51 protein-coding genes are annotated in these 56,073 nt (G+C 64.2%); 22 read left to right on the top strand and 29 right to left on the bottom strand.

Translation table 11 applies throughout. The features are described 5' to 3' along the window. Positions 1-36 precede the first annotated feature (36 nt). Entirely contained in the window at positions 37-1,500 is a 1,464-nt protein-coding gene (gene dacB / locus B4M43_RS03465; RefSeq protein WP_296264226.1) for a D-alanyl-D-alanine carboxypeptidase/D-alanyl-D-alanine endopeptidase, read from the bottom strand. A gap of 186 nt (positions 1,501-1,686) precedes the next feature. Between dacB and B4M43_RS03460 the strand changes: the two genes are divergently transcribed. Beyond that, the gene (locus B4M43_RS03460) at positions 1,687-2,031 is read left to right on the top strand and encodes a YggL family protein (protein WP_296264224.1); all 345 of its coding nucleotides are present in this window, start codon (positions 1,687-1,689) and stop codon (positions 2,029-2,031) included. Positions 2,032-2,070: 39 nt separating this feature from the next. Here B4M43_RS03460 and B4M43_RS03455 read toward each other — a convergent pair whose 3' ends face one another. The 6 genes from B4M43_RS03455 to B4M43_RS03430 all read right to left on the bottom strand — a co-directional run bounded on the left by B4M43_RS03455 (position 2,071) and on the right by B4M43_RS03430 (position 9,163). Then, positions 2,071-5,685: a transporter substrate-binding domain-containing protein gene (locus B4M43_RS03455; RefSeq protein ID WP_296264222.1), complete on the bottom strand. Its 3,615-nt coding sequence runs from the start codon at positions 5,683-5,685 to the stop codon at positions 2,071-2,073. Between the two features lie 8 nt (positions 5,686-5,693). Next, positions 5,694-6,314, bottom strand: a complete 621-nt coding sequence (locus tag B4M43_RS03450; RefSeq protein ID WP_296264220.1) for a response regulator transcription factor — start codon at positions 6,312-6,314, stop codon at positions 5,694-5,696. Between the two features lie 284 nt (positions 6,315-6,598). Next, positions 6,599-7,930, bottom strand: coding sequence for a deoxyguanosinetriphosphate triphosphohydrolase (locus B4M43_RS03445; RefSeq protein WP_296264219.1), 1,332 nt, complete (start codon positions 7,928-7,930; stop codon positions 6,599-6,601). Positions 7,931-8,140: 210 nt separating this feature from the next. Then, the gene (locus B4M43_RS03440) at positions 8,141-8,467 is read right to left on the bottom strand and encodes a hypothetical protein (protein ID WP_296264217.1); all 327 of its coding nucleotides are present in this window, start codon (positions 8,465-8,467) and stop codon (positions 8,141-8,143) included. Continuing rightward, complete coding sequence (locus tag B4M43_RS03435) at positions 8,464-8,838, bottom strand: phage holin family protein (RefSeq protein WP_296264213.1); 375 nt, start codon at positions 8,836-8,838, stop codon at positions 8,464-8,466. Before B4M43_RS03435 ends, B4M43_RS03440 begins: the two co-directional genes overlap by 4 nt. A gap of 10 nt (positions 8,839-8,848) precedes the next feature. Then, positions 8,849-9,163, bottom strand: coding sequence for a DUF883 family protein (locus tag B4M43_RS03430; protein ID WP_296264211.1), 315 nt, complete (start codon positions 9,161-9,163; stop codon positions 8,849-8,851). A 291-nt stretch (positions 9,164-9,454) separates the two neighbouring features. Between B4M43_RS03430 and B4M43_RS03425 the strand changes: the two genes are divergently transcribed. From B4M43_RS03425 to B4M43_RS03415, 3 genes are read left to right on the top strand one after another with little or no spacing between them, the layout of a single operon-like run. Then, positions 9,455-9,703 carry a glutaredoxin family protein gene (locus B4M43_RS03425; RefSeq protein ID WP_296264209.1) on the top strand — a complete coding sequence of 83 codons (249 nt, stop codon included), beginning with the start codon at positions 9,455-9,457 and terminating at the stop codon, positions 9,701-9,703. Positions 9,704-9,756: 53 nt separating this feature from the next. Next, entirely contained in the window at positions 9,757-10,065 is a 309-nt protein-coding gene (locus B4M43_RS03420; protein ID WP_296264206.1) for a transcriptional regulator, read from the top strand. Positions 10,066-10,114: 49 nt separating this feature from the next. Continuing rightward, positions 10,115-10,999 (top strand): pseudouridine synthase, encoded by an 885-nt coding sequence (locus B4M43_RS03415; RefSeq protein WP_296264204.1) that lies wholly within the window; start codon positions 10,115-10,117, stop codon positions 10,997-10,999. 40 nt (positions 11,000-11,039) lie between these two features. Here B4M43_RS03415 and B4M43_RS03410 read toward each other — a convergent pair whose 3' ends face one another. After that, the gene (locus B4M43_RS03410; RefSeq protein WP_296264202.1) at positions 11,040-12,605 is read right to left on the bottom strand and encodes a methyl-accepting chemotaxis protein; all 1,566 of its coding nucleotides are present in this window, start codon (positions 12,603-12,605) and stop codon (positions 11,040-11,042) included. A 171-nt stretch (positions 12,606-12,776) separates the two neighbouring features. Beyond that, on the bottom strand, positions 12,777-13,595 hold the full coding sequence (gene ppsR / locus B4M43_RS03405; RefSeq protein ID WP_296264200.1) for a posphoenolpyruvate synthetase regulatory kinase/phosphorylase PpsR: 819 nt from the start codon (positions 13,593-13,595) through the stop codon (positions 12,777-12,779). A gap of 180 nt (positions 13,596-13,775) precedes the next feature. Between ppsR and ppsA the strand changes: the two genes are divergently transcribed. The 9 genes from ppsA (at position 13,776) to B4M43_RS03360 (ending at position 23,150) form a co-directional block, all read left to right on the top strand. Then, entirely contained in the window at positions 13,776-16,151 is a 2,376-nt protein-coding gene (gene ppsA / locus B4M43_RS03400; RefSeq protein ID WP_296264198.1) for a phosphoenolpyruvate synthase, read from the top strand. Positions 16,152-16,287: 136 nt separating this feature from the next. Continuing rightward, positions 16,288-17,295, top strand: coding sequence for an alpha/beta fold hydrolase (locus tag B4M43_RS03395; protein ID WP_296264197.1), 1,008 nt, complete (start codon positions 16,288-16,290; stop codon positions 17,293-17,295). Positions 17,296-17,353: 58 nt separating this feature from the next. Then, entirely contained in the window at positions 17,354-17,845 is a 492-nt protein-coding gene (rraA, locus tag B4M43_RS03390) for a ribonuclease E activity regulator RraA (RefSeq protein ID WP_296264195.1), read from the top strand. Between the two features lie 27 nt (positions 17,846-17,872). Next, entirely contained in the window at positions 17,873-18,868 is a 996-nt protein-coding gene (locus tag B4M43_RS03385; protein WP_296264194.1) for a zinc transporter ZntB, read from the top strand. Positions 18,869-18,944: 76 nt separating this feature from the next. Further along, on the top strand, positions 18,945-19,196 hold the full coding sequence (locus tag B4M43_RS03380) for a CrfX protein (RefSeq protein WP_296264192.1): 252 nt from the start codon (positions 18,945-18,947) through the stop codon (positions 19,194-19,196). 2 nt (positions 19,197-19,198) lie between these two features. Continuing rightward, complete coding sequence (locus tag B4M43_RS03375) at positions 19,199-20,023, top strand: mechanosensitive ion channel family protein (protein WP_296264190.1); 825 nt, start codon at positions 19,199-19,201, stop codon at positions 20,021-20,023. Between the two features lie 90 nt (positions 20,024-20,113). Continuing rightward, the gene (gene sigX / locus B4M43_RS03370) at positions 20,114-20,704 is read left to right on the top strand and encodes an RNA polymerase sigma factor SigX (RefSeq protein WP_296264187.1); all 591 of its coding nucleotides are present in this window, start codon (positions 20,114-20,116) and stop codon (positions 20,702-20,704) included. Positions 20,705-20,819: 115 nt separating this feature from the next. Next, on the top strand, positions 20,820-21,860 hold the full coding sequence (locus B4M43_RS03365) for an OmpA family protein (RefSeq protein WP_296264186.1): 1,041 nt from the start codon (positions 20,820-20,822) through the stop codon (positions 21,858-21,860). 264 nt (positions 21,861-22,124) lie between these two features. Further along, entirely contained in the window at positions 22,125-23,150 is a 1,026-nt protein-coding gene (locus B4M43_RS03360; RefSeq protein WP_296264184.1) for a quinone-dependent dihydroorotate dehydrogenase, read from the top strand. A 111-nt stretch (positions 23,151-23,261) separates the two neighbouring features. On the opposite strand, the gene rmf is transcribed toward B4M43_RS03360, so the two are convergent. Continuing rightward, the gene (gene rmf, locus B4M43_RS03355) at positions 23,262-23,477 is read right to left on the bottom strand and encodes a ribosome modulation factor (protein WP_010223328.1); all 216 of its coding nucleotides are present in this window, start codon (positions 23,475-23,477) and stop codon (positions 23,262-23,264) included. 550 nt (positions 23,478-24,027) lie between these two features. Here rmf and rlmKL point away from each other — a divergent pair. The 3 genes from rlmKL (at position 24,028) to B4M43_RS03340 (ending at position 27,496) form a co-directional block, all read left to right on the top strand. Further along, positions 24,028-26,229, top strand: coding sequence for a bifunctional 23S rRNA (guanine(2069)-N(7))-methyltransferase RlmK/23S rRNA (guanine(2445)-N(2))-methyltransferase RlmL (gene rlmKL / locus B4M43_RS03350; protein ID WP_296264182.1), 2,202 nt, complete (start codon positions 24,028-24,030; stop codon positions 26,227-26,229). Between the two features lie 84 nt (positions 26,230-26,313). Next, positions 26,314-26,652, top strand: coding sequence for an FKBP-type peptidyl-prolyl cis-trans isomerase (locus tag B4M43_RS03345; RefSeq protein ID WP_296264180.1), 339 nt, complete (start codon positions 26,314-26,316; stop codon positions 26,650-26,652). Between the two features lie 181 nt (positions 26,653-26,833). Continuing rightward, entirely contained in the window at positions 26,834-27,496 is a 663-nt protein-coding gene (locus B4M43_RS03340; RefSeq protein WP_296264178.1) for a histidine phosphatase family protein, read from the top strand. A gap of 101 nt (positions 27,497-27,597) precedes the next feature. Here B4M43_RS03340 and B4M43_RS03335 read toward each other — a convergent pair whose 3' ends face one another. The 3 genes from B4M43_RS03335 to B4M43_RS03325 all read right to left on the bottom strand — a co-directional run bounded on the left by B4M43_RS03335 (position 27,598) and on the right by B4M43_RS03325 (position 30,784). Continuing rightward, the gene (locus B4M43_RS03335; RefSeq protein ID WP_296264176.1) at positions 27,598-28,326 is read right to left on the bottom strand and encodes an aspartate/glutamate racemase family protein; all 729 of its coding nucleotides are present in this window, start codon (positions 28,324-28,326) and stop codon (positions 27,598-27,600) included. 14 nt (positions 28,327-28,340) lie between these two features. Continuing rightward, complete coding sequence (locus B4M43_RS03330; protein ID WP_296264174.1) at positions 28,341-29,876, bottom strand: NCS1 family nucleobase:cation symporter-1; 1,536 nt, start codon at positions 29,874-29,876, stop codon at positions 28,341-28,343. Between the two features lie 470 nt (positions 29,877-30,346). Next, positions 30,347-30,784, bottom strand: coding sequence for an Lrp/AsnC family transcriptional regulator (locus B4M43_RS03325; protein WP_296264172.1), 438 nt, complete (start codon positions 30,782-30,784; stop codon positions 30,347-30,349). Between the two features lie 132 nt (positions 30,785-30,916). Between B4M43_RS03325 and B4M43_RS03320 the strand changes: the two genes are divergently transcribed. Together B4M43_RS03320 and B4M43_RS03315 are read left to right on the top strand one after the other, a co-directional pair. Continuing rightward, positions 30,917-31,816 carry a DMT family transporter gene (locus B4M43_RS03320; protein ID WP_296264170.1) on the top strand — a complete coding sequence of 300 codons (900 nt, stop codon included), beginning with the start codon at positions 30,917-30,919 and terminating at the stop codon, positions 31,814-31,816. 76 nt (positions 31,817-31,892) lie between these two features. Then, positions 31,893-32,819: a class I SAM-dependent methyltransferase gene (locus B4M43_RS03315; RefSeq protein ID WP_296264168.1), complete on the top strand. Its 927-nt coding sequence runs from the start codon at positions 31,893-31,895 to the stop codon at positions 32,817-32,819. Here the strand turns inward: B4M43_RS03315 and B4M43_RS03310 are convergent. The 3 genes from B4M43_RS03310 to B4M43_RS03300 form a co-directional block, all read right to left on the bottom strand. Next, complete coding sequence (locus B4M43_RS03310; protein ID WP_296264167.1) at positions 32,816-34,855, bottom strand: mechanosensitive ion channel family protein; 2,040 nt, start codon at positions 34,853-34,855, stop codon at positions 32,816-32,818. The genes B4M43_RS03315 and B4M43_RS03310 overlap by 4 nt on opposite strands. 333 nt (positions 34,856-35,188) lie before the next feature. Then, the gene (locus tag B4M43_RS03305) at positions 35,189-36,187 is read right to left on the bottom strand and encodes a sulfate ABC transporter substrate-binding protein (protein ID WP_296264165.1); all 999 of its coding nucleotides are present in this window, start codon (positions 36,185-36,187) and stop codon (positions 35,189-35,191) included. Positions 36,188-36,425: 238 nt separating this feature from the next. After that, a complete protein-coding gene (locus B4M43_RS03300; protein ID WP_296264163.1) occupies positions 36,426-37,247 on the bottom strand; it encodes an ion transporter in 822 nt (273 codons plus the stop codon). Positions 37,248-37,779: 532 nt separating this feature from the next. Here B4M43_RS03300 and B4M43_RS03295 point away from each other — a divergent pair. Next, on the top strand, positions 37,780-38,559 hold the full coding sequence (locus tag B4M43_RS03295) for an RHS repeat-associated core domain-containing protein (RefSeq protein ID WP_296264161.1): 780 nt from the start codon (positions 37,780-37,782) through the stop codon (positions 38,557-38,559). On the opposite strand, the gene B4M43_RS03290 is transcribed toward B4M43_RS03295, so the two are convergent. From B4M43_RS03290 to gcl, 6 genes are all read right to left on the bottom strand, one after another. Next, a complete protein-coding gene (locus B4M43_RS03290) occupies positions 38,556-39,410 on the bottom strand; it encodes an urea transporter (protein WP_296264159.1) in 855 nt (284 codons plus the stop codon). The two genes, B4M43_RS03295 and B4M43_RS03290, sit on opposite strands and share 4 nt — an antisense overlap. A 152-nt stretch (positions 39,411-39,562) precedes the next feature. Next, positions 39,563-40,978 (bottom strand): pyruvate kinase, encoded by a 1,416-nt coding sequence (pyk, locus tag B4M43_RS03285; protein ID WP_296264157.1) that lies wholly within the window; start codon positions 40,976-40,978, stop codon positions 39,563-39,565. Further along, positions 40,975-42,249, bottom strand: a complete 1,275-nt coding sequence (locus B4M43_RS03280) for a glycerate kinase type-2 family protein (protein ID WP_296264155.1) — start codon at positions 42,247-42,249, stop codon at positions 40,975-40,977. The genes pyk and B4M43_RS03280 overlap by 4 nt, the downstream gene beginning before the upstream one ends. A 127-nt stretch (positions 42,250-42,376) precedes the next feature. Beyond that, complete coding sequence (locus tag B4M43_RS03275) at positions 42,377-43,270, bottom strand: 2-hydroxy-3-oxopropionate reductase (RefSeq protein ID WP_296264153.1); 894 nt, start codon at positions 43,268-43,270, stop codon at positions 42,377-42,379. Between the two features lie 123 nt (positions 43,271-43,393). Continuing rightward, on the bottom strand, positions 43,394-44,176 hold the full coding sequence (gene hyi / locus B4M43_RS03270) for a hydroxypyruvate isomerase (RefSeq protein ID WP_296264151.1): 783 nt from the start codon (positions 44,174-44,176) through the stop codon (positions 43,394-43,396). Positions 44,177-44,238: 62 nt separating this feature from the next. Further along, positions 44,239-46,014 (bottom strand): glyoxylate carboligase, encoded by a 1,776-nt coding sequence (gene gcl, locus B4M43_RS03265; protein WP_296264149.1) that lies wholly within the window; start codon positions 46,012-46,014, stop codon positions 44,239-44,241. Positions 46,015-46,268: 254 nt separating this feature from the next. Between gcl and B4M43_RS03260 the strand changes: the two genes are divergently transcribed. Beyond that, on the top strand, positions 46,269-46,709 hold the full coding sequence (locus B4M43_RS03260) for a GlcG/HbpS family heme-binding protein (protein ID WP_296264147.1): 441 nt from the start codon (positions 46,269-46,271) through the stop codon (positions 46,707-46,709). Positions 46,710-46,871: 162 nt separating this feature from the next. Here B4M43_RS03260 and B4M43_RS03255 read toward each other — a convergent pair whose 3' ends face one another. Beyond that, positions 46,872-47,483, bottom strand: a complete 612-nt coding sequence (locus tag B4M43_RS03255) for a TetR/AcrR family transcriptional regulator (RefSeq protein ID WP_296264145.1) — start codon at positions 47,481-47,483, stop codon at positions 46,872-46,874. Between the two features lie 482 nt (positions 47,484-47,965). Between B4M43_RS03255 and B4M43_RS03250 the strand changes: the two genes are divergently transcribed. Beyond that, positions 47,966-48,886 (top strand): DUF808 domain-containing protein, encoded by a 921-nt coding sequence (locus B4M43_RS03250; RefSeq protein ID WP_296264143.1) that lies wholly within the window; start codon positions 47,966-47,968, stop codon positions 48,884-48,886. A gap of 224 nt (positions 48,887-49,110) precedes the next feature. On the opposite strand, the gene B4M43_RS03245 is transcribed toward B4M43_RS03250, so the two are convergent. The 6 genes from B4M43_RS03245 to puuE all read right to left on the bottom strand — a co-directional run bounded on the left by B4M43_RS03245 (position 49,111) and on the right by puuE (position 55,324). After that, positions 49,111-49,893 (bottom strand): outer membrane protein OmpK, encoded by a 783-nt coding sequence (locus tag B4M43_RS03245; RefSeq protein WP_296264141.1) that lies wholly within the window; start codon positions 49,891-49,893, stop codon positions 49,111-49,113. Between the two features lie 404 nt (positions 49,894-50,297). Further along, the gene (locus B4M43_RS03240; RefSeq protein WP_296264140.1) at positions 50,298-51,653 is read right to left on the bottom strand and encodes a nucleobase:cation symporter-2 family protein; all 1,356 of its coding nucleotides are present in this window, start codon (positions 51,651-51,653) and stop codon (positions 50,298-50,300) included. A gap of 243 nt (positions 51,654-51,896) precedes the next feature. Beyond that, entirely contained in the window at positions 51,897-53,219 is a 1,323-nt protein-coding gene (locus tag B4M43_RS03235; protein WP_296264138.1) for a urate hydroxylase PuuD, read from the bottom strand. Between the two features lie 45 nt (positions 53,220-53,264). Next, on the bottom strand, positions 53,265-53,768 hold the full coding sequence (locus B4M43_RS03230) for an ureidoglycolate lyase (RefSeq protein ID WP_296264137.1): 504 nt from the start codon (positions 53,766-53,768) through the stop codon (positions 53,265-53,267). A 111-nt stretch (positions 53,769-53,879) separates the two neighbouring features. Beyond that, positions 53,880-54,395 (bottom strand): 2-oxo-4-hydroxy-4-carboxy-5-ureidoimidazoline decarboxylase, encoded by a 516-nt coding sequence (uraD, locus tag B4M43_RS03225; RefSeq protein ID WP_296264134.1) that lies wholly within the window; start codon positions 54,393-54,395, stop codon positions 53,880-53,882. Beyond that, positions 54,395-55,324, bottom strand: a complete 930-nt coding sequence (gene puuE, locus B4M43_RS03220; RefSeq protein WP_296264132.1) for an allantoinase PuuE — start codon at positions 55,322-55,324, stop codon at positions 54,395-54,397. Before puuE ends, uraD begins: the two co-directional genes overlap by 1 nt. A 376-nt stretch (positions 55,325-55,700) precedes the next feature. On the opposite strand from puuE, the gene uraH reads away from it, so the two are divergent. Beyond that, positions 55,701-56,054: a hydroxyisourate hydrolase gene (uraH, locus tag B4M43_RS03215; protein WP_296264130.1), complete on the top strand. Its 354-nt coding sequence runs from the start codon at positions 55,701-55,703 to the stop codon at positions 56,052-56,054. Positions 56,055-56,073: the final 19 nt, after the last annotated feature.

Here is a 56,073-nt window from a genome sequence, read left to right as displayed (position 1 = left end):
GCCAATTGGCGGGCCATGTCGTTTGGCGCTCGGCGCTCAGGGCGCGAGGGTCGCGGTAGTGTTGGCCAGTTTGGGTTGCTGGTACACGTCGAGCAGGATCTGGTCGAGGATCGACGCCGCGCCCCAGGGCTTCGGATCGTTGAGGATGGCCGAGACCGCCCAGGTCTTGCCGTTGCTGTCGCGGGTGAAGCCGGCGATGGCGCGCACGGTGTTGAGCGTACCGGTCTTGATGTGGCCTTCGCCGCGTAGAGCGGTGGTCTTCAGGCGCTTGCGCATGGTGCCGTCCATGCCCACCAACGGCATCGAGCTCATGAATTCGGCCGCGTATGGGCTCTTCCAGGCGGCCTGTAACAACATGGCCATTTCGCGCGTGCTGACCCGCTCGGCGCGCGACAGGCCTGACCCGTTCTCCATCACCAGGTGTGGCGAGGTGATGCCTTTCTTGGCCATCCACTGGCGGATCACCCGTTGTGCGGCGCGGGCGTCGTCGCCGTCGGCGTCGGTACGGAAACGCGCGCCGATGCTCAGGAACAGCTGCTGGGCCATGGTGTTGTTGCTGTACTTGTTGATGTCGCGGATCACTTCCACCAGATCGGGCGAGAACGCGCGCGCCAGCAGGCGGGCGTTCTTGGGCACGTTCTCGACGCGGTCGCGGCCCTGAATGCTGCCGCCCAGCTCGTTCCAGATGGCGCGCACGGCGCCCGCCGCGTAGGAGGGGTGGTCGAGCAACGACAGGTAGGTCTGCGAGTTGCAGCCATCGCCCAGTTGGCCGCTGACCACTACGCTCATGCCGTCTGGCCCCGATACCGGGTTGTAGCGCACATCGCCGCTGCACTGCTTGGACGCCACTGCCTTGACCTGATTGTCGATGCGGATGCTGGCAATGGGCGGCTCGACCGCGACGGTGACCTTGCCGCCATCGTTGCGCGCCACGAAGCGCAGCGCCTTGAGGTTGACCAGCAGGGAATCGGGTTTGACCAGGAACGGCTTGTTGACGTCGCCGCCGTCGTCGTCGAACGCCGGTAGGTTGGGCTGCACGAAATGGCTACGGTCCAGCACCAGGTCGCCGGTGATGGTGCGCACACCGTTGGCGCGCAGGTCGCGCATCAGCAGCCAGAGCTTTTCCATGTTCAGTTTCGGGTCGCCGCCACCCTTGAGGTAGAGGTTGCCGTTGAGCACGCCGTTGCTCAGCGTGCCGTCGGTATAGAACTCGGTCTTCCACTGATAGGTCGGGCCCAGCAGTTCCAGCGCGGCGTAGGTGGTGACCAGCTTCATGGTCGAAGCAGGGTTGACCGACACATCGGCGTTGAACACGGTCGGGACACCTTGGCCGTCGAGCGGCAGCAGCACCAGGGAGAGGGCGGAGTCCTGCAGTTTGTTGGTGGCCAAGGCTTTCTGCACCTTGGGCGACAGCGTGGTGTTGACCGGTGCGGCATGGCTGGGAAGGGCCAGGGGTAGGAGCAGGCCGGCGAGCAATAGAGGGCGGAGCATTTTGATCATGGGAGGGAAGATCCTGCGCAGGAAAAGGTGAAAGCAGGAGGGGCTGTATAAGATGAAGGCCCCGCGAAACAGCGGTTCGCATTATGCCCCAAGCGTAGGCGACATGGACCAGATTTGAGACAAAAGCGGTCTTGACGCGCGGAAGCTGGTAAAGTGCCGCGCGTTACTACTCAAGAGGATTGTTTCATGGCCACTAACCGTTCCCGTCGTCTGCGCAAAAAACTGTGCGTGGACGAATTCCAGGAGTTGGGTTTCGAGCTGAACCTGGGCTTCAAGGAAGACCTGTCCGAAGAGGCCATCGACGCTTTCCTCGATGCCTTCCTGACCCAAGCCATGGATGCCAATGGCCTGGACTATGTCGGTGGCGATGACTTCGGTCTGGTCTGCCTGGCCGAACGTGGCTCGGTCAGCGAAGAACAGCGCGCCGCTGTCGAAGCCTGGCTCAAGGGCCGCAGCGAACTGACCAAGGTCGAGGTCAGCCCGTTGCTCGATGCGTGGTATCCGGAAAAGCCGATCAATTCGGCGTCCTGATCCTCGTAGAACGGCCACCTCGCGGTGGCCGTTTTCGTTTCAACCCTGCGCGCCGTCGGACAACTCCTTGTCCAACGCCTTCTCCACCCGCCGCATGTGCCGCGCCAGGCACTGGCGCTTGCGCCTCAACAGGTCGGGCCCGTCGCACGCCTGTATCGCTTCGCAAGCGGCCATCAACGACTGCGCTTCGAGCATGCGCGCCGCGCTGAGGATTTTGTGCGCCTGGTCGGCCAACGCTTGCGGCGCATGCGCCGGGTCGATCTGCATGAGCAGGTGCAGGTCCTGTTGCAGGCTGAGCCGCAAGGTGTCCAGCAGGCGCCTGCGGTCGGCCGCGCTATCGCCCACCACACTGCTCAGGCCTTCCAGATCGAACGGCATGGCACGGGGTTGCGGCGAGGTTTCCGTATATCGAATGCTGGCCAAACGTTGGCGCAGCGTAGACAGGGAGATGGGCTTGAGCAGGCAGTCGTCCATACCGGCCTCTAGACAATGTTGGCGCGCTTCGGGTTGGGCGTTGGCGGTGTAGCCGATGATGGTGCAGGGCGTACGGCTGTGCAGCTGCTCTTCGGCCCGCACGATCCGCGCCAGTTGGTAGCCATTCATGTGCGGCATGTTGCAGTCCAGGATCAGCACGTCGAACTGACCGTCGCGCCATTTGCGCAGCGCTTCGCGACCGTCGCAGGCGCGTTGGTGGCGCAGACCCAGCACGCTCAGCTGTTGCGCCATGAGCATCAGGTTGGCGGGATGGTCGTCGATGACCAGGACTTGCAGGCGCAGATCCAGCGGCGGGCAGCGCTCCTCGCATACCGCTGGGGCCGGTGCGGGCGCGGTCAATTGCAGCGGCATCTGCAGCCGCACCCGGGTGCCTACGCCATGCAGGCTTTCCAAGGTCAGGCTGCCGCCCATCATCTGGCACAGGTTGCGACTGATGACCAGGCCCAGGCCCGTACCGTTGCGCGCCTGCCGGCTGTCCGGGTTGACCTGGCCGAACGGGCTGAACAAGCGCGCCAAATCGTCTTCGCTGATGCCGATGCCGGTGTCCTGGACTTCGAGGTCCAGCGTAGCCGCGTCGGCGACGCGCTCGCGCAGGGCCACGCTGATGCGGACTTGGCCTTGCTCGGTGAATTTGATGGCATTGCTCACCAGGTTGGACAGCACCTGCTTGAACCGTAGCGGGTCGAGGCGGGCGTGACAGGCGGCGTCGGGGGCGATGTCCACGCGTAACGTCAGGCCCTTTTCCCGAGCCAGACCGTCGAATACCCGGCCCACCGATTCCACCAGGTCGATGGGGTTGACCACTTCGGGCTTGAGCGACAGATGGCCCGACTCGATGCGCACCACGTCGAGGATGTCGCCGATCAATCCGAGCAAGTCCTTGGCCGACTGATGCGCCACTTCGATGGCGGGACGGTCCAATTCGCCCTCGTCAGCGCGGCGAAGAGCCAGTTCGAGCATGCCGATCACGGCATTCATCGGGGTGCGGATTTCATGGCTGATGGTGGCCAGGAAGGTGCTTTTGGCGCGGTTGGCGTCGTCGGCCTGCTGCTTGGCCAGGCGCAGGTCCAGCACCAGCCTGCGGCGATCGCTGATGTCGATCCAGCCACCGATGATGCCTTGCACCTCGCCCAGCGAGTCGCGGTAGGGCAGCATCCAGTGGTACAGGGTCAGTTCTTCGTCGTGGACTCGCATGGAGCGGTCGAGGATCAGCGGCGTGCCCTGTTGCATGACCGTCTGGTAATCTGCCTCGATCTGTCGCGAATAGGGGCAGTCTTTCATCGCGCTGTCTTCCAGGCGCTTGCCCAGCACGGCCTCGGTGGTGGTGTCGAGCGCCTGCAGGTAGCTGGCGTTGCAGCTTTGCAGACGGCCCTCGCGGTCGCGCACGTACATCGGATGTGGGGTGCCGTTGAGCAGCGCGCCCATGAACTCCAACTGGTCGTTGAGCGCCCGCTCGGCTATCTGCCGCTGTTTGATCTGGCGCCGTAGCCGGGCGTTCCAGAGTAGCGCCAGCATCAGCAGGGCGGCCGTGGCGGCGATGACCTGCAGAATGATGCGGCGATACATGGGCCAGCGTGCGTCGTCGAACAGGCTGTAGCTGCGCCAGCGACTGTGGATGACGCCCAACTCTTCGGGGGTGATGCTCAGCAGTGCCTTGTCGAGAATCGACGCCAACTCACTGGCGCCTGGCGCCGTGGCCATCGCGAAGCTGGCCGGTTCGCTGCCGACGGTGGAGCGGATGACCAGTTTGTCGTTGCCTGTCAGGGCGTGATTGGCATCGATCAGCGTGGTGACGATGGCGTCGACCGCACCGCTGTGCAGCAATGCGACCGAATGCGCCGGGCTTTTGCTCGGCACCAGAACGATCTGCGGATAGCGGCTGGCGAGGCTCTTGGCGATGCTGCCGTGGTTGGACAGGGCCACGCGTCTGCCGCGCAATTGTGCGAGCGTGGTCCATGGCTCGGCATCCTTGCGCGTGACCAGAACGTGTGACGTTTCCAGATAGGGTCGGCTGATGCTCAGGCCCGTACCGTCGTCTTCGTCCGTGGCGAAGGTGGCGATGATGTCGGTCTGGCCTTTGTGCAGTTCATCGACCATGTCGCCGAGGTCGCCGCCGCGTTGCACCTTGAATCGCAAACCGGTGCGCAGGCGGATCAGTTCCAGCAGGTCCGCCGTGATGCCCCGCAGGCGCCCGTTGTTGTCGAGAAACGACAGCGGCGCTGCGTTCTCGTTGACCGATACGCGCATCTCGGGATGATCGCGTAGCCATTGCGCCTCGCGCTTGGACAGTTGCAGCTTGCGGTCGGTGAGCAGGCTGTCGTAGCCCGCGCTCCAGCGCCTGGAGATCTCGCCGCGAGTGGCTTGCGGCACGTGCTCCAGAATCGCGTTGACCAGCTCCAGCAGTTGGGTGTCGCTCTGCCGCATGGCGAAACTGAAACCGACCATCTCGTGCTTGCCGAAGTTGGCCATGCGCAGATGCGGCAGGTGGCCCTGATTGATTTGATAGTGCGTTGAAATGACGTCGCCGATGAACACGTCGGCCTGCTCGAAGGCGACGGCGTTGAGCGCCTCGGTGGTGGACTCGTACATTTGCACCTGGGCGCCGGGATAGGCCGCTTTGATCTCCGAGGCGGGCAGGTAATGGTAGAGCGCGCTCAGGCGCATGCCTTCGAGGTCCATGTCCAGTGGCCGGGTTTCGTCCTCGCGGGTTACCAGCACCGTCTGGTCGATGGCGTAGGGCCTGGACAGCACCAGCCCGGCAGAGTCCGCTTCATAGCGGTTGGCGCTGCCAAGCAGATCGATCTGGCCGCGCTTGAGCGCCTCTATCGCGGCCTGACGCGTGGGCAGGCGAAGAATTTCCACCGGCAAGCCCAGAGCGCCGCTGATGAGGCCGACGTAGTCGGCAGTCAGGCCCTGGTATTCGCGTCCGCCCAGCGTGATGTCGAATGGCGGGTTATCGGGCGCAGTGGTGCCTACTACCAAGCGCTGACGGCTGCCGATCCACTGGCGTTGGCGTGGGGTCAGGGGCAGGTCGGTGGCCTGGGTGCTGGCACGGCTCAACAGCAGGTAACTATGCGCCGTGGGAGCGGCTTCCCTGGCGTAGCTGGCGAGCGCGGTGAGAACGAGTACGAGGAGCATACCGGCAACGAACTTGCTCATGCCCACCCTTAGACCAACGCGTTACGCTTGGCGATGTCGATCAACTCGACGAGGGTTTCGACCTGCAGCTTTTGCATCAGGCGTTTTTTGTAGGTGCTGACGGTCTTGTTACTCAGAAACATGCCACGCGCGATGTCCTTGTTACTGCGGCCTTGAGCGAACAACTGCAATACCATCAACTCTCGATCGTTGATCAAACGGAAGCGTTCCAAGTCGCTGTTCTCTTCGGGGGCGGACTGGTTGAGCGCCTGGTTGGGGAAGTAGTTGTAACCGGAAAGTACCGCCTTGATCGCGCTCAATAGTTCGCCCAAGTCTTCCTGCTTGCAGACGTAACCCGAGGCGCCGGACTGCATGCAGCGCAACGCGAACAAGGCGGGCGACTGCGCCGTGAGCACCAGCACCTTGAGCGGCAGGCCCATGCTTTGCAGGCGGGAGAGCACTTCGAGACCGTCGAGCTTGGGGATGCTGATGTCGAGGATGACCAGATCGGGTTTGGCCTCACGGATCATTTGCATGGCGTCCACGCCATTGTCCGATTCGCCGACGATCTTGTAGTTCTGGTTTTCCAGCAACATGCGAACGGCCAAACGAATGACTGGATGATCGTCCACGATAAATACAGAGTGCATATTCGGCTTTCCATGCAACAAGAAGAGAGGCAGCCGGCACCTTAGCCTAGTTGTTGATGGCCGCACATGGCGGTTGGGCCATTCATGCAGATATAGGAAATTACTTACAAACAACTCGAAGTGTAGCTACACGCAGATTATGAAATTGGCCGTGTCAATGGCTGGATCGTTGCTAGCCATGTGCGAATCCTGCGGATGTTTAGCGATTTTGTTTATCGCGTAAGCCTTGTCCTAGGCATGGTGAACGAGGGGCGATCCAGGCCACCGGCCCAGGCGCCCCTGGCTCATGCCGGGCTGGAGCGTCCGGTCATCTCGCGCGCCATCTCGCTGGCGAAACTGTCGGTCATGCCGGCGATGAAATCGATCATGCGCAGGAAGGCGCTGTGCAGCGAAGTGTTGGGGTCGGGCGCGTGGTTGCCCAGCAGGTCCAGCACGCGACGGCTCTTGAAGGAAGGCGCGCGCCCGCCGTGCTGCTCGAGCGCGGCGGTGCAGAACGCATTGAGCAGGATCTCCAGCGTGGTATAGGCACCGATCTCGTGCAGGGTCTTGCGTTTGTCCTGGAAGATCTTCTTGCGTGCCATGTCCTTGGCGTGCAGCACGCAGCGTTTGGCCGGCCCATGCATGTGTTCGACCAGGTCGCCGTGCAGGCCTGTGCCCAGCAGGGCGTGCTGCTGTTCGACGAAGGCGTCGGCGGCCGCATTGGTCAGGTGCTCGATGGCTTTGCCGCGCAGAATCGCCAGCTTGCGCCGGCGCGAGTCGTCCGGTCCCAGTTGCCGGTAGGTGTCGGGCAGGTCGTCGCCGACCAGATCCAACAGCAACGCCTCGACTTCGGCGTATTGCAGCAGGTCCATTTCCAGGCCGTCTTCCAAGTCGATCAGGGCGTAGCAGATGTCGTCGGCGGCTTCCATCAGGTAGACCAGCGGATGGCGGCCCCAGCGCTGCTCGTCGAGCTGCGGCAAGCCCAGCTTGCCGGCGATCTGCTGCAACAACGGCAGCTCGCTCTGGTAGCAGCCCATCTTGTGCTTCTTGTAACCCAGGGCGTCGGCGTGGCGGGCGCTCCAGGGGTATTTCAGATAGGTACCCAACGTCGCGTAGGTCAGGCGCATGCCACCGTCGAACTGGTGGTATTCGAGTTGGGTCAGAACCCGGAAGCCTTGGGCGTTGCCTTCGAAGTTGAGGAAGTCGGCGCGTTGGTCGTCGTTCATGTCGTCCAGCCAACCGCGCCCGGCCGCTTGCTGGAACCAATAGCGAATGGCGTCTTCGCCCGAATGGCCGAAAGGCGGGTTGCCGATGTCGTGGGCCAGGCAGGCCGACTGCACGATCATGCCCAGGTCGTTCGGCTCGCACCAGTCGGGCAGTTGCGGGCGCAAGGTTTCACCGACACGCATGCCCAGAGAACGGCCGACACAGCTCACTTCCAGCGAGTGGGTAAGGCGCGTGTGGATATGGTCGTTGCTATAGGGCGGATGGACTTGCGTCTTGCGTCCCAGGCGGCGAAATGCGCCTGAAAAGATGACGCGGTCGTGGTCTTTATGGAACGGGCTGCGGCCCATCTCTTGCGGGCTCGAATGGGCCTTGCCCAGGCGTTCGCGGTTCAGCAGGGTGTGCCAGTCCAAGGCATAGGCTCCATCAGGTTGAGCGTGTGGCCCGAAGGGTAGAGGCGACCATGGTGAGCGGTTGCGCCATGGGCCGGCAAGCGACAATAGACCGATACCAACGAAAACCGGCCGGAGCGTTGCGTCGACTGGCGTCGAGAGCGCACCTGACCGGCTTTCGAGGCTTAAACCACAAGGTCTTGCGCCAAGCGCTAGCCCCTGGCTGTACGGTCAGCGCCGACGGCTCTCCAGCACGGCCTTGACCAGCGGCACCACACTGGTGCCCAAGCCCATCAGACGGCTCAAGCCGCCGCCGCGGACGCCCTTGCCCGTGACGAAGCCCATGGCGACGACGGCGGCAAGGTTCCAGAACGACAGGCGGCGCCCGTCCAGCCCATGTTGCACGGAGCTGCCCATGTTGCGCAGGCGCCGTACCGGGTCGAACAGGTGCGAGGCCTCCAGGCGCATTTCCTGGCGGTGCATTTCCATGCGCAGGCGCAGCAACGCCTTGCGCATTTCACGAGGGTCTCGGCTGGTAGGCATTTGAGGCAGGCTCATGGCAACAGGCGCTCCCGATCCTTGGCCAGCTCTTCGAGCGTGGCGCTGAAGGGTGATGATTCGTCGAACACTGCGGCCTTGAGGCGCAGCGCGCAGAACACGGCGGCCAGCGCATAGACTGCGCACAGACCGAGTATGCCGGCCAGGCGATAGGTATCCCACACCAGAACCAGCAGCAGGCCCGACAATGCGGTCAGCAGCATCAGGCCGAAAACCAGTGCGAAACCTGCGAACAGCAACAGGCGCAAGCTGCGGGCTTTCTGTTCCTGCAACTCGATGCCGAGCAGCTCAACGTGACTGTGCAACAGCCCAAGCACGGCCGCGCTCAGGCGCTTGCCCGTAGCGACGGTGCCGATGGCGTCCTTATCCATGAACTATTCCTCAGCGGCGGTTGGCCAACAGGCCGATCAACAAGCCCACACCGGCAGCGATGCCTACGGCATGCCAGGGTTTTTCCAGCACGTACAGCTCAACGCTGTCGCGGGCTTCCTGGCTGCGCTCGCGCACTGCATCCTGAGTTTGTTGCAGGCTGTCACGGGCTTGCAGCAAGCGTGTGCGGACCTGCTCGCGCAATTCGTCGGCCTGCTCGCCTGCCAGGTTGGCGGTATCTGCCAATAGTTTTTCGGTGTCGCGCACCAGTGCCTGGAAGTCAGCCGCGAGGATGTCCTGTGCAGTCTTTGCCGAGTTGCTAGCCATGTTGGCTCTCCCTGGTAAGTGTTCGTGGCTATTTCGAGTAACCGTTGTGTCGGAAGGTTCAGTGCCTGTAGCGGATGGTGGTTTCTGCTGGGTGAGCCAGCGCGATTTGAGAGCGTAGCGTGGATTCGAATGGGAGAAGTGCCGATTTGCAAGCATTGGCTCCAAGGTAAAGGAGGCGGGGTCGCTGCGGCTTCGATCGCTCTAGGCCTCAACTCTGACGCGGCGCAGGTGCAAGGTGGCCTGCGCAGTTCTAGACTGGACGCTCGATCCCCTTACAGGCAGGAATCTCCCATGCTCCCGGAATGCCAGTTGTTCGGCACCCTTGGGTGCCATCTGTGCGAAGTCGCCGAAGCCATGCTCATGCCATTGGTGGACCATGGCCTGATGGTAGAGCTGATCGACATCGCCGACCCTCCGCTCGATTGCCAACGCCTGGCCTTGCGCATACCGGTGCTACGCCGCGTGGATACGGGCGCCGAGCTGGACTGGCCGTTCGATACCGAGCAGGTGGTGGCCTTCCTCGCACAGCCCGGCGATTGACGGCGCAGGGCCGCCTTCGTATGCTGTATGGAAATACAGTATTCAGGTGGCCCATGCTCAACGTCGAGCAACTCAAATCCAGCGTCAACCGCATGCCGGTCGAGCAGGTCAGCGACGCGGCCTTGGCGCTGCACGTCGATGGCCTGGTGCTCGACGAGCGCACGCCCTTCGGCAAGACCCACTTCAACACCTGCTTTGCCGAAGTCGAAGCGCTTTTCCAACGCGCGGGCTACCACCGCGCGCTGGATGTGGTCGGTTACCAGGGCCTGGCCTATGCGCTGTACGACCCGACACGCTGGGAGCCGGTGCAGGTGCTGCGCTGGCTCAAGGCACGCTGCGAGCCTATCGACGAGGCTGGTTGAAGCGCGCGGCCTGGCCGATAATGCCGCCTTTGAACCACGGGCACTTGTCATGACGTCTTCTTTCGATCCGGCCCGCGTGCAGGCCAGCACCTTCTGCCTGCCGCCTGGCAACTGGGCCACCGTGCTCGATTGCCTGTGCGAGCGCTTCAAGGCCATTGGCCGCGAGCAGTGGCTCGATCGTTTCGCTCGCGGCCGTGTGCTGGATGCGCAGGGCCAACCGCTGGCGGTCGACCATGGCTACCGCCGCGGCTTGCGCGTCCACTATTTTCGCGAAGTCCCGGAAGAAAAACCGATTCCCGTGCAGGAGCACATCCTGTTTCAGGACGAACACCTGGTGGTGGCCGACAAACCGCATTTCCTGCCCGTCACGCCGTCGGGCGAATACGTCGAGCAAACCCTGTTGCGGCGGCTCATCCGCCGCCTCGACAATCCGCACCTGGTGCCATTGCACCGCATCGACCGGCACACCGCCGGGCTGGTGTTGTTCTCCGCCAACCCCGAGAGCCGTGGCCTGTACCAGCGCCTGTTCCCGGAGCGGCGCATCGACAAGGGTTATCAGGCGATCGCTGCGGCCCTGCCCGAACGCGAGTTTCCGCTGGTGCACCGCAGCCGTCTGGAGCATGGAGAGCCATTTTTCCGCATGCACGAGGTGCCCGGTGCTGCCAACAGCGAAACCCATGCCCAAGTGCTTGAGCGCAAAGGTGAGTGGTGGCGCTACGGCTTGTCGCCGGTGACCGGCAAGACGCATCAGCTGCGCGTGCACATGGCAGCGCTGGGTGCGCCGATTCGGCACGATCCTTTCTATCCGCACCTGAGCGACGATCAGGACGACCATGGGCAACCGCTGAAGCTGCTGGCCCATACCTTGCGTTTCGACGATCCGCTCGGTGCCGGCGAGCGGCGCTTCCAGAGCCGGATCGTGCTCGATTGGTGAGGCATGCGCCAAGGCCCCGCTTGCGCAGGGCCAGGATCGCTTAGCGGTTGAAGCGCTCGACCAGCGAGTATTGGGTGCCTGCCGTGGTGGTCAGCTCTTCGCTGAGCAACGCCGAACGCTGGGCCTGGCCGGAGGTTTCGTCGGCCAGGTCGGCGATGGTGCTGATGTTGCGGCTGATCTCGTCGGCCACGGCGGTCTGCTCTTCGGTGGCGGCGGCGATCTGCGTGGTCATGTCAGTGATGTTGGCCACCGCCTCGCTGATACCGACCAGGGCTTCATCGGCCTGCATGACCCGCTCGACGCCTTCCTGAGCCTGGCGATGGCCGCTTTCCATGGTCTGCACGGCGTTGCTGGCGGTCTGCTGCAATTTGGCGATCAACCCATGGATCTGCCCGGTGGACTCGGCTGTCCGCTGTGCCAACTGGCGCACCTCGTCGGCCACCACGGCAAAGCCACGGCCCATTTCCCCCGCGCGCGCCGCTTCGATGGCGGCGTTCAAGGCCAGCAGGTTGGTCTGGTCGGCGATGCCTTTGATCACATCGACCACGCCGCCGATCTCGTTACTGTCCTGGGCCAATTGCGTAACCGTACGGCCGGTTTCGCCTACGGCGCTCGACAGGCGCTCGATGGCTTCGCGGGTTTCGCCGGCGATGGTACGGCCCTGGCTGGTCAGGCGATTGGCCTGCTGCGTGGCGTCGGCGGTGCGCTGCACGTGGCTGGCGACTTCCTGGGTGGTGCTGGCCATCTGGTTGACGGCGGCCGCGACCTGTTCGGTTTCCACACGTTGACGTTCCAGCCCCGCAGAACTCTGGTGCGCCAGGGTGTCGGACTGGCGCGCCTGGTCGCTCAGGTGCTCGGCGCTGTCCTGCAAACGGGTCAGGCAGGTCTTCATGCGCGCATCCTGGCTGAGCATGGCCATTTCCAGGCGCGCCTGCACACCGCGGCTGTCGGTATACATCTGTGCGATCAAGGGATCGGAGGTGGTTTGCTCGGCCAGGCGCAACAAGCGTTTGAGGCCGCGCTGCTGCCAGCTCAGGCCAATCAGGCCGAGCGGTACCGAGAGCACGGCGGCGAGGGCGAAGCCTGCGCCATGGCCCAACAGCGAACCGATGACGAAACCGATCTGGCTGATGAGGATGAACGGCAGCCAAGCCTGCACCACCGGCACCCAGGTATCGCGGCGCGGTACGGCGCTCTTGCCCTGGTTCAGGCGCTGGTACAGCGCCTCGGCCCGGCGTACCTGCTCGGCGCTGGGTTTGATGCGCACCGACTCGTAGCCCACCACCTGGTTGTTCTCGAAGATGGGCGTGACGTAGGCGTTGACCCAATAGAAGTCGCCGTTCTGGCAGCGGTTCTTGACGATGCCCATCCACGGCAGGCCCTGCTTGAGGGTCTGCCACATGTGCGCGAACACGGCGGTGGGCACGTCCGGATGGCGCACCAGGTTATGCGGCGCCCCGATGAGCTGGTCGTGGGCGAAGCCACTGATTTCGACGAAGGCGTCGTTGCAGTAGGTGATCACGCCCTTGGCGTTGGTGGTGGAAATCAACCGCTGCTGTGCAGGGAAAGTCCGTTCTCTCTGGGTGATCGGTTGGTTGTTGCGCATGTCAGCTCATTCCGCGAGGTTTCCCCCGCTATCGGCATGTGTGACATTTTATTGAGGTTTTTTTACGCTTCGTGACCGAGCGGTCAGCGCGCCGACATACGCTGCGCTGTGGCGGTTTGCGCCGCGCAAGCATGGTCGGGCAGAGGAGGGCGCCGTGGCGTCTGGCGCAGGTTACTTGAAGCGCCGTTCGACGCCTTTTTCCACCAGGATCTTGGCCGAGATCTCCTCGACCGAGAAGTGCGTGGAGTTGATATGGGCGATGTTCTCGCGGCGGAACAGCCCCTCCACCTCACGCACTTCGAACTCGCACTGCGCGAAGCTCGAATAACGGCTGTTGGGTTTGCGCTCGTGGCGAATCGCGGTCAAGCGGTCGGCGTCGATGGTCAGGCCGAACAGCTTGCTGTGGTGCTTCTTCAGCACCGCCGGCAGTTGCAGGCGTTCCATGTCGTCTTCGGTGAACGGATAGTTGGCCGCGCGAATGCCGAACTGCATGGCCATATAGAGGCAGGTGGGTGTCTTGCCGCAGCGCGACACCCCGACCAGGATCAGGTCGGCCTTGTCGTAATAGTGCGTGCGTGCGCCGTCGTCGTTGTCCAGCGCGAAGTTCACCGCTTCGATGCGCTCCATGTAGTTGGAGTTGCCGCCAATCGAATGCGACTTGCCCACCGAATACGACGAGTGCGCGGTGAGCTCCTGTTCCAGGGGCGAGAGGAACGAGGAAAAGATGTCGATCATGAAGCCGTTGGACGTCGCCAGGATCTCGCGGATGTCCTGGTTGACGATCGTGTCGAAAATGATCGGGCGCATGCCGTCGCGCTCGGCGGCCAGGTTTATTTGCTGGACCATGGCGCGGGCTTTGTCGGGGGTGTCGATATAAGGACGGGTAAATTTGTTGAAAGGGATAGTATCGAACTGAGCCAGCAGGCTTTGCCCCAGGGTTTCAGCCGTGATGCCGGTACCGTCGGAAATGAAGAACGCGGTTCGTTTCATGAGCGCCTGGAGCCTTAAGCTGCTGAATGTGTGCGGATATGGTAGGTTCGGTTCGCCGAACACGATGTCCGGCATTCTTACTCATTTTGCAAGTCCAGGCCACAAGCGCCCGGGCCAGTTGCAAGCGACTGGCGGCGCCTCTTTGAGCTTTTCCCAAACACCGTTAGTGGAGAGATCACCTTGGTAGAGTACGTAGTTTCCCTCGATAAGCTCGGCGTCCATGATGTGGAGCACGTAGGGGGCAAGAACGCCTCCCTGGGCGAGATGATCAGCAACCTCGCAGGCGCCGGCGTTTCCGTGCCTGGCGGCTTTGCTACTACGGCTCAGGCGTACCGCGACTTCCTCGAGCAGAGCGGCCTGAACGAACGCATCCATGCCGCCCTCGACGCGCTGGACGTGGACGACATCGCTGCCCTGACCCAGACCGGTGCGCAAATCCGCCAATGGGTCATGGACGCCGAGTTCCCAGCGCGCCTGGACAGCGAAATCCGCACCGCCTTCGCCGAAATGGCCCAGGGCAACGACAACATGGCCGTGGCCGTGCGCTCCTCGGCCACCGCTGAAGACCTGCCCGACGCGTCCTTCGCCGGCCAGCAGGAAACCTTCCTCAACATCCGCGGCGTCGACAACGTGATCCGCGCGGCCAAGGAAGTCTTCGCCTCGCTGTTCAACGACCGCGCCATCGCCTACCGCGTGCACCAGGGCTTCGACCACAAACTGGTCGCCCTGTCCGCCGGCGTGCAGCGCATGGTGCGTTCGGAAACCGGCACCGCCGGCGTCATGTTCACTCTCGACACCGAATCGGGCTTCCGCGACGTGGTGTTCATCACCGGCGCCTACGGCCTGGGCGAGACCGTGGTCCAGGGCGCGGTCAACCCCGACGAATTCTACGTGCACAAGCACACCCTGCAGGCCGGCCGCCCGGCCATCCTGCGCCGCAACCTGGGCAGCAAGGCGATCAAGATGGTCTACGGCGACGAGGCCAAGGCCGGTCGTTCGGTCAAGACCGTCGACGTCGACCGTGCCGAGCGCGCGCGTTTCTGCCTGACCGACGCCGAAGTGGCCGAGCTGGCCAAGCAGGCGATGATCATCGAGCAGCACTACCAGCGCCCCATGGACATCGAGTGGGCCAAGGACGGCGACGACGGCCAGCTGTACATCGTCCAGGCACGCCCGGAAACGGTGAAAAGCCGTGCCAGCGCCAACGTCATGGAGCGCTACCTGCTCAAGGAAAAGGGCACGGTGCTGGTGGAAGGCCGTGCCATCGGCCAGCGCATCGGCGCCGGCAAGGTCCGCGTGATCAAGGACGTTTCGGAAATGGACAAGGTCCAACCCGGCGACGTGCTGGTTTCGGACATGACCGACCCGGACTGGGAACCGGTGATGAAGCGCGCCAGCGCCATCGTCACCAACCGTGGCGGGCGTACTTGCCACGCTGCGATCATCGCCCGCGAGCTGGGCATTCCGGCGGTGGTCGGCTGTGGCAACGCCACGCAACTGCTCAAGGACGGCCAGGGCGTCACCGTGTCGTGCGCCGAGGGCGACACCGGTTTCATCTTCGAGGGCGAACTGGGCTTCGACGTGCGGCAGAATTCGGTCGACGCCATGCCCGAACTGCCGTTCAAGATCATGATGAACGTGGGCAACCCCGACCGCGCCTTCGACTTCGCGCAACTGCCCAACGAAGGTGTGGGCCTGGCGCGCCTGGAGTTCATCATCAATCGCATGATCGGCGTGCATCCCAAGGCGCTGCTCAACTACGACAGCCTGCCGCCCGAGCTCAAGGACAGCGTCGACAAACGCGTGGCCGGCTACAGCGACCCGGTCGGCTTCTACGTCGAGAAGCTGGTCGAGGGCATCAGCACCCTGGCCGCCGCCTTCTACCCGAAAAAGGTCATCGTGCGCCTGTCGGACTTCAAGTCCAACGAGTACGCCAACCTGATCGGCGGCAAGCTCTATGAGCCGGAAGAAGAAAACCCGATGCTGGGCTTCCGCGGTGCCTCGCGCTACATCAGCGAGTCGTTCCGCGATTGCTTCGAACTGGAATGCCGTGCGCTCAAGCACGTGCGCGACGTGATGGGCCTGACCAACGTCGAGATCATGGTGCCGTTCGTGCGCACCCTGGGCGAAGCCAGCCAGGTGGTCGAACTGCTCGCCGAGAACGGCCTGGCCCGCGGCGACAACGGCCTGCGCGTGATCATGATGTGCGAACTGCCGTCCAACGCCATTCTGGCCGAAGAGTTCCTCGAGTATTTCGACGGCTTCTCCATCGGCTCGAACGACCTGACCCAGCTGACCCTGGGCCTGGACCGCGACTCGGGGATCATCGCCCACCTGTTCGACGAGCGGAATCCTGCGGTGAAGAAGCTGCTGGCCAACGCCATCGCCGCGTGCAACAAGGCCGGCAAGTACATCGGCATCTGCGGTCAGGGCCCGTCCGATCACCCGGACCTGGCCAAGTGGCTGATGGAACAGGGCATCGAAAGCGTGTCGCTCAACCCCGATTCGGTGTTGGAAACCTGGTTCTTCCTTGCCGAAGAGCAGGTCGGCGACTGATCCGCCCGCCGGACGGGCCACGGCCCGCCCGGACTTTCGCCTTGCGCTGCGGGCGAGTTCCGATGCCGACGTCGATTGGCATTGGGCCTCGCCCGCCGTGCATTTATACTCGCCGTTTTTTCGTGCGCCAGATTCCATGCAAAGCAGCAGTGCTCTCTTTCCCGTCGCCTTGCTCAGTGCCGAGCGACGCGGCGATCTCAGTGAAGACGTCTACCGTATCAAAGCCGGCAAGGCTGCCGACCCTAGCGTCGAGCTGGCGGTGACGCGCCTCGGCCGCGTCGAGCAGGCCGCGCCCCACGGGGTGCCGGTGATCCTCCTGCACGGCAGCTTTTCCAACCGCCGCTTCTGGTTTTCGCCCAAGGGCCTGGGCCTCGGCGCGTTTCTGGCGCGGGCCGGGTTCGACGTGTGGATCCCCGAGATGCGCGGCCATGGGTTGTCGCCGCGCAATCGTCAGTGGCGCGGCAACCGCGTGGCCGACTACGCCCGGGAGGACTTGCCGTTGATCGCGGCGTTCGTCGCCGAGAAGGCCGGGCGTGCGCCGCACTGGATCGGCCATTCCCTGGGTGGCACCACATTGGCCGCCGCCTTGGGCGGCGGCTACCTGCCCGCCGAGCAGGTGGCCAGCGTGGCCTTGTTCGGCACCCAGGTCAGCCGTGCCCACTGGGCGCTGAAGGTGCCGCCGCTGGTATGGATCGCACGCCTCGCGCTGCGCCGCTTCGCCCAGTTGTCGGGTTCGCGGCTCAAGCGCGGTCCGGAAGACGAACCCATCGGCCTGGCCCTGGAAACCCTGCGTTGGCACGGCCTGTTCGGGCGTTTCGGCGAGAAGGGCAACGATTGGTGGGTGGGGCTGGCGCAGGTGGAGGTGCCGGTACTGGCGGTGGCCGGTGCGGGCGACTTCAACGACCCGGCCTGGGCCTGCCGCCGCCTGCTGGAGCAGATGGGCGGGCCGCACCGGCAGTTCCTGTGCCTGGACAAGGCCCAGGGCTTCGAGGCGTTCGGGCATATCGACATGCTGGTGAGCAAGGCGGCCCAGGCCCAGGTATGGCCGTTGGTCGAAGCCTGGCTGCGCGATCCGCTGCACGCCGTGCGCGCGGCTCAGGTACTCGAACCGCCACGGGTGACCGAAGCCGCCTCCACGGTGTAGCCTTGGCCGGCGATTCTGCAAGACCCCTAACTTTGCTTGCCGACGACAGGAGTGTGCCATGCAGCATTACCTTACCCCCGACCTGTGCGATGCCTATCCCGACCAGGTGCGCGTGCTCGAACCCATGTTCAGCAACTTCGGCGGCCACGATTCGTTCGGCGGCCAGATCGTCACCCTCAAGTGCTTCGAAGACAATTCCCTGGTCCGCGAGCAGGTCGAGCTCGACGGCACGGGCAAGGTGCTGGTGGTCGACGGCGGCGGTTCGCTGCGCCGCGCACTGCTGGGCGACATGCTCGCCGCCAAGGCCGCGCAGAACGGTTGGGAAGGCCTGCTGATCTACGGTTGCGTACGCGACGTCGACGCTCTGGCGCAGACCAACGTCGGCATCCAGGCCCTGGCCAGCCATCCGCTGAAAACAGACAAGCGCGGCGTGGGCGAGCTCAACGTGGTGGTGGCCTTTGCAGGCGTCACGTTCCACCCGGGCGAATACCTGTACGCCGACAACAACGGCGTGGTGGTTTCGGCCACGCCCCTGACCCAGCCGCAGTGAGCGGCGCGCAGCGCTGATGGAGTGTCGATGACCGAGGAAGACAACGCGCAGTGGGGCCTGGTGCACGCGCTGCTGCTCGACGGCAAGGGCGGTGCGCGCGCCATACCGCGCACAGCGCTCGACGGGTTGCAACTGACCGCCGAGCAGAGCCTGTGGCTGCATTGGGATCGCAGCCATCCGCAGACCCGCACCTGGTTGCTGCACGACAGCGGTTTGAGCGAGTTCGCCTGCGAGCTGCTGCTCGAAGAGAACACGCGGCCCAGGCTGTTGCCGCTGGCCGACGAGCAGACGCTGCTGTTCCTGCGCGGCGTCAACCTCAACCCCGGCGCCGAGCCGGAAGACATGGTCTCGGTACGCATCTTCGCCGAAGCGCAGCGGGTCATTTCGCTGCGCCTGCGGCCGCTGCGCGCCAGCGACGAGATTCTCCAGCAACTGGCCGAGGGGCGTGGGCCGAAGACCGCTTCGGAGCTGTTGGTGGTGATGGGCGAGCTGTTGACCGAAAAGGTCCAGGCGCTGGTCACCGACCTCAGCGAAGAGGTCGACCTGGAAGAGGAGAAAGTCGAGGCCGACGAGCACTATTCGCCGGCCCAGGGCAGCCTGCAACAGATCCGCCGCCGCGCCGCCGCGCTACGACGCTTCCTGGCGCCGCAGCGCGACATCTATGCGCAGCTGTCGCGACACAAGTGGAGCTGGTTCGCCGACTCCGACGCCGACTACTGGAACGAGCTCAACAACAGCCTGATCCGCTACCTCGAAGAACTGGAGCTGGCCCGCGAGCGTGCCGCGCTGATGCTCGAAAGCGAAGACCGCAAGCGCGACGAGCGGATGAACAGGACCATGTACCGCTTGGGCATCATCACCTGCATCTTCTTGCCGATGAGTTTCGTCACGGGCCTGCTGGGCATCAACGTCGGCGGCATTCCCTGGTCGGAAAGCCCCAATGGTTTCGTCTTCGCAAGCCTGGTGGTACTGGGCCTGGCGGCAGGGCAGTGGTGGCTGTTCCGCCGCCTGCGCTGGGTGTAGAGGTCGCCCGTGGGTCAGCGCTATGTGACCTGCCGCCGGGCGCTCTCGTCTTTGACTGACACTACGCGAGGTGCCCATGCACGATCCGTTTGAACAATCCTTGCGCGACCTGCTCAACGCCGCGCCGTCCGGCCAAGACCGCGACGATGCCGCATGCCTGGGGCGCGTGCTGAAAACCGCCAACCGCCAGGTCGGTGCCGGCGACCTGTTCACCCTGCTCGGCCGCTGCGGCAAGGCAATGATGGTCGCCCTCAACAACGGCTCGGCGCATGTCGCGCCGGTGCGCCGCACACCTGCCGCTGGCAGCAACGCTGATAAGGCCGATTGATTATGGAACTCGATCTCTGGACCCAGAGCCTGGTCACCGCGATGACTGCGCTCTGGACCAAAATTGCGAACTTCATCCCCAACCTGTTTGGCGCCCTGGTCGTGGTCCTGCTGGGCTTCGTGGTCGCCAAGCTGCTCGACACCCTGTTGTCCAAGCTGCTCGCCAAGTTCGGCCTCGACCGCCTGATGAGCGGCACCGGCCTGACCAAGCTGCTCGGCCGCGTCGGTATCCAGGTGCCGATCTCAACGCTGATCGGCAAGATCGTCTATTGGTTCGTGCTGCTGATCTTCCTGGTGTCGGCCGCCGAATCGCTGGGTCTGGAGCGCGTCTCGGCGACCCTCGACATGCTCGCGCTGTACCTGCCGAAAGTGTTCGGCGCTGCCCTGGTAATGCTGGCCGGTGTCCTGCTGGCGCAACTGGCCAACGGGCTGGTGCGCGGCGCCGCCGAAGGCGTGGGGCTGGAATATGCCGCAGGCGTCGGGCGCATCGCCCAGGGCCTGGTGATCATCATCGCCATCTCGGTCGCCATCAGCCAGCTGGAGGTCAAGACCGACCTGCTCAACCATGTGATCGTCATCGGCCTGATTACCGTTGGTCTGGCAATGGCCCTGGCCATGGGCCTGGGCAGCCGGGAAATCGCCAGCCAGATTCTGGCCGGGATCTATGTCCGCGAGCTTTTCCAGGTTGGCCAGCAGGTCCAGATTGGCGAAGTAGAGGGGCAGATCGAGGAAATCGGTACGGTCAAGACCACGCTGCTGACGGACGAGGGCGATCTGGTCTCGGTGTCGAACCGGCAGTTGCTCGAGCACCGCGTGACCCGCCGCTAAACCGGCAAAAGCTGTTAATGTATGCCGCCGCTGAAATCGGGCCTCGACGGCTCCGCGGCGACATTGACCTGACTGTCGGCCAGATTCGCTTTGAATAAAGTTCACCCGCTACCCATGCGTTACGACCCCCGCGAACTCTCCGACGAGGAGTTGGTGGCGCGTTCGCACGAGGAGCTGTTTCACGTTACACGTGCCTATGAAGAGCTCATGCGGCGCTACCAGCGGACCCTGTTCAACGTGTGCGCACGTTATCTGGGGAACGACCGCGACGCTGACGATGTCTGTCAGGAAGTGATGCTCAAGGTGCTTTATGGGCTCAAGAATTTCGAGGGGAAGTCGAAATTCAAGACCTGGCTGTATAGCATCACCTACAACGAGTGCATTACCCAGTATCGCAAGGAGCGACGCAAACGACGGCTGATGGATGCCTTGAGTCTCGACCCTATCGAAGAGGCGTCCGAGGACAAGGCTCCCAAGCCCGAAGAAAAAGGCGGACTGGATAAGTGGCTGGTGCACGTGAACCCGATCGATCGGGAAATCCTGGTGCTGCGCTTCGTCGCAGAGCTGGAATTCCAGGAGATCGCGGACATCATGCACATGGGGCTGAGCGCGACGAAGATGCGGTACAAGCGCGCACTTGATAAATTGAGAGAAAAATTTGCAGGGTTGGCTGAAACTTAGTCGCTTGCAGGTCTCTCTAATCAACTGGCGAGTCTGCTAGACTCGTCGTCGAGTCGTGCCTTCACCCGGATGGTGGAGGGACTTCTTAACTACCATCAGATGGGGATTCAAACGGATGAAACTGAAAAATACTCTGGGCCTGGCCATTGGCTCGCTCGTAGCTGCCGCCTCGTTCGGCGCTATGGCTCAAGGCCAAGGCGCTGTCGAAACCGAAATCTTCTACAAGAAAGAATTCTTCGACAGCCAGCGCGACTTCAAAAACGACGGCAACCTGTTCGGTGGCTCGATCGGCTACTTCCTGACCGACGACGTTGAACTGCGTCTGGGCTACGACGAAGTGCACAACGCCCGTGGCGACGACGGCAAGAACATCAAGGGCTCGAACACTGCCCTGGACGCCGTTTACCACTTCAACAACCCGTACGACGCTATCCGTCCGTACGTGTCGGCTGGTTTCTCCCACCAGTCCCTGGGCCAGAGCTTCCGCGGCGGTCGTGATCACTCCACCTTCGCCAACCTGGGCGCTGGTGCCAAGTGGTACATCACTGACATGTTCTACGCCCGTGCCGGCGTCGAAGCTCAGTACAACATCGACCAAGGTGACACCGAGTGGGCACCGAGCGTTGGCGTTGGTCTGAACTTCGGTGGCAGCCCAAAAACCCAAGAAGCTCCAGTGACCCCGGCTCCAGTTGCTGACGTCTGCACCGACAGCGACAACGACGGCGTCTGCGACAACGTCGACAAGTGCCCAGATACCCCAGCCAACGTTACCGTTGACGCTGATGGCTGCCCGGCTGTTGCCGAAGTCGTTCGCGTTGAGCTGGACGTCAAGTTCGACTTCGACAAGTCGGTCGTCAAGCCTAACAGCTACGGCGACATCAAGAACCTGGCTGACTTCATGAAGCAGTACCCACAGACCACCACCACCGTGGAAGGTCACACTGACTCCGTAGGTCCAGACGCTTACAACCAGAAGCTGTCCGAGCGTCGTGCCAACGCTGTCAAGCAAGTACTGACCCAGCAGTACGGCGTAGAATCCAGCCGTGTTGATTCGGTTGGCTACGGTGAGTCGCGCCCAGTCGCTGACAACGCCACCGAAGAAGGTCGCGCTGTCAACCGTCGCGTTGAAGCTCAAGTAGAAGCCCAAGCCAAGTAATTGGTCTGACGCTTCATGAAAAACCCGGCTTCGGCCGGGTTTTTCTATTTATGGGGATCGTCAGCGTCCATGCGCTGATTCAATCCGTCGCACAGTCCTTTCCGGCTATCTTTCGAGCGGCGCAAGCGCCCACAGCCTGGCCGTTGGCGTATGCGTCACGAAGGTTCGACGCTGCCAGACGCAAGGGTTGGACGCCCGGCCCTGTCGCCCAAGGCCTGTGCTGGCTATAATCGCCACCCCACGCCTTCCGAGTCTTGCCCGCCCATGTATAACCTGGCCCGCCAGCTGCTGTTCAAGCTTTCCCCGGAAACCTCCCACGACCTGTCCCTGGACCTGATCGGTGCCGGTGGCCGCCTGGGGCTCAACGCCAAGCTGTGCAAGCAGCCGGTCGCAGCGCCGGTGCAGGTGATGGGCTTGAACTTCGCCAACCCGGTGGGCCTGGCCGCAGGCCTGGACAAGAACGCCACTGCCATCGATGGCTTCGCCCAGTTGGGCTTCGGCTTCGTCGAGGTCGGCACCGTCACCCCGCGGCCGCAGCCGGGCAACCCCAAGCCGCGCCTGTTCCGCTTGCCGCAAGCCAACGCGATCATCAATCGCATGGGCTTCAACAACCTGGGCGTGGACCACTTGCTGGAGCGGGTACGTGCGGCCCACTACCGCGGTGTGCTCGGTATCAACATCGGCAAGAACTTCGACACCCCCGTCGAGCGTGCCCAGGACGACTACCTGCTGTGCCTGGAGAAGGTCTACGCCGACGCCAGCTACATCACCGTCAACGTCAGCTCGCCCAACACGCCAGGGCTGCGCACCTTGCAGTTCGGCGATTCGCTCAAGCAATTGCTCGATGCCCTGGCGGCACGGCGCGAGCAGTTGGCCAGCCAGCACGGCAAGCGTGTGCCGCTGGCGATCAAGATCGCCCCAGACATGAGCGATGAAGAAACCGCACTGGTGGCGGCCGCGCTCATGGCTTCGGGGATGGATGCGGTCATCGCCACCAACACCACCCTCAGCCGCGAAGGCGTCGAGGGCTTGCCCAATGCGGGCGAGGCGGGGGGCTTGTCGGGCGCGCCGGTGCTGGACAAGAGCACCCACACGGTCAAGGTGCTGGCCGGAGAGCTGGGCGGCAAGCTGCCGATCATCGCGGCGGGTGGCATCACCGAGGGCCGGCATGCCGCGCAGAAGATCGAAGCCGGCGCCAGCCTGGTGCAGATCTATTCGGGCTTCATCTATAAAGGCCCTGCCTTGATCCGTGAAGCGGTGGACGCCATCGCTGCACTCAAACGCAGCTGAAACGCGCACCTTGATTGCGGGCATAAAAAAGGGCCTCGTCTGGAGGCCCTTTGGGCATTGGCCCGACGCCTTGAAGGGGCGCTTGGAGGAGTGCGGATTCAGTGTCCTTGTTCAGCCAACGGCGTGAAGTTCGTTGAGCCTATGGATACCTGCGGTGCCAGTCATGCCGTCCCAGTTGTCGCCTCGGCCCTCACGCCATCCGTTGATCCAGGCCTGGCGCACGGAGGGCAGGGTGAAGGGGCAGAGTTCACGGGATTTACCGGTCACTCCATATTGGTAGCCACGAGAAAAAGCTCTTTCCAACGGATCACGCTTAAGTCTTCTCATAGGGTGTTGCCCTCACTTGTTGACTGTAATGTCCCGTCGACCTCTGGGAGGTCGGGCAGAATCGTTCTGCCGGTTTGCGCTCGCTGCCGGCGTGGCGAGCTGGTAGTGCCGCTTCGTTGCGAAGTGGCCTGGGGTCAGTTCTAACCAAACACGATCAGGGTGTGAATGATCGATTTGTCATAAGAAGGTAACGTTTCCGAAGGTGAGGGGATAAGTAAATAAATGCGACTCAAAATCATCGCCCTAAAACTGCCACTCGATCAGTCGCTTACACGTATTTGAAATCATTGGGCCAGCTTCCAGCGCAAGGGGGTCGTGAAGCGACGTAATACGACGAAGGGTCATTACCGGCCCATGACTTCAAGAAATTTTTCATACTGTCTGGCGCTCGAATACCTTTGGCACTCGCCAAAACCCGATCGCTCAGCCGGCCCGGCCTTCGCTCAGCGCAAGGCCAACCGCGCGACCACTTGAAAGGCGCGCGGCAAAACCTCGGTGGGGACCTTGCGTCGACCTGCCACCCACTCAGCCTAAAGGCACTGGATTACTCATGTCGGACCTCATCGAACTCTACCTCACCTGCCCCAAGGGCCTCGAAGGCCTATTGGCCGAGGAAGCCCGCGCACTGGGCCTGACCGAAGTGCGCGAGCACACCTCGGCCATTCGCGGCGCGGCCGACATGGAGACCGCTTACCGCCTGTGCCTCTGGTCGCGCCTGGCCAACCGCGTGCTGCTGGTGCTCGAGCGCTTCAGCATGCGCGATGCCGAAGACCTCTACCACGGCGTGCACGGTGTCGACTGGCAAGACCACCTGGCGGCCGACGGCACCCTGGCGGTGGAGTTCAGCGGCCATGGCTCGGGCATCGACAACACCCACTTCGGCGCGCTGAAGGTCAAGGACGCCATCGTCGACAAGCTGCGCAATCGCGAAGGCCTGCGCCCCTCGATCGACAAGCTCAACCCGGACCTGCGCGTCCACCTGCGCCTGGACCGCGGCGAGGCGATCCTCTCGCTGGACCTGTCCGGGCACAGCCTGCACCAGCGCGGCTATCGCCTGCAGCAGGGCGCCGCGCCGCTCAAGGAAAACCTCGCCGCTGCCGTGCTGATCCGTTCCGGCTGGCCACGCATCGCCGCCGAGGGCGGCGCCCTGGCCGACCCCATGTGCGGCGTCGGTACCTTCCTGGTCGAAGCCGCGATGATCGCCGCCGACATCGCCCCCAACCTCAAGCGCGAACGCTGGGGCTTCAGCGCCTGGCTCGGCCACGTGCCGGCCTTGTGGCGCAAACTGCACGACGAAGCCCTGGCCCGCGCCGAAGCGGGCCTGGCCAAGCCGCCGCTGTGGATCCGCGGTTACGAGGCCGACCCGCGCCTGATCCAGCCGGGGCGCAACAACGTCGAGCGCGCAGGGCTCAGCGACTGGGTGAAGATCTACCAAGGCGAAGTCGGCACCTTCGAGCCGCGTCCCGACCAGCACCAGAAAGGCCTGGTCATCAGCAACCCGCCTTACGGCGAGCGCTTGGGCGACGAAGCCAGCCTGCTGTACCTCTACCAGAATCTCGGCGAGCGCCTGCGCCAAGCGTGCATGGGCTGGGACGCGGCAGTGTTCACCGGTGCGCCGGAGCTGGGTAAGCGCATGGGCCTGCGCAGCCACAAGCAGTACGCCTTCTGGAACGGCGCGCTGCCGTGCAAGCTGCTGTTGTTCAAGGTGCAGCCCGACCAGTTCGTCACCGGCGAGCGGCGTCAGAGCGCTTCCAGCGAAGCGCCGTCCGCACCGCGTCAGCCGGATGCGCCTGTCGTCCATGAGCCGGCACGCCTGTCCGAAGGCGCGCAGATGTTCGCCAACCGCTTGCAGAAGAACTTGAAGCAGTTGGGCAAGTGGGCGCGTCGCGAGCAGATCGGCTGCTACCGCCTGTACGATGCCGACATGCCCGAATATGCCTTGGCCGTCGACGTCTACCAGGACTGGGTGCACGTGCAGGAATATGCGGCGCCACGTTCCATCGACCCGGAGAAGGCCCAAGGCCGTCTGCTCGATGCCCTGGCCGCCATTCCCCTGGCCCTGGGTGTCGACCCGCAGCGCGTGGTGCTCAAGCGCCGCGAGCGCCAGAGCGGCACCCGCCAGTACGAGCGCCAGGCCACCGAGGGCCGGTTCCAGGAAGTCAGCGAAGGCGGCGTCAAGCTGCTGGTCAACCTCACCGACTACCTGGACACCGGCCTGTTTCTCGACCATCGCCCGATGCGCATGCGCGTGCAGCGCGAGGCCGCCGGCAAGCGCTTCCTCAACCTGTTCTGCTACACCGCCACGGCGTCGGTGCATGCGGCCAAGGGCGGCGCGCGCAGCACCACCAGCGTCGACCTGTCGAAAACCTACCTGGACTGGGCGCGGCGCAACCTGGCGCTGAACGGGTTCTCCGAGCGCAACCGGCTGGAGCAGGGCGATGTCATGGCCTGGCTGCAAGCGGCCACCGACAGCTTCGACCTGATCTTCATCGACCCGCCGACCTTCTCCAACTCCAAGCGCATGGAAGGGGTGTTCGACGTCCAGCGCGACCACGTGCAACTGCTCGACCTGGCCATGGCGCGCCTGGCACCGGGCGGGGTGCTGTACTTCTCCAACAACTTCCGCAAGTTCCAGCTCGACGAGCACCTGGCCCAGCGCTACGCGGTGGAGGACATCACCGCCCAGACCCTGGACCCGGACTTCGCCCGCAACAACCGCATCCACCGCGCTTGGCGCATCACTTTGCGTTGAGCCCGTAGCCTTGGCCGCGGTTCGCCTGCACGGTGAGCCGCGGCCAGCGGCCGCGGCATCCCCTGACCTGCGCGAGACTTCCGTATGAGCGACACACTACACATCACCGACCTGACCGTGGGCGAGGGCAAGGCAGTCGTCAAAGGCGCCTTGATCACCACGCAATACACCGGCTGGCTGGCCGACGGCAGCGAATTCGATTCGTCCTGGTCGCGTGGCAAACCCTTCCAATGCGTGATCGGCACCGGGCGAGTGATCAAAGGCTGGGACCAAGGCCTGATGGGCATGCGCGAAGGCGGCAGGCGCCGCCTGGTCGTACCCGCAGCGCTGGGCTACGGCGAGCGCAGCATGGGCAAGATCCCGGCGCACGCCGAGCTGACGTTCGAAATCGAGGTGTTGCAGGTGCTGACTCGCGACGATTGAGCGGTCATGTCCCGGCAATGAGAGGTCATTAGACTCGATCAGGCAGGGTCGGTCGGGAACAAAACACGCCGATCGCACTCTGAGGTTCCACCCAAGGCTTGACCCTCTTCTGCCAGCGACCTGCCTGGCAACGGACAGCGTCTGCCTGTGGGCTTTCTCCTTTTGCCGCAAGAGCCTGCTTATGACGTTGCCTGCCTTCCTCCGTCGTCGTCGCCACCTGCTGCTGGGTCTGGCCCTCGTAGGGGCCAGTGTGCCCGCAGCGCTGTACGTGCACGACCGCCGCGCCGAACCCGTCGACGGCACCCAGACCCTGGTGTTCATGCGCCACGCCGAAAAACCCGGCGAAGGGCTGGGCCAGCTCAACTGCCAAGGCCTCAACCGCGCCATCGACCTGGCTACGGTACTGCCCGAGCGCTTCGGCGAAGCCGATTACGTGTTCGCGGCCAACCCCACCCGGCATGTCGAAGAAGGCAGCCAGGATCTGAGCTACAGCTACATCCGCCCCTTGATGACCATCACGCCGAGTGCGATCCGCCTGGGTCTGCCGGTGAACATCGACTTCGACGCCAACGACGTCGACGACCTGGCCGACGAGCTGATGCGCGACAAGTACCGCAACGCCACGGTCTATACGGCCTGGTCCCATGGCTACTTGCCCGACCTGATCAATGCCGTGGCCGACAAGGCCACCGGCCACAAGCACACGATCACCGACGATTGGAGCGGCGACGACTTCGACACCCTCTATGTGCTGACCCTGACCTGGCACAACGGCAAGGCCAGCCTGCTCAGCCGCAACGTGCGCCAGGGGCTGGACGACGGCGAGCATAGCTGCCCGACCTGATTCCACTTGGCTCGGGCTGAGGCTTGAGCCAGGCCTGCGTTGTTGCCCATCGCGAGCGGGCTAGTACCCCAGGCGCTTGCGTGTTCGAGCCACTGAGTGGCTCAGCGGCCCAGACGCGGCGGCCAGCCGATCACCTTTTTCGGTCGGGGCTTGGCGTAGGTGCGCACCTTCGACGTGCTGAGCCCCAAGCGCACCAACGACTCGGCGATCGTCACCGCCGCGCTGACGCCATCGACCACCGGTACGCCCGTGCGCTGCCGGATCTCTTCGTCCAACCCTGCCATGCCGCCGCAGCCCAGGCAGATCACCTCGGCCTTGTCGTCGCGCACTGCGCGTTCGGCCTGCTCGACGATGGCCTGCACCGCGCGCTGCGGCTCGGATTCGAGTTCCAGCACGGCCAGGCCGCTGGCGCGCACCGAGGCGCAGCGGTCGTACAGACCCGACAGTTTCAGGCGGTCTTCGATCAGCGGCACGGTGCGGTCCAGCGAGGTCACCACCGAGTAGGCATGGCCCAGGTACATGGCTGTACTAGCCGCCGCGTCGGTGATGTCCACCACCGGCACGTCGAGCAGTTCCTGCAGGCCTTCGCGGCCATGCTCGCCGTAACCGGCCTGGATCACGGCGTCGTACGGCTCGTCATAGGCCAGGACCCGGTCCATGACGGCGATGGCTGCCAGATAGCTCTCGAAATTGCCCTCTACCGACTCTGCGCCGAACCAAGGCGTGAGGCCGACGATCTCGGTACCTGGCGCCGCCACGCTGCGCGCCTGTTCGGCGATCGCTTCGGTGATGGCTTCGGTGGTGTTGACGTTGACGATCAGAATACGCATCGGAAAATCCTTGCTCAGTGACTGCTGTGGTCGACGGCGATGCATTCGCCGCTGACGTCTTGATACACCCGGTGACGTGGCGCGATCAGCAGGTAGATCGCCGCTGCGATGCCCGCACCGATCAGCCAGGAAAACGGCGCCACGCTGTGGAAGTTGGGCACCAGCGCCAGCACGATCGACAAGGCCGCCGCCGGCACGAAGGCCGCGACTGCGCGCAGGTTGACGCCGCGGCTGTAGTGGTAGGCGCAGGCCGGGTTTTCGCTGTAGAGCTCGGGCACGTTGATGCAGCCTTTGCGCAGCAGCCAGTAGTCGGACATGATCACGCCGTACAGCGGGCCGAGCAGGGCGCCCAGGCCCGAGAGGAAGTACACGATCACCACCGGGCTGTTGTACAGGTTCCAGGGCAGGATCAGCACCGCCAGGGTGGCGCTGATCAGGCCGGCGCGGCGGAAGTTCAGGTGGCGCGGCGCCAGGTTGCTGAGCACGAAGGCCGGGGCGACGAAGTTGGCCATGATGTTCACCGCCACGGTGACGATCAGGAACGCCAGACAACCCAGCACCAGGAATGCGGTGTGTGGAATGGTCGCGACGATCTGCGTCGGGCTGTCGATGATCTGGCCGTTGATCTTGAACTGCGCGCCGCACAGCACCACGGTGATCACCGCGAACACCAGGATGTTCACCGGCAGGCCCCAGAAGTTGCCGACGCGGATGGTCTTGCGGCACGGCGAGGAGCGGGCAAAGTCGCAGAAGTTCAGCACCAGGGTGCCGTAGATGGCCAGCCACAGCGCGCCGCCGGCGAAGATGTTGCGCCACATCTCGTAGCCGGTCAGCGGTTCGGCCACCGACCAAGCGATGCTGGCGTCGGCTTTGAAGTACATATAAAAGGCCAGGCTGGCCACGGTCAGCAGAATCACCGGGCCGGCGAAGGCCTCGTAGCGGCGCACCATCTCCATGCCGTAGGCCAGGATCACCAGCTGTACCACCCAGATCGCCACGAAACACACCCAGCCCAGGCTCGACAGGCCCAGCACGCTGTTGTGGTCGTACGCGGCCACCTGCGGCCATACGGCGGTCAGCAGCACGCGCAGCACCACGGAGGCCAGGTAGGTCTGGATGCCGAACCAGGCGATGGCGATGACCGCGCGGATCAGCGCCGGAATCTGTGCGCCGTGGATGCCGAAGGCGATGCGGCTGATGACCGGGAAGGGCACTCCGGTTTTCTGCCCCATGTAGCCCGACAGGTTCATGAAGAAGTACACCAGCGCCGCGCCGATGGCCAACGACATGAGGATCTGCCAACCCCCCAGCCCCAAGGCGAACAGGCCCATGGCGAAGGAATAGTTGGCGATGTTGTGCACGTCGTTGGTCCACAGCGCGAAGATGCTGTAGCCGCCCCAACGGCGACCGGCCAGGCGCGTCGGCGCGAGGTCACGGTTGTGCAGGCGCGGGCTCAGTTGCAGGTCTGGCGGCAGCCCGTCGACGGGTATGGAGGTCGGGGTAGGGGAGGCGATGGGGTGTTCAGGGGCAAGGTTGAGGCTGGTGCTCATTCCGGCAGGCTCCTGATGCGCGTGTACTGCGATGAGTGGGCCGGTGCAAGGCGGGCCATCTCGTCAGTGCAGCGTGGGCATCACTGGGTTCTGGGCGCAACTGCCGCCATTGGGTCGGCGCTGCGGGTTCTTGTACTTATGTTCTGTTTAAGTTGTATACAAAACATGAGTGCAGGAAAGCGAGTTCCATGCCAGGACTAGAAAGCTATGAGGTCAAAGCCATCCTGATTTATCTAGATATAAAGAATAAGCCACTGAAATGTATAGATAAATATCTGATTGGTTGGTCAGGTTATAACTTTAGTACGGCCAATAAGCTGATTTTTAAGTCAACTATTGGAATGCGCAACGTGTAACATCTTGGGGCACCACCCGACAAAGTGCACACAATATTGACACCTAAGGTTACAGGGGTGTGTACAAAATAAATGGCTGCCATTCAGCTACGCACTGCCTTGTATACAGCGCACTCAGCCCATCGGCGGCAATCGCCGTTTCACCGGGCTCTTCTTGATGATCGCGGTGTTACTTTCGGCAATCAGGCTCAAGCGATCGAGCACGGTGTCCAACTGCTCCATGGAGCGCACCTGCAAACGCGCGATGAAACAGTCCTCACCGGTGACCTTGTCGCATTCGGTGAACTCGGGAGTCGAAACCACATGGCGCTCCACTTCCTGCAAACGACCGGGCAGTGGACGGATACGCACGATGGCCTGTAGCTGGTAGCCGAGGCTGCGCGGGTCTACATCGACCGTGAAGCCGCGCAGCACACCGCGCTCCTCCAGGCGGCGCAGGCGTTCGCCGACGCTGGGCGCCGACAGCCCGGTGATCTGCGCCAGCGCCTTGAGCGAGCGGCGGCTGTCTTCCATCAGCGCGTTGACCAGCAACTGGTCGATCGGGTCGATCATGGTGAGCCTCGTTAGGTTGAAAGCGATATTGGCCTTGATAGTAAAGGCCAGAGCGACGTTTGGCCTTGTTTAAGCTCTGGAGGGGCCGCACGCCGTTTTCCATACTGATCTCCTATTCGAAGGAGGTGCGCAATGAACGACTCGGTGCGACGGGGTTCGCTGGAAATGATCGCAGCCATGCTGATTTCGGGCACCATCGGCTGGTTCGTGCTGGTCAGCGGGCAGGCGGTGATCGAGGTGGTGTTCTGGCGCTGCGTGTTCGGCAGCCTGGCGCTAGGGGTGATCTGTGCGGCGCTGGGACACTTGAAGTGGGGCATGCTCACCCGGGCCGCATTGGGTTGGGCGGTGCTCAGTGGGGTGGCCATCGTCGGCAACTGGCTATTGCTGTTCGCTGCCTACTCGCGGGCGTCGATCGCCATCGCCACGGCGGTCTACAACCTGCAACCGTTCCTGTTGCTCGGGTTGGCGGCCTTGTTTCTCGGCGAGAAGATCACTGCGGCCAAGCTCACCTGGCTGGCCGTAGCCTTCGCCGGCGTGCTGGCCATCGCCGCCGCCCATGGCCAGGATCAGGCGCAGGGCGACGACTACCTGCTGGGTATCGCCCTGGCCTTGGGGGCGGCGTCGTTGTACGCCTTGGCGGCAGTGGTCATCAAACGCCTGCGCGGCACACCACCCCATGTGATCGCGTTGGTGCAAGTGCTCACGGGTGCAGTGCTGCTGGCGCCCTGGGTGATGCCCGTGAGCCTGCCGCAGGCTTCGGGGCAGTGGGCCAGCCTGGTGACCCTCGGTCTGATACACACCGGGGTCATGTACGTGCTGCTTTATAGCGCCATCCAGCGTTTGCCCACCGCGCTCACCGGGGCGCTGACGTTCGTCTATCCCGTCGCGGCGATACTGGTCGACTGGGCGGCGTTCGGGCATCGCTTGGGCGCGCTGCAGTGGTTGGGGGTCGGCTTGATCCTTCTGGCCGCCGCAGGCATGCAGCAGGGATGGTGGTTCGCGGCGGCCAAGCCGGTTGCGCTCGACCGTTGAACGATCGACGCCGACGAAGCGCCAAGGCTGCGGGCAAAGCCGGTAGAATGCGCGCTTTTCAGCTTGCGGCCCTGCCATGACCTCGCCTATCCAGACCCTCGAACAGCACCTGCTCACCGCCCTCGATCCGCCGCCAGCGGAAACCCGCCGTCTGTTCCACGGCCGCGGTCGCTGCTGGCCGGGACTGGAGCAGATCACCGTCGACTGGTTGCAGGGCGTGTTGTCGGTAGCGCTGTTCCGCGAGCTGCCGCCTGAGCAACTGGCCGAGCTCGAAGCCATGTTGCGCCGGCTCGCCGAAGGGCCGGCATGGCACGGCCAGGCAATTTTGCTGCAACACCGCTACCTGCCCGACAGCCCGGGCCAATGGCTTCTGGGCGAACCCTGCGTGCAGCGTGAAGTGGTCGAGGATGGCCTGACCTACCTGCTCGACCTCGGCGTGCGCCAGAACACCGGGTTGTTCCTCGACATGCGCCATGGCCGACGCTGGGTGCGCGAGCAGGCGGCAGGCAAGCGCGTGTTGAACCTGTTCGCCTACACCTGCGGCTTCTCCGTGGCGGCAGTCGCCGGTGGCGCCGAGCAGGTGGTCAACCTCGACATGGCCAAGTCGGCCCTGGCCCGCGGCCGCGACAACCACCGCCTGAACCGGCACGACGCCTCGCGCGTGGCGTACCTGGGCCATGAGCTGTTCAAATCCTGGGGCAAGGTGCGCAAGTATGGGCCTTACGACCTCATCATCATCGACCCACCGACCTTCCAGCGCGGCAGCTTCGTGCTGACCCAGGACTACGCCAAGATCTTGCGCCGCCTACCGGAACTACTGAACGCAGGCGGCACCGTGTTGGCCTGCGTCAACGATCCGGGCGTCGGCGCGCAGTTCCTGCTCGACGGCATGGCCGAGCAGGCACCGCAGTTGCGCTTCGTCGAGCGCCTGGACAACCCGCCCGAGTTTCCCGACATCGACCCCGAAGGCGGGCTCAAGGCGCTGGTGTTCGTCGCCGCCTAAACCGAGGCGGCCGGTGCCTCGACCCCCGGCAACCGTACCGGGTAGACCTGTGCGAAGTGCACGTTGTCGGTCTGGTCGACACGCTTTTTCAAGCGCTCGTTGAAGGCGCGGCTCACCGCGTACTGGCCCCCGGAAATGGTGCGGAACTGCGCGGTGAGCACGAAGCCGTTGAGGTCCATGCGGTCGACGCCGAACACCTGCAACGGGCTCTGCAGGTTGCTGTTGAGCAGCGGGTCGGCGGTGATCGACTGGCCCACCTCGTGGATCAGCGCCAGCGAAGCGTCGACGTCGCTGTCGTAGGTGAACTGCACCGAGAAGAACGCATAGGCGAATTGCCGCGATTGGTTGGTGACCGCCTTGATCTGGCCGAACGGCACCGAGTGCACGAAACCTTTGCCGTCGCGCAGGCGCAGGGTGCGGATGGTCAGGCTCTCCACGGTACCGGCGTGGCCTGAGTCGAGCACCACCCAGTCGCCGATGGAGATGGTGTCTTCGATGAGGATGAACAGCCCGGTGATCACATCCTGCACCAGCTGTTGCGACCCGAAGCCGATGGCCAGGCCGATCACCCCCGCACCGGCCAGCAGCGGCGCGACGTTGATGCCCAGGTTGGCCATGGTGGTGATGGTGCAGATGACGATCAGGATCACCTTCACCGCATTGCGCAGCATCGGCAGGATGGTCCGCACCCGTGTGCTCGGTTGCCGCGCCGCACGGCGCCCCACCGCCGGCTTGAGCGCTTCCTGGATGGCCGTGTCGAGCACGACCCAGAGCAGCCAGGTCACCAGCAGGATCAGGCCGATGGTCGAGACCGAATTGCTGATCGCCTTGCCCAGGCTGTTGCTCAGGGCGAAATCCAGTACCGAAAAGCCCCAGATGCGCCCCAGCAGTTCGATGAAGGCCACCGCCATGGCGATGCGCAGCAGCGCGTGGGCCAGGCTGCGCACGAGTTCCTTGTAGGGGCGGGTGCGCTGGGCGTTATCGGGCGTACGTGGGGCGAGCACATGTTGCAAGGTGGTGCTGAGGAACACCGCACCCACCAGCAGCACCGTGGTCAGCAAGGCGTTCTGCAAGGCTTTCTGGCTTTCCTCGCCTGCGCCGATCAGGTGCACCGCCGAGACCAGAATCATCAGCAGGATCGGCAGGTACCAGACCTTGGAGAAGATCCGCAGCGTTTCCTGCACGGCGCGATGCTGTAGACGCTCTTTCAAGTCGCGGTTGCGGATCAGGTGCGCCACCGGCCTGCGCAGGCGCAACACCAGGCTGGCGAAGATGGCGGTGGCGATGAGGCCCGTGAGCACCGCCACGCTGCTGGTGATGTTGCTGCCCAGTTGGCGGGCGATCTGCGGGCTGGTCAAGGCGTCGCTCCAGGCCGCCAGGAAGCCGATCAGGAACAGCGGCTTGGGCGCGATACGGCGGATCGCCGCCACGGCGCGGCGCTTGTGCCCGGCGTCGAACAGGGTGATCAGGCACAGGATGATCGAGGTCGAGAACAAACCGCTGCTGGTGGCATAGGCCAGGCTCAGGCCTGTAGCGCGGGCGATCGAGGGGTCGACGAAGCGGCTGGCGTATACCGCCAGCGGCAAAGCGGCCAGGGCCGGTACGGTGTAGGGCAGCAGGTAGTCCAGCAGCGCGCGCATGCGCACGCGTCCGCGCATCCAGGCGGTGGCGGCCAGGCGCTTGCTGAGCAGGCGACCGAGCAGGTTGAGCACCACGAAGCTGCCGGCCCAGGCCAAGGTCAGCAGCAGGAAGTCGACGAACAGTTGCAGGGTGTCGCTGGCCGAATGCTTGTCGACCAGGCGTTCGACTTCCTGGCTGGCGCGGTCGGTACGCAGGCGCCAGGCATCGACCAGGTGCTCGTCGAGGTCCAGCTCCTTGCCGGCGCTGTCCAGACCATCGGCCAGGGCGCCGAGCAGGCCGCCTTGCAAGACCGGCGCAGGCTCGGCGGGTGGCGCTTCGGCAGGCGCCGGGTCGGCGGCCCACAGGTGGGTGCTCAATAGGCAGCCAAGCAAAAACGGAGTGAGAAAACGCAGCACTGAATGATCCTCGGGCCGGGGTGAGCGGGCAGGGGGTAGTCAGGAAACTGAGTGGCGTAAGGGCGGGAAGTTCGATGGAGTGAGGTGGTGGCTGGCTGAGTGAGCGGGGTGGGACGTCTGATCTAGGGCGGTTGAGCCTGTTGCGGATACATCTCCTTCACCAGATGTGGGTCCAGTGTCGGAGCGGCCGGTTCCGCGCTCCGCTCCGATGGGCCGCTGCCTGGCCCACTGCGGCTGATCGGAGTGCTGAACCGGCCACTTCAACTGAAAAGCGTGCATCGCCCGAAAGTTCAGGTCGGTTCGAGCCGCGAGCAGGGCGCCTTCCAGGCGCTTTTACTGTTGGGTATAGATCTGATCGAACACACCACCATCGTTGAAGTGGGTCTTCTGCACGGTGCGCCAGTCACCGAAGGTCTTCTCCACCGACAGGAAATCGACCTTGGGGAAGCGGTCGGTGTACTTGGCCAGCACCGTGGCATCGCGCGGTCGCAGGTAGTTCTGCGCGGCGATTTCCTGCGCGGCCGGGGACCACAGGTATTTGAGGTACTCCTCGGCGGCGGCGCGGGTGCCTTTCTTGTCCACCACCTTGTCGACGACGCTCACCGGCGGCTCGGCCTCGGCCGACACGCTCGGGTACACCACCTCGAACTGGTCGCGGCCAAACTCGCGGGCGATCATTTCCGCCTCGTTCTCGAAGGTCACCAGCACGTCGCCGATCTGGTTGGTCATGAAGGTCGTGGTCGCCGCGCGCCCGCCGGTGTCGAGTACCGGCGCCTGCTTGAACAGCTTGCCGACGAATTCGCGGGCCTTGGTTTCGTCGCCGCCTTGCTTGAGCACGTAGCCCCAGGCCGACAGGTAGGTGTAGCGGCCGTTGCCCGAAGTCTTGGGGTTGGGGACGATCACCTGCACGCCGTCCTTGAGTAGGTCGGGCCAGTCTTTCAGGGCTTTGGGGTTGCCCTTGCGCACGATGAACACGGTGGCCGAGGTGAAGGGCGCGCTGTTGTTCGGCAAGCGCGTGACCCAGTCGTCGGGCACCAGCTTGCCCTTGTCGACCAGGGCGTTGATGTCGGTGGCCATGTTCATGGTGATGACGTCGGCCTGCAGACCGTCGATCACCGCGCGCGCCTGCTTGCTCGAGCCGCCGAAGGACATCTGCACCTCGACCTTCTCGTTGTGCTCGGCCTGCCAGTGTTTCTGGAACGCGGGGTTGTAGTCCTTGTAGAAGTCGCGCATCACGTCGTAGGACACGTTGAGCAACGTCGGAGCGGCTTGGGCCAGGTTGCCCAAAGCCAGGCCGGCGACGAGTAGTGACGCGCTGAGGAGTTTCTTCACGATCGGTCCTTGTAGGGAAGGTGGATGGCACAGTGCCTGCGACTATAGCGGGTGGCCAGGGTAGGGCTAAAGAACAAAAAGTGAGAGGGATATGCGCCAAGTGCCGGACTTGGCAGGCAGTGGGTTCGGCGCGCTGACCAGGTGCGATGGCCGCAGGCCTGGCATCGGCATAGCCAGGCATCGTCGGGATCTGGGCCGCCTCACGGCCCATCGCAGGTACGCGTGCCGCGACGGTCGTTCAGCCTTTGCCGAACAGGCTGCTGCCACAGCGCGAGCAGAACGCTGCGGCCTGTTCGTGCTGGGGCTTGGCGCAACGCGGGCACTCCTGCTGCAAGCGCTCCCCACGCATGGCGTTGGCCAGTTCGGCGGTGAAGATGCCGGTGGGCACGGCGATGATCGAATAACCGGTGATCATCACTAGCGACGACAGCACCTGGCCCAAGGGCGTCTGCGGCACGATGTCACCGAAGCCCACGGTGGTCAGGGTCACGATGGCCCAGTAGATGCCTTTGGGAATGCTGGTGAAGCCATGCTCGGGTCCTTCGATCACGTACATCAAGGTGCCGAACACGGTCACCAGGGTCGAAACGCTGACCAGGAACACGATGATCTTCTGCTTGCTGCCGCGCAGCGCCTTGAGCAGGTAGTCGGCCTGGTTCAGGTAGGGGCTGAGCTTGAGCACGCGGAAGATGCGCAGCATACGGATCACTCGCACGATCAGCAGGTACTGCGCGTCGCTGTAGTAGAGGGCGATGATCCCCGGCACGATCGCCAGCAGATCGACCAGGCCGTAGAAGCTGAAGGCGTAGCGCAAAGGCTTGGGCGAGCTGTACAGACGGGTCAGGTATTCGAGCAGGAAAATGGCGGTGAAGCCCCACTCGATGGCGGCCAGCACATCGGAATAGTTGCGGTGGACTTCGCTGATGCTGTCGAGGATGACCGTGACCAGGCTGGCGAGGATGATCAGCAACAACAGTTTGTCGAAGCGTCGACCGGCCGGGGTGTCGCTTTGGAAGACGACGACGTAGAGGCGCTCGCGCAGGCTCGCGGGGTGAGTCATGAACAGGTTCCATGGGGCAGTGAATGGGCCGGGAGACGGCTTTGCAGCCGAGCACGCTAGGGGCAATCCGCACAGACGGCAAGGGGGATGACTGACAAAAATGCCAGTTTTATCCATTTCTGCATCATCTGATAATTGGCAGAACAACGTGACGGGCGCTGGCCTGCGAGAACTTTGTCTGAATGACGAAGTGATTCACTGTCTGGGTTCAGTTGGGACGGAAGCGACCTCTGTGGTACTGCATTTCAGTTCTTGGCGGTCGTTGTCTATGAATGAATCGCTGAGGACCGTTTCTCTATCGACTGCGCAGTATCATGCGTGATGCCGATCAAAAAAGTGATGATGGAGCACTCGATGCGCTGTAAAACGCTAGGTCTGTGGCGTGCCAGGCTTCCAGGAAAGACAGCGCGGTCAGCTTCGGCGCGTTCCACCGCCTTTGATCCGATGCGCTGTAGGACAACAGTGCCAGCGTTTTAGAGGTTGGGACGAACGTTCGGCGTTGAACCTACGGTGTACGCGAGGAGAGCAAAAAATGATGATCGAAGATTGTAACAACGAGCCCCCTACGGCAGGGCGTAGTGTAGTTTCCTCGAAATACGATAAGCGTAGCATTGCCTACCTGCCATACGGCTTCATCGCCGACTTTGTAAGGAGGTCACGTATGGGGTACGCGGGACAGGTATTGGACTCGGCCACAAAAGCTTATACGCTCGGAAATGGCCATCGGCTTTACAACCCCGTGCTGCGGCGCTTCCATAGCTATGATGGTCTGAGTCCTTTTCGCCTGGGCGGTCTTAATGGTTATGCGTATTGTTCTGGCGATCCTGTGAATCACTCCGATCCTTCGGGTTTGGCAAAAACTGGCCTTACCAAGCGTCTAAAAGAACTGGGTTTGCCCAAGCCCTTACTTCGAGATTACCTGAAACCTTTGGGGCGGCCTGAAAATTTCAAACAGAGGCGAACGATTTACAAGCGCCAGGACGACTCTTTCGAGGCTTACGAGTTTTTTGGTGCAATGAAGATATACAGCAAACGACAGGGAACTACGCATCAGTCGATGTTCGATGGAGAGTTTTTCGTCAAGGGCGACATCTACATACCTAAGTCTTCACCTGTTATTGACCAACCGCTGTTGGATAAAGGTTTTCAACTTGAACGGTATGACTACAATACCCATCTGGACGAGGTGATTGCTTCCCTTGCCGCGACCCCGGCTCCGCAGAGTGGGAGTAGCTCGACAACGGGTAACTTCTACGCACCTCCGCCTGTTAGCACGAACAAGAGGATCAGAAACCCTCAAGGCAGTCATTAGGCACTTTGATGTTGCAATTCGTACCGCTTCTTTATATGCATCAACCAACACCCCACCACGAACGGCGCCGTCAACCCCGCCACCGGCATCAGGTCGAACGCCGGCTGCAACATCAGCGCCAGGGTGATCGCCAGCAGCGTCACCCACGGTCGCTCCCCCTGCCGGCTGAACGCCAACGCCGCCAGCGCCGCATTGAACCCATACAGCCCCATCCAAGCCGCCTGCTCCTGACCCGCCAGCAGCGCGACCCCACCACCCATCGCCGAGCCGATCACCGCCCACATGGCCGCATATGGCTGCGCGATGAACAGACCCACCACGATCAGCAGCCCTGCCAGCGGGTGGTCCAGCAGAAATATCTGGCCAACGCCGCGTAACAGCCCATGCAGCGGGTTCGCCTCGACGACCGCCGGCACCCCAGGCTCGGCCAGCAGCAACGTCGCCCACCCCAACAACACGAACGGCGCCGTATACGCCACCAGCAACTTGCCCCCACGCTTGCGCCACTGGTGCGTGACGATGCTCGACAACCCCCCGGCCGCGATGATCAACGGCGGCAAGATGGCCGACCACGGCAGCACCGCGCTGATCAGGATGCCGATCAGCACGCCGTTGTAGCAGTACAGGCCGGCCTGGCGGTCGGTGCGGTCGTAGCCGCGCCGTTGTGCGGTGAGCAAGCCGGCGAGGGCGCCGAGCAGTGCGCCGCCGACCAGGGTCGGTGCGGTCAGCAGAATGGCCAGTAGGCAGCACAGGCCGCACAGCGGGCTGCGCAGCAGCAGGACTTGGCTGAAGCCGTTGAGCAGGGCGGTGGCCCAGTCGGGGCAGGGGTTGACGAAGTGCTTGGTATGCATAGGCCATGGGCGCAATGAATGGAGATGTCTGCAGGGAAACCCGCGGTGCTGGCGTCTGACGGATGCCGCTCGGCAACGTACGAACGCCTGGCGATTGGCAGTGCCGAGCGGCATGGCTGCTAGGCGCAGTCGTGGTTCGCTCGTGCGAAGCGCTACACCAGCACCTCGATGCGCAACGTATTGGTCGTGCCCGGCTTGCCAAAAGGCACACCCGCCGTGATCAGCAAGGTGTCGCCCAACTGCGCCATGCCTTGCGCCTGGGCGATTTCCAGCGCCGTGGAACAGATCTCGTCGACCTGGTGCAGGCGGTCGTTGACCACCGAATGCACACCCCAGGTCACGCTCAGGCGCCGTGCGGTACGGCGGTTGGGCGTGAGGTTGAGGATCGGCGCGCGGGGCCGTTCGCGGGCCGCGCGCAGGGTCGAGGCACCCGATTCGCTGTAGTTGACCAGCACCGCCACCGGCAGGATGCCGCTGATGCGGCGGATCGCGCAGCTGATGGCGTCCGACACCGTGGCCTCGGCCTTGGGCCGGCCGACATCGAGTTGCGCCTGGTAATCCGGGCCGTTCTCCACCTGGCGGATGATCTTGCTCATCATCCGCACCGCTTCGAGCGGGTAATCACCCGAGGCGGTCTCGGCCGACAGCATCACCGCATCGGCACCTTCGGCCACGGCGTTGGCCACATCGGTGACCTCGGCGCGGGTCGGCGCCGGGGAGAAGCGCATCGATTCGAGCATCTGCGTGGCTACCACCACCGGTTTGCCCAACTGACGACACACGCCGACGATGCTTTTCTGGATCTGCGGCACGCGCTCGGCCGGCACTTCCACGCCCAAGTCGCCGCGGGCGACCATGATCGCGTCGGCCAGCTCGGCGATGGCCTGCAGTTGCGTCACCGCCGACGGTTTCTCGATCTTGGCCATCAGGTAAGCGCGGTCGCCGATCAGCGCGCGGGCTTCGAGGAGGTCTTGCGGGCGCTGCACGAACGACAGCGCCACCCAGTCGACCCCCAATTCCAGGCCGAACGCCAGGTCGCGGCGGTCCTTGTCGGTCAGCGGCGAGAGCTCCAGCATCGCTTGCGGCACGTTGACGCCCTTGCGGTCGGATAGCTCGCCGCCGTCCACCACCTCGGTGTCGATGGCCTCGAGGTGCTTGCCCACCACGCGCAGGCGCAGCTTGCCGTCGTCGAGCAGCAGGTCCATGCCCGGCTCCAGCGCCGCGATGATCTCGGGGTGGGGCAGATTGACGCGCGAGGCATCGCCGGGGGTGGCGTCCAGGTCCAGGCGCAGGGGCTGGCCGCGCTGCAGCTGCACTTTGCCCTGGGCGAATGTGCCGACGCGCAGCTTGGGGCCTTGCAGGTCCATGAGGATGCCCAGCGGCCGGTTGAGCTGGCGTTCGACGTCGCGAATCCAGTCGTAGCGCTGGGCGTGGTCGGCATGCTCGCCGTGGCTGAAGTTGAGGCGGAAGATGTTCACCCCGGCCTCGACCAGCTGGCGCACGTCGTCGACGCTGCGGGTGGCCGGGCCCAGCGTGGCGAGGATCTTGACTTTCTTGTCGACGGTCATGGGTACGGGGTCTCGAGGATGAGGATGGCGCGGAAGTCGTTGACGTTGGTGCGCGTCGGCTCGGTGACGATCAGTGCGTCCAGGGCCTCGAAGTAGCCATAGCCGTTGTTGTTGTCCAGCTCGTCGGTGGCCGACAGCCCGAGCGCGGCGGCTCGGGCGTAGCTGTCGGGGGTCATGAGGGCGCCGGCGTTGTCTTCTGAGCCGTCGATGCCGTCGGTGTCGCCCGCCAGCGCGTAGACGCCGGGCAGGCCCTTGAGGCTGTCGGTAAGGCTGAGCAGGAACTCGGCGTTGCGCCCGCCACGGCCGTTGCCGCGTACGGTGACGGTGGTTTCGCCGCCGGACAGGATGATGCACGGGGGCTTGAGCGGCTGGCCATGCAGCACGATCTGCCGGGCGATGCCGGCGTGCACCTTGGCCACTTCCCGCGACTCGCCTTCCAGGTCACCGAGGATCAGCGGGCTGTAGCCGGCCTGACGCGCCTTCACGGCGGCGGCTTCCAGGGATTGCTGGGGCTTGGCGATCAGTTGGAAATGGCTGCGCGACAACACCGGATCGTCGGCCTTGACCGTTTCCGAAGCGGGGTCGTCGAGCCAGTCGAGCACCGCCTGCGGCGCGTCGATGGCGTAGCGCTTGAGCACGGCCAGGGCGTCGTGGCGGGTGGTCGGGTCGGCCACCGTCGGACCGGAGGCGATCACCGTGGCCAGGTCGCCCGGTACGTCGGAAATCGCGTAGGTATAGACGGTGGCCGGCCAGCAGGCCTTGGCCAGGCGGCCGCCCTTGATCGCCGAGAGGTGCTTGCGCACGCAGTTCATCTCGCCGATGGTGGCGCCGGATTTGAGCAGGGCTTTGTTCACCTGCTGCTTATCGGCCAGGGTCAGGCCGGGGGCGGGCAGGGCGAGTAGCGCCGAGCCGCCGCCGGAGAGCAGGAAGATCACCCGGTCGTCTTCGCCGAGGTCGCTGACCATCGCCAACACGCGTTCGGCGACGGCCAGGCCGGCGGCGTCGGGCACCGGGTGCGCGGCTTCGACCACTTCGATCTTCTGGCAGCTGGCGCCGTGGCCGTAGCGGGTCACCACCAGGCCACTGACGTCGCCTTCCCAGTGCTTTTCCACCACCTCGGCCATGGCCGCGGCGGCCTTGCCGGCGCCGATCACGATCACCCGGCCGCTGCGGTCAGCGGGCAGGCAAGGTTCGAGGACCTGACGCGGGTGGGCCGCGGCGACCGCGGCATCGAACAGCGCGCGGAGTAAGGTTTGCGGATCGTCCGACATGGCAAGCTCCCAATCGTTGTTGTTGTGCAGAATCAGAACCGCCCCGCATCCGGCCTCCGTGCAGGCCGAATGCGGGGCGGGTGTTGCGCGTTGCAGAAGCGCTGACCAGGCACTCCCGTGAAACGGCTCAGTCCTCGTCGCGGATCGAGAAGTTGGCCATGTGCTCCAGGCCCTTGATCAGCGCCGAGTGGTCCCAGTTGCCGCCGCCCAGCGCCACGCAGGTGCTGAACACCTGTTGCGCGTTGGAGGTGTTGGGCAGGTTGATGCCCAGCTCCTTGGCGCCTTGCAGGGCCAGGTTGAGGTCTTTCTGGTGCAGGTTGATCTTGAAGCCGGGGTCGAAGGTGCCCTTGATCATGCGCTCGGCATGCACCTCGAGAATCTTCGAGGAGGCGAAGCCGCCCATCAGCGCCGCACGCACCTTGGCCGGGTCCGCGCCGTTCCTGGCCGCGAACAGCAGCGCCTCGCCGACGGCCTGGATGTTCAAGGCGACGATGATCTGGTTGGCCACCTTGGCGGTCTGGCCGTCGCCGCTGGCGCCGACGTGGGTGATGTTCTTGCCCATGGCCTGGAACAGCGGCAGAGCGCGTTCGAAGGCTTTTTCGCAACCGCCGATCATGATGCTCAGGGTCGCGGCCTTGGCGCCGACTTCGCCACCGGACACCGGTGCGTCCAGGTAGGCCGCGCCCAGCTCGCCGATGCGCTTGGCGAAGGCCTTGGTGGCGGTGGGTGAGATCGAACTCATGTCGATCACCACCTTGTTCGCGCTCAGGCCCTGCGCCACGCCATCGTCGTCGAACAGCACGCTCTCGACCTGGGGCGTGTCGGGAACGATGACGATGACGAACTCCGCTTCCTGGGCCACCTCTTTCGGGCTCGCCAGCGCGACCGCGCCGGCCTCGAGCAGGTCGGCCGGGGCCTTGCTGTGGTGTTCGGAGACGAACAGGTCGTGGCCTGCCTTGAGCAGGTTGAGGGCCATGGGTTTGCCCATGATGCCCGTGCCGATGAAACCGATCTTAGCCATGTGCAGGTGCCTCTTTATTATTGGAAGGTGGGGACAGGGGGTTGCGCCTGGAGGGCACAGCGGGCACGCCGGCCAGACGCTGCCGCCTTGGCGTGCCGTACCCTCGCACCCCAGGAAATACCGTCAGACCACGTTGTACGTCTTCAACCAGCCAAGGCCCGCCTCGGTCGTGCTTAGCGGCTTGTACTCGGCGCCCACCCAGCCCCGGTAGCCGATGCGGTCCAGGTGCGCGAACAGGAAGTGGTAGTTGATCTCGCCGGTGCCCGGTTCGTGGCGGCCGGGGTTGTCGGCCAGCTGCACATGGTTGATCAGCGCGAGGTTGGCCTCCAGGCTGCGCGCCAAATCGCCCTCCATGATCTGCATGTGGTAGATGTCGTACTGCAGGAACAGGTTGTCGCTGCCGACTTCGGCCTGGATGTCCAGCGCCTGGGCGGTGGTGTTGAGGTAGAAGCCGGGGATGTCGCGGGTGTTGATCATTTCCATGACCAGGCGCAGGCCGGCCTTGTGCAAGCGCTCGGCGGCGTAGCGCAGGTTGTCGACGAAGGTGGCGCGCACCTGGTGCTCGTCCACCCCTTGCGGGCGAATGCCGGCCAGGCAATTGACCTGGGTGTTGCCCAGCACCTGGGCGTAGGCGATGGCCTGGTCGACGCCGGCGCGGAACTGCTCGACCCGTTCCGGGTGGCAGGCGATGCCGCGCTCGCCCTGGCCCCAGTCGCCGGCCGGCAGGTTGAACAGCACCTGGGTCAGGCCGTTGGCGTCCAGTTGCTGGCGGATCTCTTCGGCGCGGTGGTCGTAGGGAAAGAGGTACTCGACCCCGGTGAAGCCGGCGTCGGCAGCGGCCTTGAACCGGGCCAGGAAGTCCTGTTCGGTGAACAGCATCGACAGGTTGGCGGCGAAGCGAGGCATGGTGGGTCTCCTAGCGGATAAGGCCCCAGCACCGCAAAGCGGGTGCCGGGGCGTCGGACGGTTCAGTCGAGCAGCGAAATGGCGGTGGGGGCGTCGTTGCCGATCAGCGCGAGGTCTTCGAATTCGTTGACCGCGTCGATCTCGGTGCCCATGGAGATGTTGGTCACCCGTTCCAGGATGATCTCGACCACCACCGGTACGCGCAGCGCTTGTGCCATGTCCTGCGCCTTGACCAGCGCCGCGCCGATCTCGGCCGGCTCGAACACGCGCAGGGCCTTGCAGCCCAGGCCCTCGACCACCGCCACATGGTCCACACCATAGCTGCTGGCGTCGCTGGCGTTGATGTTTTCGAAGGCCAACTGCACGCAGTAGTCCATCTCGAAGCCGCGCTGGGCCTGGCGGATCAGCCCCAGGTAGGCGTTGTTCACCAGCACGTGCACATAGGGCAGGTTGAACTGCGCGCCCACCGCCAGCTCTTCGATCATGAACTGGAAGTCGTAATCGCCCGACAGCGCCACCACTTTGCGCGACGGGTCGGCCTTGACCACGCCGAGGGCGGCGGGAATGGTCCAGCCCAAGGGGCCGGCCTGGCCGCAGTTGATCCAGTGGCGCGGCTTGTACACATGCAGGAACTGCGCGCCGGCGATCTGCGACAGGCCAATGGTGCTGACGTAGCAGGTGTCCTTGCCGAACACCTTGTTCATTTCCTGGTACACGCGCTGCGGTTTGACCGGCACGTTGTCGAAATGGGTCTTGCGCTGCAACTTGGCCTTGCGTTGCTGGCAGTCGGCGAGCCACTGGCTGCGGTCTTTGAGCTTGCCGGCGGCTTTCCATTCGCGGGCCACTTCGATGAAGCGGTCCAGGGCGCTGCCGGCGTCGGACACGATGCCCAGGTCCGGGGTGAACACGCGGCCGATCTGGGTCGGTTCGATGTCGACATGGATGAAGCGCCGGCCTTGGGTGTACACGTCCACGGAGCCGGTGTGGCGGTTGGCCCAGCGGTTGCCGATGCCCAGCACCAGGTCGGATTCGAGCAGGGTGGCGTTGCCGTAGCGGTGCGAGGTTTGCAGGCCGACCATGCCGACCATCAGCGGGTGGTCGTCGGGCAGGGTGCCCCAGCCCATCAGGGTCGGGATCACCGGCACGCCCACTAGCTCGGCGAAGGCCACCAGCTTGTCGCTGGCATCGGCATTGATGATGCCGCCACCGGCCACCAGCAGCGGGCGTTCGGCGTCGTTTAGCAGGGCCAGGGCCTTTTCCACCTGCACGCGCGAGGCGGCAGGCTTGTGCACCGGCAGCGGCTCGTAGGCGTCGATGTCGAACTCGATTTCGGCCATCTGCACGTCGAAGGGCAGGTCGATCAGCACCGGGCCCGGGCGGCCGCTGCGCATTTCGTAGAAGGCTTTCTGGAAAGCGTAGGGCACTTGGCCGGGTTCGAGCACAGTGGTGGCCCATTTGGTCACCGGCTTGACGATGCTGGTGATGTCGACGGCCTGGAAGTCTTCCTTGTGCAGGCGCGCACGTGGCGCTTGGCCGGTGATGCAGAGGATGGGGATGGAGTCGGCCGAGGCGCTGTAGAGGCCGGTGACCATATCGGTGCCGGCCGGACCCGAGGTGCCGATGCACACGCCGATGTTGCCGGGGTTGGCGCGGGTGTAGCCCTCGGCCATGTGCGAGGCACCTTCGACATGGCGCGCGAGGATGTGATCGATGCCGCCGGCTTTCTTCAACGCCGAATACAACGGGTTGATGGCCGCGCCTGGAATGCCGAAGGCCGTCTCGACGCCTTCGCGGCGCATGACCAGCACGGCCGCATCGATTGCTCTCATTTTGCTCATGGGTTGTGCCTCATCGATTTTGTAATTGTATACAACTTTTTCTGCGATGAAGTGTATTCATGCTTTCTTATGGTGGTCAACACCTTTCGGTGAAAGCCAAATGATCGGGATTCGTGCTGAATGGAAGGTATTTAGAGGTTTTTTGAGACGATCGTTTGAAAATATTGTATACAATTTTCAGTACTGTTGTGTTCTAGTGGCGGCTTCGGTTTTCAATCGCCTTCAGGCGCCCACAACAATAAGAGGACCTTCCCATGAACCCCCTGACGCTCAAATCCGCCGTCGGTCTGGTGACCGCCGCCCTGGCCGTCGGCCGCACCATCGAGGCCGCGCCGCTGACCGTGGCCGTGCTCGATGCCGGCGGCCATCTGCTGACCCTGCAACGCGAAGACGGCGCCAGTCTGATGCGTCCCGACATCGCCATCGGCAAGGCCTGGGGGGCGATCGCGTTGGGCAAGGGCTCGCGCCTGCTGGCGCTGGACGCGCAGCAACGCCCGGCCTTCTTCGCCGCCCTCAATGGCCTGGGCGAACGGCCCGTGGTGCCGGTGCCGGGCGGCGTGCTGATCCGCGACGCGGACGGCAAGGTGCTCGGTGCGGTAGGCATCAGCGGCGACACCTCCGACATCGACGAGCAGTGCGCCATCAGTGCGATAGAGGCGGTGGGGTTGAAGGCGGATGCGGGGGTGGGGGTGTAGGAGCGGCCGGTTCGGCGCTCCGATTAGCCGCGATGGCCGGCACCGCCGGCCCAGTCCAAGCACGGCGTATGGCGTGTCGAAAGCGCTGTGGCGCTTGGGCCGGCTGCGCCGGCCATCGCGGCAGAAGCCGCTCCCACAGGGAGGCAGCGGTAAGTCGTGCCCTCAGCCGGCGTCCGGTTCGCACCCCTTGAGCACCAGGCGAATGATGGTCTGCGCCGCCGCTTCGTAATCGCTGTCGGCCAACTTCGCTTTGCCCGTCACCGCCGAGATCTGCCAGTCGAAATCCGCGTAGGTCTGCGTCGCCGCCCAGATGCTGAACATCAGATGGTGCGCATCGATCGGCGCGATCTGTCCGCGCTCGATCCATTGTTCGATGCAGGCGATGTTGTGCCGCGCCTGCGCGTTCAACTGCTCGGCCTGGGCCGCCGACAGGTGCGGCGCGCCGTGCATGATCTCGCTGGCGAACACTTTCGACGCATGCGGCAGGTCGCGGGAAATGCGGATCTTGGAACGGATGTAGGCGCTGAGCACCTGCTGGGGGTCGCCGTCGGCGTTGAACGGCGTGGAGGCCTGCATAATTGGCGCGATGATGCTTTCCAGCACCTCGCGGTAGAGGTTGTCCTTGGACTTGAAGTAGTAATAGACGTTGGGTTTGGGCAGCCCGGCCTTGGCGGCGATGTCGCTGGTCTTGGTGGCCGCGAAGCCCTTGTCGGCGAACTCCTCGCTGGCCGCACGCAGGATCAGTGCCTTGTTGCGCTCACGAATGGTGCTCATGGTCCGGACACTTCCTCTATCGGCCTACCTCGGCAAGCGGGGGCGGCATGGTAGCACCGTGCCGGAAGCGCGCTCAAGGCGGTGCCCGGCAGCCCGGCCATTACCTTGGCATGGGCGTTTGCGACCTCAATGGCGATACCCCCCAGTCCGTTCAGCGTCTCGCTGCGGGAGCTTGCAATGGCGATAGCGCTATTCGCCAGCTCATTCAGCAGCTCGAACCGGCGGCTTGCTGGTGCGAGCACAGGCCTTGCAGCCCGGTCGATGCTCAGCGCGTTGATGGGCAGGCGCGGAGCCGCTGACGCATCGGTCTATCGTTGCCTGCCACCGCGTGGCCGGCGCAAGCGCGGCAGCTACGGCGCAGAACTCCTAGGTGCCCGCTCGGTCTGTATCCCATTCCCTCGCCGCCAGGCACCGGCTCGCGCTGGGCCTGGCCGGCCACGGGGTTTGCGGGCACCGCATCAATCGACTCAGGACGCACACACATGGCTGGCAGCAGTTTCTTCGCATTGTTGGACGATATCGCCGCACTGCTCGATGACATTTCCCTGATGAGCAAGGTGGCGGCGAAAAAGACCGCGAGCGTGCTCAGCGACGACCTGGCGGTGAATGCCGAGCAGGTCACCGGCATGCGCGCCGACCGCGAGCTGCCCGTGGTCTGGGCGGTGTTCAAGGGCTCGTTGCTGAACAAGGCGATCCTGGTGCCGTGCGCGCTGCTGCTCAACGCCTTCGCACCCTGGTCGGTCAAATGGCTGCTGATGGCTGGCGGCATCTACCTCTGCTACGAAGGCTTCGAGGCGATCAAGGAAAAGCTCCAGCGCGGTGGTGAGGAAGCCGAGGCGCGCGAAGCCAAGGCCGTGCCGAAAACTCCGGAGGCGCTGGCGGCCTACGAGAAACGCAAGGTCAAGGGCGCCATCCGCACCGACTTCATCCTCAGCGCGGAAATCACCGTCATCACCTTGAACGTGGTGGCGGCCGCGCCTTTGATGCAGCAGATCGTGACCCTCATCGTCATCTCCATCGCCATGACGGCCGGCGTCTACGGCGCGGTCGCCGGCATCGTCAGAATGGACGACGTGGGCTTCAAGCTGCAAAAGGCCAAGAACACACTGCTGAAAAAGATCGGCGGCGCGCTGGTGGCCTCGGCACCGGTGCTGATGAAGGCGCTGTCGTGGATCGGCACGGTGGCGATGTTCCTGGTCGGCGGCACCTTCGTGGCCGAAGGCATCCAGCCGATCGAACACTTCCTGGAAACGCTGGTGGGCGATCTGGGCGGCTGGGCGGTGGTGGCCAAGATGTTCGCCTATGGCGTGATCGGTGCCATCGCCGGGATGATCGCCGCCGTGGGGGTGGGTGCTGTCAGCAAGGTCGTGGGCACGGCCCGCAAGGAAGAACCGGCCAAGTGAGGCTCGAGCCGTCCGGACAGGTCGGAAAAGGCTCGGCCAGCTCACGCGCGGCCCGTGCAAGGTCGACCGGGCGGAGCAACCCAGCCTGGCCGAGCCCGACGCAGCCCGGCTGCGCTTGACCCGGCCCCGCCAAACCGCGGGGAGGCCTCGTCCAAACGCCCTATGACCGCACCATCGATGGCGCGCTTGCCCGCCTGGCGAATCCCGAGCAAGCGCGCCTGCCCTCAGAAGTGCACTTTCACCAACAAGCTGGCGGTGTTCTGGTCGGTGGTGAAGCCGTCCGAATCCTTGATGCCGTACTTGTTCTTCCAGTAGTCGTACTCCACACCCACGTACAGCTGCTTCTCGCCGAGCTTGAGCGCTTTGCCCAGGTCGTACTTGATCTGCGGGTTGAAGTGCAGGTTGGCGTGGTAGGTGCCGCGGCGGTTCTCGTCGTTGTCCACCACCCAGTCCATGTAGCCGTCGATCAGCAGATTGGACGAGCCCAGCGGCAGGGTGTAGGCCCACACCGGGGTGATCTGCCAGACGTCGTCGCCCGGCCGGCTGCCGTCGGTGGTGCGCTTGTAGAAGTTCACCTGGAAGTAGTCGAAGCCCGGCACTGCCAGGTCGAAGCCCGGGCCGATCAGGTACGACTCGCTGTCGCCCTCGCCGAACTCGTAGGTCATGGCCAGCAGCACGTCTTTAATCGGGCCGAACGACAGGTCCTGGTCGAAGATCTTGCCGAACGACAGGCGCGGGGTGAATTCGCCGTAGTAGGTATTGGGCCCGACGTTGGCGTCCTTCTTGCCCTGGTAGAAAATGCGGTCGATGAAGAAGAAGTTGTCGCCGTATTTCCAGCCGTCGGCGTGCTCGAAGGTGAAGGTCTGCTGGGTGTCGGGGTTGACCTTGAAGTTCTTGCCCCACAGGTAGGTGAGGCTGTTGCTCTGCCACTGCAGCAGGTCACCGGCGACGCTGGCGCCGCAGGTCAGCAAGCCGCCGGCAAGGATCAGGCTGTTGAGGGTACGCATGGTGGATGTCGCTCCTGTTGGGTCGGGTGGCGGCGCTCGACTGGCACCGTTTCTTGTCTTTTAGGTCAACTCGCAGCCCCGGGCCGCACTTCATCGCACACGGCGCGGCATCGGGTCGGGATGCCGCGTCGCCCGCTGCTCGGTGCCGTTGGGGCACGGATGAAGAGGGGCTCAAGGTGCGCTCGCAGGCTACGCTCCGTCGTGCCGCTACGCCTGGCAACCGGTGAGCGAGGCAGACGGAATCCGTACCGTCCTGTTCGAGGGGCGCGCAGATTACTGGCTTGCGCGTGGACCCTCAAGCGCGCCGTCCTGGCACGCGAAAGCGCACGACTGATCGTTCGGTCAGGTTGTCGCCGCCGGCATGGCACCTGGCCGGCCGCGCCTGGCCGGCGGCAATCCTGGCTTCAGGGGTGGTGGCAGGCCTGGCGCTGCGCATCGCGGCCCGCCCCGCCGAGGATGTTGAACAGCACGTTCAACACCAGCGCGCTGAGCGTGGCCATGGCGATGCCGCTGTGGGTGATGGGCGCCATCCAGGCCGGCAGCTGCGCGAAGAAGTCGGGGCGCACCACCGGAATCAGCCCGAAACCGATGCTCACCGCCACCAGCAACTGGTTGCGCCGATCGGCGATGTCGGCCTCTTGCAGGATTTTGATGCCGGTGGCGGTGACCATGCCGAACATGGCAATCGAAGCGCCGCCCAGCACCGCCGGCGGAATCGAGGCGATCAGGTAGGCGGCCTTGGGCAGCAGGCTGAGGCCGATCAACAGCGCCCCGGCCGTTACCGTCACATAACGGCAGCGCACGCCGGTCATCTGCACCAGGCCGATGTTCTGCGCGAACGAGGAGTGGGTGAAGGTGTTGAACAGCCCGGCCACCAACGAGGCGCCGGCATCGCACAGCAGGCCGCGGCGCAGCATGCCGGGCGTGACTTCGCGGTCGGTGACCTGGCCCAGCGCCAGGAACATGCCGGTGGACTCGACGAAGATGATCACCACCACCAGGCACATCGACAGCACCGGTGCGAGGCTGAAGGTCGGCATACCGAAGTGCAGCGGCGTCACCACCTGCAACCACGGCGCCTGCGCCAGCCCGGACAGGTCGACCATGCCCAGGCTGCCGGCCAGCACGTAACCCAGGCCCATGCCCAGCAGCACCGAGACGTTGACCCAGAAGCCCCGCATGAAACGGTGGATCAGCAGGATGATCGCCAGCACCAGGCCGGCCACCATCAGGTACAGCGGCGAGCCGAAGGTCTCGGCCTGCTGGCCGCCACCGGCCCAGTTCACCGCCACCGGGAACAGCGACAGGCCGATGGAGGTGATCACCGTGCCGGTGACCAGCGGCGGGAAGAAGCGCACCACCTTGGACATGAAGGGTGCGATCAGCAGGCCGAAGGCGCCGGCGGCGATCGTCGCGCCGAAGATGCCCTGCAAGCCGACGCCGGGCATGCCGGCCATGGCCACCATGCTGCCGACCGCGGCGAAGCTGGCGCCCATCATCACCGGCATGCGGATGCCGACCGGGCCGATGCCCAACGACTGCACGATCGTGGCGACACCGGCGACCAGCAGGTCGGCGTTGATCAGGAAGGCGACGTCTTCACGGGACAGCCCCGCCGCCTGACCGACGATCAGCGGCACGGCGATCGCGCCGCCGTACATCAGCAGCACATGTTGCAGACCGACCAGGAACAGCTGGAAGGCGGGCAGGGGTTGGCGGGGCGGCGCCGGGGGGACGGCGGCCTTGCGGAACGTGGACATGCAGCACCTCGAGTCTTGTTTTTATTCTCGGATCCAAGCGGCGGGCGGCGGGCGGCCAGCTTCGTCGGAAGGCTGGACGCGCGCGCCCGAAGCTCGATGCTTGCTTGTTGCAGGCGGCTGGCAAACAGAGGCGACGCGCGTGGGCCGCAACCTCCAGGGAGTGCTTGGAGGCTGCGGCCCCAGCGTGGGGCGCGGTGCTTGCGTATCGCTCAGGGCTTACGGCTTACGTGCGACGGGTGCGCTTCACTCGACCGGCGCGCCTTTGGCGATCCAGTCGCCGACCAACTTGCGTTCCTCGACGGTCATCTGCGTGATGTTGCCCAAGGGCATGATCTGGCTGGCCACGGCCTGGGCCTGGATGCGCGCGGCCTGGGCATGCATCTGCTGCGGCGTGTCGAACAGCACGCCACCGGGGGCGGTGCTGAACAGCGGGCTGGTGGGGGTGGCCGAGTGGCACACGGTGCAGCGCTGATGGATCACCTCGTGCACCTGGGCGACGCTGCCGCTGCTGGTGCCGGGCGCCGTTTCGGCCGGTGCCTGGGCAGGCGCGGCCGCAGCTTGCTTGGCCTGCTCGGCCTCGTCGGCGCGGCGCTCGGCGGCCGTCTTGCCGCCGACGGCGGTGGCCGGCAGCGGCTGGTACTTCACGGCCGCCTGTTCAGGGCTGGTCGGCGCCGGCTTGGGCGCGGTGACGTAGGCCAGGCAGATCATCGCCAGGGCGCCGGCGGGCAAGGTCCAGGCGTACTTGTGGCTGTCGTGGCGGGTGTTGAAGTAATGGCGGATCAACACGGCGGCCACGGCGATGCCGGCCAGGATCAGCCAGTTGTACTGGCTGCCGTAGGTGCTCGGGAAGTGGTTGCTGATCATGATGAACAGCACCGGCAAGGTGAAGTAGTTGTTGTGCCGCGAGCGCAGCAGGCCCTTGGCCGGCAGCAGCGGGTCGGGCGCGCGGTTCTGCTCGATGGCGGCGACCAGTTGGCGCTGGGCCGGCATGATGATGCGGAACACATTGCCGACCATGATGGTGCCCATGATCGCGCCGGTGTGCAGGTACGCGCCGCGGCCGCTGAACACCAGGCTGAAGCCCCAGCAGGCTGCGATGATCAGCACGAACAGCACGCCGCCCAGCAGCATCGGGCGCTTGCCCAGGGGCGAATCGCAGAGCAGGTCGTAGACGAACCAGCCGGCGACCAGCGAGCCCACGCCGATGGCCACGCCTTCGGGGCCCGACAGCGTGCTGCCGGGAGCCAGCAGGTACAGCGTCGGGTTCCAGTAGAACACCACGCAGAGCAGGGCGATGCCCGACATCCAGGTGAAATAGGCCTCCCATTTGAACCAGTGCAGGTTGTCCGGCATCTTCGGCGGGGCCAGCTTGTATTTCTCCAAGTGGTAGATGCCGCCCCCATGGATCGCCCACAGGTCGCCCGACAGCCCCTCGCGGGGCGTACGCCGATCCAGGTTGTTTTCCAGCCAGACGAAATAGAACGACGCGCCGATCCAGGCGACACCCGTGATCATGTGAACCCAACGCACGCTCAGGTTCAGCCACTCGTGAAGGTGTGCTTCCACAGTAAGTACCTCATGCCGGTCACCAGGACGATGACCGACCCTTTCTTATTGGTTGGGACTGAGGACCATCAATTGCTCCTCGGTGAAGTAATGCTCATCGCAGTTGTGGCCTACACCACTGCGATCAACCACCAGGAAGTCATCCCGCTTTTCGATCGTCAGCACCGGATGGTGCCAGACGCCGCGATGGTAATTGATGCCCTGCCTGCCGTTGGTGCGGAAGGCGCGGACCAGACCCGATACAGGTTCATCGCCAATGGGCGCGACCACGATCAGAAAGGGGTTGCCGAGCAGCGGAATGAAAGCCTGGCTGCCCCGCGGATGGCGTTCGAGCATGCGGATGGTCAGCGGCATTTCCAGCGCCTCGGCGCTGAAGATGCTGATGATCGCCTTGTCGCCCAGCTCGGCGGTGTCGACGGTCGCGAGCTGGTGATAGCGCCTGGTCGAGCCGTTGTTGATCATGAAGTGGTCGCGGCCATCGGTTTCGATCACGTCACCGAACGGGGCGAAGGCTTCTTGGGTCAGGGGCTCGATCGTCAGGGTGCGCATGCTTTTTGTTCTCTGTCTTGTGATTGTCGTAAGGGTAAGGCATTGGCCTGCGGCGGGGCGGACGCTTCACGCACCGGGCCGCAGGGTGTTTCACGGTATCGAACTTCAGGCTTACAGCTGCGACAGGCGCAGCAGGGCGATGCGGTTGATCTGTACCAGGGCTTGCTGGAACTCGGTGTCAGGATCGTTGTGCAGGCGCGTTTCGAAGGCGGCGAGGATCTGGTGCCGGTCGCTGCCGCGCACGGCCATGATGAACGGAAACTGGAAGCGTGCCTTGTAGGCGTCGTTGAGCGCGGTGAAGCGTGCGAACTCTTCGGGCGTGCATTGGTGGATGCCGGCGCCGGCCTGCTCGGCGGTGCTGGAGGCGGTCAGCTCGCCTTGCACCGCCGCCTTGCCGGCGAGGTCCGGGTGGGCGTTGATCAGCGCCAGCTGTTCGGCGCGGCTGGCGCCGAGCAGCACGTCGCTCATGCGCTTGTGCAGCGTCTCGACGTCGTCGAGCTCGCTCACGTGGCCGTGGTCGAAGGCACGCTGCGCGACCCACGGGGAATGCTCGTAGATATCGGCGAAGGTGGCGATGAACGCCTCGCGGTCCAGGGACGACGGAGTGAGGGTCTTGAAGGCGGTCATCAGGCGTTCTCTTCGTTCACGAACGGGTGGGTGGCGTGCCAGTGGCGGGCGATGTCGACCCGGCGGGCGAACCACACCTGCTCATGGCCCTTGGCGTACTCGACGAAACGTTTGAGTGCGGCGATACGCGCCGGGCGGCCGACCAGGCGGCAGTGCAGGCCGATGGAGAGCATTTTCGGCGCCTCGGCGCCTTCGGCGTAGAGCACGTCGAACGCATCCTTGAGGTATTGGTAGAACTGCTCGCCACAGTTGAAGCCCTGCACCTGGGTGAAGCGCATGTCGTTGGTGTCCAGGGTGTAGGGGATCACCAGGTGCGGCTTGTCGGTGGGGTTGTTGCGTTCCCAGTAGGGCAGGTCGTCGTCGTAGGTGTCGCTGTCGTAGAGGAAGCCGCCTTCCTCCATCACCAGGCGCCGGGTGTTGGGGCTGGTGCGGCCGGTGTACCAGCCCAGCGGACGTTCGCCGCTCAGTTCGGTGAGGATGCGGATGGCTTCGAGCATGTGCTCGCGCTCCTGGGCCTCGTCCATGTTCTGGTAGTCGATCCAGCGGTAGCCGTGGCTGCAGATTTCGTGGCCGGCTTGCACCATGGCACGGATCACGTCGGGGTGGCGCTGCGCCGCCATGGCCACGGCGAAGACGGTCAGCGGCACGCCGGTGTCCTCGAACAGTTTGAGCAGGCGCCATACGCCGGCGCGGCTGCCGTATTCGTAGAGCGATTCCATGCTCTGGTTGCGCTGGCCCTGGAGCGGCTGGGCGGCGACCATTTCCGAGAGGAAGGCTTCGGACTCCTTGTCACCGTGCAGGATGTTGCGCTCGCCGCCTTCCTCGTAGTTGAGGACGAACGACAGCGCGATGCGGGCGTTGCCCGGCCAGTGCGGGTGGGGAGGGTTGTTGCCGTAGCCGATCAGGTCGCGGGGGTAGTCAGCGCTCACTGCAGTCTTCCTTCTTGTTCGTTCAGTGCACGAGATGGGCGAACCCGCGTCGGGATGTCGCACCACCGGATGAGCTGATTGTATACAAGTTTTGAAATCCTTTGTAATCCCGTTTTTTCCCGGCATCGACCTGACGGAGGCGTTGGGACAGGCGGCCTAAAGTTGCCTGATTGGTCAGGTATTGTCTAGGGTCATAGCGCATTTATTGTGCTCGTCGGAATATCTTGTGCAGCGATGGGTGTCAGGAATTCAACAAAAAATTGTGTACAATCTTCCGGCCGGCTGCCTTAATAAGCGCCACCGACAGCGTCGCGTACCGTTCACGCCCACGCTGCCCTGATCCTTCCCAAACCATTCGACAAGAGGCGCTGAGCCGATGGGACGCTTGACCACACACGTACTGGACGCTGCGCACGGTTGCCCGGGCAGCGCCATCACCCTGGAGCTGTACCGCGTCGAAGGCCAGCGCCTGGAACTGGTGCGCAGTGCCGTGACCAACAGCGACGGCCGCGTCGACGCCCCTCTGCTCGAAGGCGACGACTACCGCACCGGCGTCTACCAGTTGCAGTTCGCCGCCGGCGCCTACTACCGTGCCCGCGGCACGCCGCTGCCCGAACAGGCTTTCCTCGACGTGGTGGTGCTGCGCTTCGGCATCGATGCCGCGCAGGACCACTACCATGTGCCGCTGCTGATTTCGCCCTACAGCTACTCGACCTATCGCGGCAGCTAGGCTCTGCACGAAAAGCCTT

The organism is Pseudomonas sp. UBA6562, from assembly GCF_002434265.1.
Lineage (GTDB): Bacteria > Pseudomonadota > Gammaproteobacteria > Pseudomonadales > Pseudomonadaceae > Aquipseudomonas.
This window is presented reverse-complemented; position numbering and strand designations above follow the sequence as displayed.

What these genes read in the sequence shown, in the direction of transcription:
- dacB (WP_296264226.1), bottom strand. Translation starts at nt 1,500, where the DNA reads ATGATCAAAATGCTCCGCCCTCTATTGCTCGCCGGCCTGCTCCTACCC.
- B4M43_RS03460 (WP_296264224.1), top strand. Translation starts at nt 1,687, where the DNA reads ATGGCCACTAACCGTTCCCGTCGTCTGCGCAAAAAACTGTGCGTGGAC.
- B4M43_RS03455 (WP_296264222.1), bottom strand. Translation starts at nt 5,685, where the DNA reads ATGAGCAAGTTCGTTGCCGGTATGCTCCTCGTACTCGTTCTCACCGCG.
- B4M43_RS03450 (WP_296264220.1), bottom strand. Translation starts at nt 6,314, where the DNA reads ATGCACTCTGTATTTATCGTGGACGATCATCCAGTCATTCGTTTGGCC.
- B4M43_RS03440 (WP_296264217.1), bottom strand. Translation starts at nt 8,467, where the DNA reads ATGAGCCTGCCTCAAATGCCTACCAGCCGAGACCCTCGTGAAATGCGC.
- B4M43_RS03435 (WP_296264213.1), bottom strand. Translation starts at nt 8,838, where the DNA reads ATGGATAAGGACGCCATCGGCACCGTCGCTACGGGCAAGCGCCTGAGC.
- B4M43_RS03430 (WP_296264211.1), bottom strand. Translation starts at nt 9,163, where the DNA reads ATGGCTAGCAACTCGGCAAAGACTGCACAGGACATCCTCGCGGCTGAC.
- B4M43_RS03425 (WP_296264209.1), top strand. Translation starts at nt 9,455, where the DNA reads ATGCTCCCGGAATGCCAGTTGTTCGGCACCCTTGGGTGCCATCTGTGC.
- B4M43_RS03420 (WP_296264206.1), top strand. Translation starts at nt 9,757, where the DNA reads ATGCTCAACGTCGAGCAACTCAAATCCAGCGTCAACCGCATGCCGGTC.
- B4M43_RS03415 (WP_296264204.1), top strand. Translation starts at nt 10,115, where the DNA reads ATGACGTCTTCTTTCGATCCGGCCCGCGTGCAGGCCAGCACCTTCTGC.
- B4M43_RS03410 (WP_296264202.1), bottom strand. Translation starts at nt 12,605, where the DNA reads ATGCGCAACAACCAACCGATCACCCAGAGAGAACGGACTTTCCCTGCA.
- ppsR (WP_296264200.1), bottom strand. Translation starts at nt 13,595, where the DNA reads ATGAAACGAACCGCGTTCTTCATTTCCGACGGTACCGGCATCACGGCT.
- B4M43_RS03395 (WP_296264197.1), top strand. Translation starts at nt 16,288, where the DNA reads ATGCAAAGCAGCAGTGCTCTCTTTCCCGTCGCCTTGCTCAGTGCCGAG.
- rraA (WP_296264195.1), top strand. Translation starts at nt 17,354, where the DNA reads ATGCAGCATTACCTTACCCCCGACCTGTGCGATGCCTATCCCGACCAG.
- B4M43_RS03385 (WP_296264194.1), top strand. Translation starts at nt 17,873, where the DNA reads ATGACCGAGGAAGACAACGCGCAGTGGGGCCTGGTGCACGCGCTGCTG.
- B4M43_RS03380 (WP_296264192.1), top strand. Translation starts at nt 18,945, where the DNA reads ATGCACGATCCGTTTGAACAATCCTTGCGCGACCTGCTCAACGCCGCG.
- B4M43_RS03375 (WP_296264190.1), top strand. Translation starts at nt 19,199, where the DNA reads ATGGAACTCGATCTCTGGACCCAGAGCCTGGTCACCGCGATGACTGCG.
- B4M43_RS03365 (WP_296264186.1), top strand. Translation starts at nt 20,820, where the DNA reads ATGAAACTGAAAAATACTCTGGGCCTGGCCATTGGCTCGCTCGTAGCT.
- B4M43_RS03360 (WP_296264184.1), top strand. Translation starts at nt 22,125, where the DNA reads ATGTATAACCTGGCCCGCCAGCTGCTGTTCAAGCTTTCCCCGGAAACC.
- rmf (WP_010223328.1), bottom strand. Translation starts at nt 23,477, where the DNA reads ATGAGAAGACTTAAGCGTGATCCGTTGGAAAGAGCTTTTTCTCGTGGC.
- rlmKL (WP_296264182.1), top strand. Translation starts at nt 24,028, where the DNA reads ATGTCGGACCTCATCGAACTCTACCTCACCTGCCCCAAGGGCCTCGAA.
- B4M43_RS03345 (WP_296264180.1), top strand. Translation starts at nt 26,314, where the DNA reads ATGAGCGACACACTACACATCACCGACCTGACCGTGGGCGAGGGCAAG.
- B4M43_RS03340 (WP_296264178.1), top strand. Translation starts at nt 26,834, where the DNA reads ATGACGTTGCCTGCCTTCCTCCGTCGTCGTCGCCACCTGCTGCTGGGT.
- B4M43_RS03335 (WP_296264176.1), bottom strand. Translation starts at nt 28,326, where the DNA reads ATGCGTATTCTGATCGTCAACGTCAACACCACCGAAGCCATCACCGAA.
- B4M43_RS03330 (WP_296264174.1), bottom strand. Translation starts at nt 29,876, where the DNA reads ATGAGCACCAGCCTCAACCTTGCCCCTGAACACCCCATCGCCTCCCCT.
- B4M43_RS03325 (WP_296264172.1), bottom strand. Translation starts at nt 30,784, where the DNA reads ATGATCGACCCGATCGACCAGTTGCTGGTCAACGCGCTGATGGAAGAC.
- B4M43_RS03320 (WP_296264170.1), top strand. Translation starts at nt 30,917, where the DNA reads ATGAACGACTCGGTGCGACGGGGTTCGCTGGAAATGATCGCAGCCATG.
- B4M43_RS03315 (WP_296264168.1), top strand. Translation starts at nt 31,893, where the DNA reads ATGACCTCGCCTATCCAGACCCTCGAACAGCACCTGCTCACCGCCCTC.
- B4M43_RS03300 (WP_296264163.1), bottom strand. Translation starts at nt 37,247, where the DNA reads ATGACTCACCCCGCGAGCCTGCGCGAGCGCCTCTACGTCGTCGTCTTC.
- B4M43_RS03295 (WP_296264161.1), top strand. Translation starts at nt 37,780, where the DNA reads ATGATGATCGAAGATTGTAACAACGAGCCCCCTACGGCAGGGCGTAGT.
- B4M43_RS03290 (WP_296264159.1), bottom strand. Translation starts at nt 39,410, where the DNA reads ATGCATACCAAGCACTTCGTCAACCCCTGCCCCGACTGGGCCACCGCC.
- pyk (WP_296264157.1), bottom strand. Translation starts at nt 40,978, where the DNA reads ATGACCGTCGACAAGAAAGTCAAGATCCTCGCCACGCTGGGCCCGGCC.
- B4M43_RS03280 (WP_296264155.1), bottom strand. Translation starts at nt 42,249, where the DNA reads ATGTCGGACGATCCGCAAACCTTACTCCGCGCGCTGTTCGATGCCGCG.
- B4M43_RS03275 (WP_296264153.1), bottom strand. Translation starts at nt 43,270, where the DNA reads ATGGCTAAGATCGGTTTCATCGGCACGGGCATCATGGGCAAACCCATG.
- hyi (WP_296264151.1), bottom strand. Translation starts at nt 44,176, where the DNA reads ATGCCTCGCTTCGCCGCCAACCTGTCGATGCTGTTCACCGAACAGGAC.
- gcl (WP_296264149.1), bottom strand. Translation starts at nt 46,014, where the DNA reads ATGAGCAAAATGAGAGCAATCGATGCGGCCGTGCTGGTCATGCGCCGC.
- B4M43_RS03260 (WP_296264147.1), top strand. Translation starts at nt 46,269, where the DNA reads ATGAACCCCCTGACGCTCAAATCCGCCGTCGGTCTGGTGACCGCCGCC.
- B4M43_RS03255 (WP_296264145.1), bottom strand. Translation starts at nt 47,483, where the DNA reads ATGAGCACCATTCGTGAGCGCAACAAGGCACTGATCCTGCGTGCGGCC.
- B4M43_RS03250 (WP_296264143.1), top strand. Translation starts at nt 47,966, where the DNA reads ATGGCTGGCAGCAGTTTCTTCGCATTGTTGGACGATATCGCCGCACTG.
- B4M43_RS03245 (WP_296264141.1), bottom strand. Translation starts at nt 49,893, where the DNA reads ATGCGTACCCTCAACAGCCTGATCCTTGCCGGCGGCTTGCTGACCTGC.
- B4M43_RS03240 (WP_296264140.1), bottom strand. Translation starts at nt 51,653, where the DNA reads ATGTCCACGTTCCGCAAGGCCGCCGTCCCCCCGGCGCCGCCCCGCCAA.
- B4M43_RS03230 (WP_296264137.1), bottom strand. Translation starts at nt 53,768, where the DNA reads ATGCGCACCCTGACGATCGAGCCCCTGACCCAAGAAGCCTTCGCCCCG.
- uraD (WP_296264134.1), bottom strand. Translation starts at nt 54,395, where the DNA reads ATGACCGCCTTCAAGACCCTCACTCCGTCGTCCCTGGACCGCGAGGCG.
- uraH (WP_296264130.1), top strand. Translation starts at nt 55,701, where the DNA reads ATGGGACGCTTGACCACACACGTACTGGACGCTGCGCACGGTTGCCCG.